A 57,671-nucleotide genomic window follows, 5' to 3' on the forward strand; every position below is an offset into this window, starting at 1 on the left:
GAACCGGGCGAAGTCAAAGACGACTTAGTGCAGGACATGATTGAGGTATTAACTTCGTTCTGTGCTCGTCTGTAAAAAAACCACCATCAGAACCAATTTGTACAAAAGATTGTCCGTTCGAAAATTTTAAATTATAGAAACGGGCGTTCGAGCCATTCAAGATTCTGAAACGATATTGTCGACGTTCTACGTTTAGATTTGGCCATACCTTGTCATTTACCATAATGGTATTACCAAAAAATTCCGGTGTCCAGTAGGGATGGAAGTGGGGTTAGTACCAACTTTATCAAAGAATAAGGAACCATTTAACCTAAAAGTCCTATCCTGGATTACCAAGGGAATTTCATATTTCCCGGTGGGAAGAATAGCTAACTCTGGATTTTCAAGGTGGTTATTTGGATCTCGTAGTAGGTAGAAGCCAGCAAGTCCTGCATATACATTGAGTCGGGTAATACCTAGGGCATGGTCGTGATACCAGAGAGTAGTAGGTTGCTGCTCGTTTGGATAATTATAGAGGGATGTTGTAAAGGACTTACCTCTAATTGTACCAGCGGTAAACCACGCGTTAGGATAACCATCGAAAGCCGACGGAACTTCACCACCGTGCAAATGCGGGACTATCGGGACTGGTCTTTGTGCGTTTGGGAATCCTGGCGGAAAGGGTGGCCAGGGAAGGGGCGGATTCATTTCCCAAGAAAAGGACATTGGCAGACAAGGTTTCTAGGGATGCTATTTCTAACTTGCGGAAAGCTTCACACCAAATTTCGACACTGTGGTAATGGGACCTGTTGTTGGAACTGAGAACAACTGGGCAAAACGCAAAGCAATATTAATTCCGACTGCCAAACCTTCCCTCGAAAGTATAGGCCAACAACAACTTTCGCTTTTTTCTGGAAGGAGGCCTTTACCCCTCGAGTTGCTAGAGCATCGGTTTTTATATTTGAACGTAATCATCCAAGCTGTCTGGGACATAAACTGTCAATCATTGATTGGGAAGCGGGACAACTCTATCGACGTTTGCGGCGCGGATATGAAACAAAAGAAGTTATCGAAAGATTTAGACAGAAGTGATTAGTTGAAATGTTTTCACCTTCTAGGGACTCATTCCTAATTGTAGGTAATCGGTTTATGACGCCCTCGTTTATGGTATTAGGAGTATTTTGGCCGCCTGCAAGTACACAATTGGAATTATTTGCTGACTATTGATCATAGCCTGTTATTTTTGTAGACATTAAAGACATCCCGGGGCCAAGACCCGCGGGGTTTTTGGTAGGAAATATGAAGCTTTTTCCTCCTAACCAAATATTCTTATCACCTCCCAACTGTAGCCAAATAGTAGCGTCTTCCGCATAAAAATTAAGGCAAAGTTATACTACCGCACAACTTTGCCTCTGTCCATCGATAAACAGCAACTTAAGGAGAAGCTAAAAGGCAAATTACCGGAACAATTAACACAAAAAGAGAAAGATGAGTTGTTACTGCAGATTGTTAGGGATTTGGGTTACTTAGAGGAATAAGGTTTTTAGAACCTGAAAGGAATAGTAAGGTTGCTGTTGAATCAACAAAAAAATTCCTTTCTGGAGGTACATGTTGTGGATGACAAAAGTATTTGTTAAAAACGGTCCGTGAAGATTTAGAATTTTTAAGGAATGAATGGTCTCAAGACAAGGCCAAAATATCAAACTGATATAAAAAATATGACAAGGGCCGAAACCCTTGTCATTCCTGTGTTCTCTGAAAAAAGATTGGCAGGGGAGACAGGACTCGAACCTGCAGCCAACGGATTTGGAGTCCGCTACTCTGCCAATTGAGCTACTCCCCTGTACACCATAATTATAAAGAAAAACCACGAGGGTGTCAAATATTTTTAGCAACTCAGCCAGCATATATACTAACAGAGTTGGGATTAATTAGACCAGTGAGAATTTAGTAATGAAAATCATGGGCAAAAAACACCTTGAAATTCTTGCGGATATTTATATAGACAACAAAATTCCTTGGCCGCGCCCCCATTGGTGCTGCAGATAGCACAGAAAAGTATTTCAGTTTTGATCTTACGGGAAGGGATTTCGGAAGGTAGCAGGGAATATAATGTAGCAACTAGATTTCATAGCTGAATATGTGGCAAACGTAAATAATATGTCTCATCAAGGGGGATTTCGATTGAAGGTAGTGGCTGTATTGTTAGGAGGCCTTTCAGCAGAGAGAGAAGTATCCTTAAAGACAGGGGAAGCGGTATATGAGGCCCTGAAAAGCAAAGGGTATAATGCGGTTAAAGTTGACGTGGACAGACAAGTGGTAGAGAAGCTGAAAAAAATTAATCCGGATGTTGCTTTTATTGCTCTCCACGGTAAATTCGGGGAAGACGGCACAGTGCAGGGAGTGCTGGAAATGCTGGGAATCCCTTATACCGGCAGTGGAGTACTGGCCAGTGCAGTGGCTATGAATAAAATCGCCACCAAGAAGATCCTCTGCTTTGAGAAAATTCCTACGCCGCCTTTCATGGTAGTAGATAGTATTATGCGGGAGAAATTAGACGAAAAAACACTGCAGAAACAGATTATCTCCAAGATAAACTTGCCTCTGGTGATCAAGGCTCCCTCGCAGGGGTCTACTATCGGTGTGTATTTTGTCAAAAAGGAGGAAGAACTTTTACCTTCTTTAAAGGAAGCATTCCGTTTTGATGAAGAGATTTTAATAGAAAGGTTTATAGAGGGAACAGAGGTTACGGCTTCGGTGTTGGGAAATAAAGACCTTATAGCGCTTCCCTTGATTGAAATCGTTTCCCATACCGGCGTCTATGACTACGAAGCCAAATATACCCCTGGCCTTAGTGAGCACATTATACCTGCCCGGATTCCGCCTGAAACTGACCTGGCGGTCAAAAATTTGGCTTTGAAAACTTATCGCACCATTGGATGCCGGGGGTTGGCTCGAGTAGATTTTATTATTGACCGACAGGGGAAGCCTTATGTATTAGAAGTCAACACTATCCCCGGAATGACTGCTACCAGCTTATTTCCGGATGCTGCGCGAGCCGCTGGCATAGAGTTTCCAGATTTAATTCATAAATTAGTAGAATTAGCCTTGGAAGAAAAAAATTAAAAAAATTTTTTCTTCCAGAGAAGGAATTTTTTGAAGGATAGAGAATAAGATATAATGAAGCAAATTTAATGTAGCGGAGTTGTGAAAATAATCACAAGGTCAAACTTGGCTCCTCCTTGAAGCGTGGGCTTCGAGGGAAAAATTAATAATGGAAAGTCCGGAGACTTTAAGTCCAGAGGCCAGCACTTGAAGATGCTGGCTTTTTGTTTTAGTAGCTAGCATTTTTGTTTTTTATTCCCGGGTAAGCCCGATGAAGAAGGGGGGAGAACTAGTGAAGAACCTAAGATGTCTCTGCTCCAAAATTTTATGTCAGGTCAACGAAGATAAGGTTATCATCAAATGTCGCCACTGCAAGAGGTTTATTATCATTCAAACCAGCGGGTTGGAAGGCATTATGCACCGGTCCGCAGAAATAGCTTATGCCAAACCAACATACAGACGTATGCTCTCCCATATGCAATAAAAAGAAAAACAAATAGCGTAACGGAAAGTCCAGAGACTTTAAGTCCAGAGGCCAGCGGAATATGCTGGCCTTTTGTTGTTTAAGGGGTTGGGAGATGGGTGTAATAACGCCAGTATATTTTCATGGAAGGGGGGATTTCCCATGACTATCCTTTTTGTTATCGGGCTGCTCCTGATTTTCACTTTTAGCTTCAGCCTTGCCTGGTACTTAAGTTATTACCGCATTCCGGTCCAAAGCAGAGTATTCCGGACAATTGGACTTTTGGTCCTGGGAACATTTATTTTCTTGACTACGACGCTGCTAACGTTAATAGTAATATGGCCACCCATAGCTTGAAAGATTAAGAAAATTTTAGAAAGGGGGACGAGATATGGAGGATCTGCGTTGTTTATGCGGCAAGATAGTTAGCCAATTTGAGGGAAATTGCATCGTTATAAAGTGTCGTCACTGCAAACGCTATCTGGTAATTAAAACCAAAGGGATACATCGGGAAGAAAAAGGAAGGTTTAACCCGACTGCAGGGTAGTCCGGAGACTTTAAGTCCAGAGGCCGGCGGCATACGCTGGCCTTTTTTCTTATCGATCGAAAGGAGGATTTTAAAGATGAAGTTTCTTGTTGCCTGGTCGTTGGCATTGATACTTCTGTTCACTGTGAGTTTAGATTGGTATCTGGTTAACTACAAGCTGGCGATAAAAAATCGACTGTTGAAAGGTTTTTCACTATTGTTTCTGGGAGCAGGTATCTTCCTTTTGACCAGTATAGTCACTATCATTGTAGTTTGGCCTCCTTTTTGGCCTATATAGCAAACCTGTAGAAAAAGGTGGGGTAATATGGGAAAACTGGAAAACCTGCGGTGTAAATGTGGAAAAATTGTATGTCAGTTTGAAGGAAATACCGTGGTTATAAAATGTCGACATTGCAAGCGGTTTATCATTATCAGCACGAAAGGGTTTGTTTCCGACCATAAAGGATTGCGGAAAATTGAGTACAAATGAGCAGGTCTCACGTGATGGCCATAACGCCTCGGATAGTACTGTGTGAAAGGGGTGAAGACCTTGAGGTTGGGTAAGACTGTATGGGTCGCAGTATTAGTTATAAATGTCGTTTTCTTTGCCTTATTGTTTCTACCAAGAGCTGCTGCAGCAACACAAGCAGATTCCGCGAAACTTATTAACGAAAAATGCCTGCAGTGTCACGGAAATAGGGACTTTCAAATCACCAGAAACGGTGAAAAAATTAACTTGTATATAGACCCGGAAGAGTACCAAAATTCAATGCACGGAACTAATGCTTGTACCACCTGTCACTCTGACAATCAGGAAATTCCTCATACTCAAGTAGCGTACGGCAGAAAGTTGGCTTTGAAAGTGGTGCAAAATTGTGAAAAGTGTCATGTCAACGTTAATTCCGTTTACCGGACCAGTGCCCACGGCAAACTGGAAGAAGAAAACGCGGGCGCAGCCCTATGCAGTGATTGTCACGGAAGTCATAACATCTATAAAAAGGAGGACCCTCGTTCCTCAGTACACCGGCAGAACGTTGCTCACACTTGCCAGCAATGTCATCAGGGAGAAGTAATGGAAAGCTACGAGGAAAGTTTCCATGGCAAGGCCGTTTCCCTCGGGAGTAAGAAGGCGGCTACGTGTGTCGATTGCCATGGTTCTCACAATATTTTGGGTCAAGAAAATCCGGAGTCGACTGTGCATAAGAATAACGTGCCCGAGACTTGTGCCCAATGTCACATCAAGCCTAGACCCAACTTCGCCAAAGGGGTGGAACACTGGGTTTTTAAGCCGGAAGGACCAGGGAAGCCAATGTACTACACTTTGAAGTTTTTTACTTGGCTGACGATTATAACTATTACTTTGCTAATAATTCACATCGAGTTAGAACTCTTCCGTAAACTAAAAGATTTAAAACAAGGGCACCAGGGCTCCCATTGAATTGAAAAAGGGTGAGGTGATGAAATGTTGAGAGGGAAGCAAACACCCACAGTGTTCGAGCGTTTCAACATCCACCAGCGCCTGCAGCATATTATGATGTTTACTAGCTTCATCATCTGTACGGTTACCGGCCTTCCTATCAAATACAATTATTCCTCCTGGGCACCGAAGGTGACGGCTCTTTTTGGTGGGTTTGATAACATGCTGACAGTGCACTTAATAGGAGCTACCATCATGCTGGCCAGTTCTGTTTATCATTTGATTTACTTAGTAATTTACCCCGCTGTTACCAGAAAGATTTCTACCGCTATGCTGCCTAACCTAAAGGATGTCCGGGACCTGGTTCAAAACATGAAATATTTGCTGGGGCTGACGGATGAGAGACCGCGTTTTGACCGGTACTCATACAAAGAAAAATTTGATTACTGGGCTGTTTTTTGGGGGATGTTCATCATGGGCGGCTCCGGGCTAATGATGTGGTTTCCGGAATGGTCGGCTACGTTATTCCCCCGGTGGGTCATAGACAGCGCTCGCGTGGCGCACAGCGATGAGGCTATGCTGGCTATCCTGGCTATATTTATCTGGCATTTTTATAACGTTCATTTCAGTCCCGACTTTTTCCCTATGAATTTTGTATGGTACCACGGCAAGATGGATCACGAACTAATGGAGCATGAACATCCTCTGGAATTAGAACGCTTGTTGCAAGAAGAGGACGCCTCCCGACCAGCACCGTCTACCGTATCTAAAGCACCAGAGGAAAAGATAAAAATGTAATTGGTGTGAGAAAGGAGGTTACAGGGTGGCTAATTCCCGTTTTTCCCAAAGTAAAGGTCTGATTGTGCTGGAAATTATCATCTACGGAGTGATTTTGATATGGTTTCTCAGAGCGTTTCTTCCTATTGGTTTGATGTGATTTGATGGGGAAAGGAGGTTGCTCATGAAAGCTGTGTCCCACGTACCTCCTCAGGTGCCCAAACGTCGAAGAAGAATTACCTTGGTGTTAGTTTATCTATGCATTGCCGTTCTGGGATACGGGCTGGGGTCATACTTGAAGTACGATCGCAATCCCGAAACCTGTGCTAGCTGCCATATAATGAAACCCCAAGTTATGGCCTGGCAACTGACAGCTCATAGTACGGTACCCTGTAGGCAATGCCACCAAGACATAAGCTTACTGACCTATAAATTTCGCCATCGGACCGGACGATACCGCCTGCCGGTTCAGGTTGACGGATTCATGAGCGATGAAATTTGCCTGCAATGTCATAATCCGAAACGAATAGTTACGCCACCGGGTGACTTATTGATACCGCATACTTTACACATGACTAAAGGAATAGATTGCATAGACTGTCACCGGAATGTAGTACACGCTAATGTTAACCAATTGATAATGAAACAAAAACTAAATCCGGGTGATATCAACCTGGAACAAGTTAAGCAATTGACTTCTTATGGAAATCGCATCCCTATGGACAAATGTATGGAGTGCCATAACGGTGCCAAAGCCCCCCGGGAATGCAATGTATGCCATTCCGATAAGCAGATTCCCGACAACCACAGGCTCGCCCAGTGGTCGACCCAGCACGGAAAAGAAGCATTCAAAAATATTGGTGAGTGCAATGATTGTCACGAGTATGATGTAAGCAGGAAGGCGAATTTCAAGCCGACAGGAGATCCCCTGACTGATGTAAGAATTGTCGCTCGGGGAAATGCATTCTGCGCCAACTGTCACCTGCAGCGGCCCGAGACTCATCGTAAACCTTATTCAGTATACCACCCACAAAGGGCTCGCCAGTTTGCCCAGGGATGCCTGGCCTGTCATAATCGGGAAAAAGGGGAAGAGGTGGCGGTAAAGCCTACCACCGATATATATTGTAGCCAATGCCATTTTCAAGTACATGAGGAAAACTGGGTGTTGCAACACCGAGTTAAAGTAAAGGAAGAGGGAGATCAAAAATGTTATCAGTGTCATGACGCCTCCAGTTGTGGAAGTTGTCACCGGCAGGCCAGAAAACTGTAGATGCATCTATCCAGGCCTACCCCACAGAGGGTAGGCCTTACCTCGTTAGGTAAGATTTTGATAGAAATTTTTGGTTTGGTTAGAGGAATTTTTACAGAAACATAGAATATGATGTATAAAAAAATTACGTGTGGCTATTGTGAATGCGGTAACGTTCACAAAATGAAAATAGCGGGGTGGGAGGGTCGAATTTATGCAAAATGTAAGGTGCAGTTGCAAAAAAATAGTCTGCCAGCTAGAAGAAAATACGATAATCATTAAGTGCCGTCACTGCAAAAGATACATTTTGATTGAGACACAAGGGCCTGTACATATCGAGTATAAAACGCATTACGTTGACAAAAGTAGTACTTTCCAGAAACAACGCCATGCTTTAACAGCACTATAGTTACCGGGGAAAAGTTTCAAGGACCAGCGTAAGCTGGCTTTTTTGTTTTTGGCCTGACGGAAGGAGCGGAAGAAGGATAATTCGGTTTCAGTCGAGAAACATTAACGGTGAGGAGGTAGTGATAGATGCGTTCACAGGATGATTTGGCCAGGAAGCTGCGACAAATTGACGGAAAAGGGTATAAAGCCTATAAGGAGCTGGCGGGCGCCTACCAGTTTGGAGCATTTGTCCTTTATTGTGATTACATCCAGGGAGATCCTTTTGCCTCGCCGTCACGTGTCAGAGTGAGAGTTCAGCAGGAAATTGCTTCCTTCCCTAAAGAGCTTTATCGGAACAAAGTTCGGAGAGTGGCTCTGGAGGACTTTTTGACCAGGGTTATGGACCAGAATATTCAAAAATTTGTCCGTGGTAACCGGGGGACAGGGAAAAGTGGAATGATAGCAGTAGATCGACCGGGACAGGAAATTATAGAACGTACATCTATGGTGGTATCAGACCTATATGTGGAGGCCCGTTTGGTCATGGGCCTACCGGCGGCAGGAAGAAGAGTTCTCGGTCAGGAAGCCCGCGCTATGTTTTTTGAAGAACTCCCCAAGATAGTGGAAAAATCTCTGTTTTATAAAAATATAGATGGTGAGGGAGCTCGCCGGCATGTAGAGCTGGCGGAAGACCAGGAGTTTATCCGTTCCCGGTTGAAGGAAAAGAATCTGGTCGCTTTTGTCGGCAACGGTGCGATATTGCCCCGGGAAAGCGGTATCAGTGATAAACCGATGCGGGGGGATAGAGTGGTAAAGTTTAAAAGTCCACCGAGTCTAGAGGTGATTTTTGAGACACCTAACAGCGGTGCTGTAAAGGGGATGGGAATTCCAGCCGGCATTACTTTGATTGTAGGCGGGGGTTATCACGGTAAATCCACCTTACTGCGGGCTATCGAAAGAGGAGTCTACAATCATATACCGGGGGACGGGAGAGAATTCGTTGTCACCAACAGCAGTGCCGTAAAGATCAGGGCAGAGGACGGGCGGCGGATAGAAAAAGTTGACATTAGCCCTTTTATTAGCAACCTTCCCTACGGACAAGACACTCATAATTTCTCTACCGAAGACGCCAGTGGAAGTACCTCTCAGGCGGCCAATATTATGGAAGCCCTGGAAATGGGAACGGAATTGCTGCTGTTGGACGAGGATACCAGTGCTACTAATTTCATGATAAGAGATATACGTATGCAGCAGTTAATTGCTAAAGAAAAAGAGCCTATAACTCCATTTATTGATAAGGTGCGCCAGTTGAGTCAGGAAAAAGGTGTTTCGACGATTATGGTTATTGGAGGTTCAGGAGACTATTTCGATGTAGCCGATACAGTTATCGCCATGGACCACTACATACCCAAAGATGTTACGGCGGAAGCGAAAACTATTGCGGAACGCATTCGTACCGGCCGAAAAGCGGAAGGCGGTCTTGAGTTCGGACCGGTCAGGAATCGTATCCCGGTAGGAGGATTTGATGCCACCCGGGGGAAAAAGGTCAAAATTGATGCCAGGGGAGTGGATGCTATTCGATTTGGCCGCCAAGAGATCAACCTGCAATATGTAGAACAGTTAGTTGATCCTAGCCAGACTAGGGCCGTTGGAGATATTATATACTATGGAATAAGAAAATATGTTGACGGTAAACGAAGTTTACGAGAAATCATAGAGTTGGTTTTTCAAGAGATCGAGGAAAAAGGGCTGGACTGCATTTCGCCGTTTTACGGGCAGCACCCGGGGGATTACGCCCTGCCCCGGAAGTTTGAAGTGGCAGCGGCAGTCAATCGCCTGCGCACGCTGCGGGTACATTAGAGGAGAGGAAGAGATTATTTTGAAACGCCCCTTCTTTGTTCACCAAATAGAAACTCGTATGCGCCGCAGGCCTCCCCGATTAAACCGGCGCATCCGGGCGACTAATCCGCTGCCCGATGGGTCCAAGGTGCTTGTTATAGGAGGAGGCATTGCCGGCAGTGCATTTACCCGCCAGTTGTTCCTCCTGGCGGAAAAGGAGTCGCGGGATATCTCGGTTACTTTGATAAACAGTACTAACTGTAATTACTGCGGCGGTTTGGTTACCAACCTGGCCCTGAATACTCTGAGAGAGTTATACCAGTTGGATATTCCTGACGAGTTGGTGCTGAAAAACATTGAGGAATGTGTCTTTATCAACCGCTGTGGAAGTACTGAAGTGCTGGTGCCTGACAGTCTGACCGCTACGTTGCGCACCAGCCGTTTCGGTTTGCCGGGATTCGATGATTCTATCAAGCAACGCATTATGGACGGCATTCCTGCTCAAAAAACTAAACTGGAAACAATTGAACCTACGATAGTGCGACAAATCCTTCCGCCGGAGAAGCCCGGGGAAAAATGGAGACTGGTTTTGAGCCGGCGCAACCCTGACAAAACCTTTCAGGAAGTGGCCGGGGATGTGGTAGTAGTTGCTTGCGGGTTCCGGGCTTTAAACCGTCCGGTACTGCAACATTTCCAGGAGGTGACCGGTTATGTTCCTCCCGCTACTATGCCGGCCAGCGTTACTGAAGTAGATACTAGCAAGGCAAAACGCAATTTAATAGCCAATAAAATGTTTATTTTAGACGGGATAGTACCGGAAGCTGTTTGTGCCTTTATTCCTAAAGGCAAGAATTGGTTAACCTTAACTTCATTAAATAAAAGACTTTCCGAAGAAGACCTGCTGGTGCTCTTTAATCATCCGGAAGTAAAAAAGTACTTAGATCTTCCCGATCCGGTGAAAGCTCTCCGCTGCCACTTGATTTGCGGGGCGAGTGTTTACACCGGCCCGGCCCAGAATTTCTATGGAGATGGATGGGTAGTAATCGGAGACTTGAGTGGATATGGTAGGGTGTTGAAAGACGGCTATTTTGCCGCCTTTTACGGCGCCCGACTGGCCGCGGAAACCTTAATCTATCATGGGGCCTCTCGTAAGGCTTTTGCCCGTTATTATCACCGGCCATTGAAGGAATTTGTTATGGATAATCGAGTGGGAATGAAGCTTTTTTACCTGAACAACTTTATTGGTCGTCAAGAGTGGTTCGGCCGCTTATTTATCGCTGCCTCGGAATGGGAAAGAGAAAAAACGGATTACGGTAGCTATCTCCATGCAGCCATCCGTGCTCTCTGCACCGGAGAATTGTCCTACCGCCTAATTGGCCTGTTGCTGATAGCGGGGCTCATGAAGTTTATTGTATGCAGGCCGGGAACAACTCTCAAGTGTTTACTGCGAAGCAATTCAGAGTTTTCATCCAGGAAAGGGGAGAAACATGGACAGTCCCATTAAAAAGGTAGTTTGTCTGGGGGACAGCATAACCTACGGATATCCTTTCGGACCTTCCTGGTCGTGGGTGTACCTGACGGAAAAAAAGACAGGTATACCGATGGAAAACCGTGGTATAAACGGTGATACTACTGAAGACATGTTAAGGCGATTTGACAAACATGTAACAGAAGCCAACCCGTCTCATGTAATCTTACTCGGGGGAACCAATGATGCTGCTGTCGGCAGAAATCTTAATTACATTCTAGGAAACTTTTGTCGATTGGTATCCAAGGCCAGGGAAAACAATATTCAACCGATTTTGGGCTTGCTAGTTCCCAGCCTGGACTTGTTTCTGGAAGCCCAGCTACAGAAAATTCGCCATCGGCTTCGGGATTACGCCCGCCAAGAAGGGCTTGTTATTATTGATTTTTTCTCCGCCTTATTGAATGAAGGAACGGGTAAGGCTGAGGAACGCTATTTTATCGACGATGTTCATCCTTCCCGGGAAGGGTACCAGGCCATGGCCCAAGTGGCAGCGGATACACTCAGGGAGATAGGCCAAACTGCTCGTCATCAATTACTTTAACTCCATGCTTTCGCAGAAGGGCGGCTGTTACGCCGGAGCCGGGTCGAAGTCTACCCCGGAAGGTACCGTCATATATCCTGCGGGTGCCGCAGGATGGGCTTCGTGCCTTAAGGACCGCCTGTTTACTTCCGGTCAGGCGGGCAATACGCAATACCTCTTCGGCGCCTTTTAAAAAGGCCTCGGTAACGTCTTCGCCTCTTGAGTTGATTACCCGTGCTCTACCGCTGAGCACCTGAACTCCGTCGCCATCGACTATTTCAGCAGGGAGGCGGGGAGTGGGAAGGCCTCCCAACTGTTCCGGACATACCAGGACGAGCTTATCCCGGGGAATTAGCTGGGTTAAATTGCGGCGAAAATTGGAGCCGCCGTCATAGCGGCAGCATATTCCGGCTAGGCAGGCACTGACAATAATCAATTGGCTAAAACACCTCTCTTCCCGGACTTTTAACTCTATTATTCCAGAAGAAAGACGATTTGTTAATATTAAAAGGAGCAAGGAGAGGGAAATAATGAAAATTAAATGGTTGGTAACGGCGGTAATTTCAGCTGCATTGGTCTTAATTCTAATGATAACAAGCGGTGTTGACCTATATACCGACTGGCTCTGGTTTAAAACCCTTGGTAAAGATCAAGTTTTTCTTATTTCTCTAACTTCCGATTGGGGATTAAGGGCGGTCCTGTTTATAATACTATTTGTGGTATTTTTTACCAATTTACTTTTAACACGAAAATCGGTGCTCCGGCCTGACATGACCTTAGTGGGCGACAATGTCATTTCTTTTAAAACATATCTTATACAACGATTTTTGACCCCTAGACGTTTATTATGGCTTTACGCGATAATCGCGTTTATATTGGCCGCATTCTTCAGCTCTTTAGCTTCAGGGCAGTGGTTGATGGTTCAGTCTTATCTTCATAAAAGTTCTTTCGGTATTTCGGATCCAATTTTGGGGAAAGACGTAGGCTTTTACGTTTTTGAATTGCCGTTTTACCGTTACGTCTATTCCCTGGCCGTACTGGCGCTGGTAGTTTCGGGACTTTTGGTCACGATGGTTTATTTTGTCGCCAACCCCGGCGATTTTTACTACTTCCAATTGGGAAAACCGGCTCCCTTCAAGTTGCATCTATCCGTTTTAGTTGCTCTGCTGCTGGGCCTTAAGGCATGGGGATATCGGCTGGCCATTTATGATTTACTTCGGTCTCCTCGCGGCGTGACTTTTGGTGCCAGTTATACGGACGTATATGCCCATCTACCTTCCTTAAAAATTCTCAGCCTGCTGGCTCTCGTGGCCGCTATAGTAATAATAATTAATGTCTTCACTCGGAACATTCGATTGGTAGTAGGCAGTATTATTTTGCTGCTGGCCGGATCCGTACTCCTGGGGAACGTTTACCCGGCTCTAGTCCAAAAATTTAAAGTGGAACCGGACGAGTTTGCGGTAGAAGAACCGTTCCTAAAACACAATATTCGCTTTACTCGCTCTGCATATAACCTCGACCAAATGGAGGAAAAAACCTTCCCGGTAATGAACGACCTCTCCTGGGAAGACATCCAGAAGAACCGGGAAACCCTTGACAATATCCGCCTGTGGGATTGGAGACCTTTGCAGGAGACATACAAGCAACTTCAGGAACTTCGGCTTTATTACGATTTTGAAAACGTGGATGTGGACAGATACACTGTAAACGGAAAATATCGTCAGGTGATGCTGGCCGCCAGGGAAATGAATCAAGAACAACTGCCCGGTAGGGCGAAGACCTGGGTTAACCGGCGCCTTCGGTATACCCACGGCTACGGACTGGTAATGAGTCCGGTAAATGAGGTTAGCCCCGAAGGACTGCCAAACTTTTTCATTAAAGATATTCCTCCGCGGGCAACCTCAGACGACCTTAACGTAGTACGACCGGAGATCTATTACGGAGAACTGACTAATGAATATGTCGTCGTGGGGACCAAAACGGAAGAATTTGATTATCCTTGGGGAGATAGCAATGTTGATACCCGTTATGAAGGTGAAGGGGGCGTGCCTCTCAGCTCTCTTTGGAGACGTTTAGTCTACGCCTGGAAACTTGGGGATTACAAATTGTTGCTTAGCGGTTCCCTGACTTCTGAAAGCCGCATCATGTATGTAAGGAATATTCATGACCGGGTCAGAAAAGTTTTTCCCTATCTACTCTATGACCCTGACCCCTACCTGGTAGTGAGCAACGGCAGGCTTTACTGGATACAAGATGCTTATACAGTAACCGATATGTATCCTTATTCGGAACCAGTCCCAAATTTAGGTAATTATATTCGGAATTCCGTCAAAGTGGTTATTGATGCATATAACGGGCAGGTAGAATACTATATTGTAGATTCATCTGATCCAATAGCAAAAACGTACAGCTCGATTTTCCCCGGTTTATTCCGGACACTTGAGGAAATGCCTGCTGATTTAAGAAACCATATGCGTTACCCGGAACTGCTTTTCCGAATACAAGCTGAAGTTCTGACTTCCTACCATATGACAAATCCTCGAGTGTTCTACAATAAAGAAGATGTCTGGAATATCCCACAGGAAATTTTTGCCGGAAAGAGCCAGGAAATGGAGCCTTATTATACGATCATGAAGCTTCCCGGTTCGGAAAGACCCGAATTTGTGCTAATGCTGCCCTTTACTCCTTCAAAAAAGAATAACATGGTAGCTTGGTTGGCTGCCCGTAGCGACCAACCAAATTACGGAAAGCTTATTCTGTTTAAGTTTCCGAAAGATAAAAGAGTGTTTGGTCCCCTGCAGATTGAAGCTAGGATTGACCAGGATTCCGAGATTTCCCAACAGCTGACCCTATGGAATCAGAGGGGTTCACAGACGATCAGGGGGAATTTACTGGTACTGCCGATAGAAAATTCGATTCTCTACGTGGAACCTCTGTTCCTACAGGCAGAAGAAAGTAAACTGCCTGAATTCAAAAGAGTAATTGTTGTTTTTGAAGAAAAAGTGGTGATGGCGGAGACTCTGGAAGAGGCTTTACGCCGACTTTTTGGTCAAGAACAAGTAGTACCTCCAGAAAGACCTGAGCTGTCGAAAAAACCTGAGGAGGAACCGGTAGCACTGCCACTGCAGGAAATGGTTCAGAAAGCCCTTCAGCTTTTCAACCAAGCCCAGGACAGGTTACGCGCTGGAGACTGGGCAGGTTATGGAGAATTTCTAAAAGAACTGGAGGATACACTCCAACAGATGGCTCGACAAGTCGAATAGGTGCCTAACTTTTTTCCTAAAAATAACCATGCTGTGGAAAAGTGGAAAAAGTTGTGGATAATAAGTAATGATTATTATTATTAGACAATTTCCAACAAATTCCTTCAGATTATGTCAATGGTTGAAGTGGCCTGAAAAGGGTTGGTAGATTTATGAGACTTTCGGAGACGGCAAAGATTATATTGGAACGGCGGTATTTGCGAAAGAAGGCGGACGGGTCCAGAGAGACTATCGAGGAGTTGTTCTACCGGGTAAGTAATGCTGTGGCTGCTGCAGAAAAAATGATAAATCCCCAGCTATCTTCAACGCAAGTAAATAAGATCAGAGATACGTTTCTTCAAATGTTAACGAGTCTCGATTTTTTGCCCAACAGCCCTACCTTGATGAATGCCGGAACGAAGTTGGGTCAGCTGGCGGCCTGCTTTGTCTTACCAGTGGAGGACAGTATCGAGGGGATTTTCAATGCGGTTAAGGAGGCAGCTCTTATTCAGAAAAGCGGGGGTGGAACCGGGTTTTCCTTCTCGCGAATTCGTCCCAAAGGTGCCCCCGTGACCAGTACGGGCGGAATTGCTTCCGGGCCACTACCGTTTATTAAAGTTTTTGACAGTGCAGCGGAGGCCATTCGGCAGGGAAGTGCGCGCAGCGGAGCCAACATCGCTGTTTTACGGGTAGATCACCCGGACATAAAAGAATTTATATCTCTCAAGAGCAAACCGGGAACGCTGCGAAACTTCAATATCTCTGTTGGCTTGACCAAAGAATTTATGGAGGCCCTAGAAAATGACGGTTTCTACAACCTTCACTTCAACGGTAAGGTCTATAACCGTTTTAAGGCCTGGGATGTTTTCTCGCTGATCGTGGAACATGCCTGGAGCAACGGCGAACCTGGAATCATCTTTTTGGACCGCCTGAACGAGGGTAACCCAACCCCCGCGCTGGGTGAAATCGAAGCAACCAACCCCTGCGCGGAACAGCCGCTACTGCCGTATGAAGCCTGCAACCTGGGCTCCATCAACCTTTCCAATATGGTTAGAAACGGGCAGGTGGACTGGGGACATTTAGCCGAGACGGTAGAGTGGTCTGTCAGGTTTTTGGATAACGTCATCGAGATCAATAAATTTCCACTGAAGAAGATCACCGAGATGGTCCAGAGCAACCGGAAAATAGGCCTTGGGGTGATGGGATGGGCGGATATGCTGTTTAAGCTGCGCTTGCCCTACAACAGCAACCAGGCGGTGGAACTGGCGGAGAAGGTGATGGCCTTTATCCAAGAAAAAGCCCATGCCGTCTCTAGCGCTTTGGCTGAAAAAAGGGGAGACTTCCCAAACATTGATATCAGTGTTTACCGCGGCCAGCGCCGGCGCAATGCCACCTGTACTACCATTGCCCCTACCGGTACCATCAGTATGATTGCCGGGACTTCTCCCGGCATTGAACCGGTCTTTGCTTTGGTACAAACGCGAAGAATCTTGGATGATTATGCGGTCACCCAGATGAATCCGGTTTTTGAAAAATACTTGACTGAGAATTTTGAGAGGACGACGAGAGACAGAATCCTGCAAGAAGTGAAGCGCAGGGGAAGTCTACAGCAGGTAGAAGGTGTACCGGAAGAGATGAAAAGGGTGTTTGTTACCGCCTGGGATATTTCCCCCGAGTGGCATGTCAGAATGCAGGCGGCCTTTCAGGCTCACTGTGATAACGCTGTTTCCAAAACCATCAATCTCAGGCCCACGGCAACCAAGGAAGAAGTTAGGAAGGCCTTTCTGATGGCCTATCATTTAGGGTGCAAAGGCTGCACGGTGTACAGGGCAGGAACCCGGGAGGAGGATGTGGTCGTGCCGGGAGCCTGTTGCAATTGTCGATAAGGTGCCAAGGTAAGGGGTTTGGTATTATTCTGTACCATCCTAGGGCAAGGGGACAACTTCAACCGGCTAAGCCGGCATTTTTTGTACTAACCTTTCCGCGCGCATATGGAGAAGCAATGTCTGGAGCGGTTAACTCATATGGATAACTTTGAAGCCGTGCCTTTCGAATTCAGCCGCAATCTTTCTGCCATCGGCGACGTTCAGACGCAAGACAACTTGAGATTTTCCCGGAGAGGTCTGGCGGGTAGCCACGTTAATAATATTTATGCCGGCTTCTTTAATAATTCCGGCCAATTCGTGAAGTACGCCTACCTTGTCCTCTACCTCCACAGTGATTCTTGTGCCGGGTCGACGGAAGCCGAAGAGATTGACTATCGCTTCGAATAAATCAGTCTGGGTAATTATCCCCACCAACTTATCGTTTTCTACTACCAACAAATCTCCAATTTTATGTTCTCTCATAATGGTGGCTGCTTCTTCAATGGGAGTGTCGGGAGCGACGCAGATAGGATTTCTAATCATCACTTCCCCGACCTTCATCTTAGAAATGAGATAATTGAGCTCAAAAACGCTGAGGGAGGTAGCCGGGGAAGGAGATACTTTGAGCAAATCATGTTCTGTAACTAGTCCAAGAAGTCTGTTCTTTTTCAGTCACGGGCAACCGCCGGATGTTATGGCGTTTCATCAATTCCAGGGCATCCAAAACAGACAGGTCCTTTGGCACAGTGATGGGGTTCACGGTCATATGATCACGTACAAACACGTTAATCACCTCCGAATAAGTCTCGGTACTAAAATATTCGCCAAACAGAAGCCGTATCCTTCGTGAGTTATTGCCTTTTTTTAGGTTCAATAAAGGAATATGCCATTGTTGTCTAGAATACTGGTGCTGAAGAGCAATACTTACCGAGGCAAGGGGGATAAAAATGGGTAAGGAGGCCGTAAAATACCTATCGTATGAGCCAAAGGTAAATTATGATCTGTGCAAATGCTGCCGGATTTGTGTAAGCTTTTGTCCCCAACATGTGTTGACAGTTGGTGAAAAGGGATATCCCGAGCGAACTTTTGCTGAGCGCTGTACAGGCTGCCGGCAGTGCTTTTATCGATGTCCCGACTTTGCTATTGAAGTGGAGGTGAAGTCCAGTTGAACTCGCTAAAATTCTGGCAGGGTAATGAGGCATGCGTTTACGGTGCTATAGATGCCGGTGCCAGGTTTTACGCCGGATATCCTATCAGCCCGTCGACTGAAATCGCGGAGCTTTCATCCCGTATTCTACCCGATTACGGGGGGATTTACGTCCAGATGGAAGACGAAATTAGCGGAATAGCCGCAGTTATTGGCGCGAGCCTAAGCGGGATGAAAGCTTTTACGGCTACCAGCGGGCCCGGCTTTTCCCTTATGCAGGAAAACATCGGATTTGCCATAATGGCCGAAGTTCCCTGTGTTATAATTAATGTTCAACGTTATGGTGTGGCCACCGGGGTGGCTACCCAACCTGCTCAAAGTGATGTCATGCAGGCCCGCTGGGGTACGCACGGAGACCATGGAGCAATTGTAATCGCACCCAGCTCGGTACAAGAATGCTACGATCTAACGGTAGAAGCCTTTAATGCGGCGGAACGATTTTGTCATCCTGTAATTGTTCTCACTGATGCTGCTTTGGCTCATCTCCGAGAGCAGGTGAAGATACCTGGTCCCTCCCAATTAAGAATCGTCGAGCGCCAGCGACCTTCCGGTCCCGCAACTGATTACAAACCTTATGCTCCTGATGAAAAACTGGTTCCGCGTTTATCCAGCTTTGGAGACGACTATATTTTACGAGTTACCGGACTGGTACACGATGAGAGGGGTTACTCCACGGCTAACCCAGAAGTTGCTCGCAATCTGACCCAAAGGTTGGTCGAAAAAATAGAAAAATTTGCTGACGAACTGCCTCAGCCCTTGGTATACGGCGAAGAAGATGCAGATATTGTTCTCATATCTTACGGAATGTCGGCGCGAGCGGCTCGCAAAGCCCAGGCTATGGCAGAGGATAGAGGTATTGCGGTAAAGACCATACAACTCAGAACTCTCTGGCCTTTTCCGGAAGCTAAGGTCCGGGAAGTTTGTTCAGGAGCAAAAGTGGTTATGGTACCGGAAATGAACCTGGGGCAGATGGTACTGGAAGTAGAAAGGGTTGTCGGATCGTTGGCTGAAGTGAAACGGGTGAGCCGTACCGATACGATTGTAATTACACCGGAAGAGATACTCAAAATGATTGAGGAGGTAGCCGCATGAGTCCCAAGGAAGTTCGTTACGGCGATTATATTGCCTGGGAAAACTTGCCCCATCTCTGGTGTGCCGGCTGTGGACATGGGGTAATTCTGAAAGCCATAACCATGGCTGCGGCTGAATTGGCTATTCCAAAAGAAAAGTTAGTTTTGGCTACGGGTATAGGTTGTTCCGGTAGGAGCGGGGACTACGTAACCTGTCACCGTTTTCAAGGAACCCATGGTAGAACGCTGGCTTTTGCTACCGGAATAAAACTTGCCCGCCCCGATGTGACGGTGATTTGTTTAATGGGGGATGGAGATGGAGCAGCCATCGGGGGTAATCACCTGCTGCATGCCGCCCGTCGTAATATCGATGTAACTGCCGTGATCGCCAACAACCTTAATTATGGAATGACCGGAGGCCAGTTTTCTCCCGCTACACCGTTGGGCAGTGTTACTAGTACTTCCCGCAGCGGCAAGACAGAAGCTACCATGGACCTCTGTGCATTGGCAGACGTAGCTGGAGCCAATTTTGTCGCCCGTACAACTGTTTATCATGTCCGGGAGGTACAGCGGTTTATAGAAAGGGCAATAAAGACGAAAGGATTTTCAATGGTAGAGGTTTTGACGCCCTGCCCGACCTATTACGGCCGTTACAATGAAATAGGAGACAGCGTGGGAATGCTTAACTGGTTCAAAAACCGAACACTGCCTTTAGAAAAATATCAGGCTCTGCCGCCGGAGGAAAAGAAAAACTACTTCTGGCGGGGAATTATGGTGGAAAGGGAACGCCCCGATTTTCTTGAGACCTACCGGTCATCGGTGGCAAGGAGGTCGAATTGATGGGAAAGCGTTGGGAAATAATTCTTAGTGGCATCGGTGGACAGGGATTGGGACTCGGAGGAAGGATCCTGGCAGAAGCAGGAGGAATTGACCGAGGATTATACGTCGCTCAGACTCAAAGCTACGGAGCCAGAGCCCGCGGTGGATACAGCCAGTCTTCTGTAATTATAAGCGAGGAAGAAATTCTATATCCCCTGGTACAGGAACCGAACCTGCTCCTGGCGTTGGGGCAAAGGGGATACCAATACTATGCCGCGAAAACTAAAAATAACGGTTTAGTTATTTTTGATGAAGAAACGGTTCAGCCTGACCTTTCCCTTCCTGTCCAACAGATAGGCCTGCCCATGGTGGCTACAGCCCGGAAAATAAACCACGAGAGAGGGGTAACTATTCTGGCTCTGGGTGCTATAAGCTTATTAACCTCCGTGGCGGATTCCCTGTCCCTGCAAAAAGTTCTGGAACGCCATTTCCGCCGCCAGGCGGTAAGCCTGAATGTCCTGGCTTTCAAGGAAGGAATGCGCATAGCTTATGCCTATAGTACGGCTCAACAAGTGGAGCTGCCGTTACTGTAAGGCATACCGAATTTAGCAGTGTTTCAACTTGAAGACAGGCCTGATCATACCTACGGTTTCGCCACGGAAGTTTTTCACTTCCGGCCGGTGAAATTCATTCAAAGCCTGAAGCTGGGAAGCATCAAGGAGACGAAGCTGTCGTAGAATTTCGATTACCGCTGGACTTACTGCACGCTGGGAGCCATCTTCAATTTTGAGGGCTACTCCCCAGCCATAATTCTTAATACCCAGGCAGTAAACGGCTTCCGCTCCGGCTTTGGCAACGATATTGCCTCTGCCGTGGTTTATTAATTCCGTACAGATTCGGCCGCTACCACTCACCATGACTGGATTAGACAACATGGCCTCCGAAATAAAGTGGCAGGCCTCCCTTTTTTTACCCGAGATTTTCCGGGGTTCTACAAGGGAGGCGAAAGCGAGAGCCATGTTATAAAGGGGCATGCCGAAGACAGGAACACCGCATCCGTCGGTACCCACTACTATTTCCTCTTCAGGCAGCTGGCACATATGACTGATAGTGTCCAGCATAGTTTTCTGAACCGGATGATCAGGGGCCAAGTACTTTTCCAGCGGCCAACCGTGATGAAGGGCGAGGGCCAGCATAGCTGAGTGCTTACCGGAGCAGTTGTTGTGCAACTCAGTGGGTTTTTCTCTGTTTTCTATCAGTCGGTTGGCGGTAGGACGGTGAAAAGGTCGGTGTATCCCGCAGAGCAGCGCTGAAGGGGACGCCCCGATCTTATCCAAGATACTTTTCACTGTCTCTACATGAACCGGTTCTCCGGCGTGAGACCCGCACATTACTGCTATTTCCGCCGGGGTGAAGGAGAAACGTTCCGCTGCTCCGCTTTCTATCAGGGGTATAACCTGCAACGGTTTAGCTGCTGAACGCAGGTAAGTAAAATAATAGGGATTACCGACAGAGTACAAAATATTGCCTTCGACATCTACCACTACCGCGTGTCCGCGGTGGATGCTCTCTACTAATCCGCCCCGGGTAACTTCTATCAAGACCTCCGACATTAATACCAGCTCCTTGTCACTACCAATTCGTCAAAGGCGTTCAAACTCCTTCTTTTATTAACTATTGCCGAAAGCTCATTAAATATCCTTATTTTGCTTCGATTGTTCTCGATGGTTCAGGCATAAAAATTGCTATAGTTTTTATTTAAACCAAACAACTCTTTTATCTGGAGGTGGGGTGCCTTGGTTGATATCCAGCAACTGCCTTGTGATATTTTTCAAGTGGATCTTGAGGATTGCGGCCATAAGGGCCGCACAGCGGGATACTTTGTACGGGGAGAAGAATGGATGTTAATTGAAACTGGACCAGCTAGTTCAGCCGAGGTGGTAGTCCGGGCCGCAGAAGAGCTTGGCACACGCCCCGAGGAGGTAAAATACTTGGCGGTAACGCACATTCACCTGGATCATGCCGGCGGTCTGGGAGTACTCAGTCGGCACTTTCCTAAAGCAACAGCGGTGGTCCATCCCAGGGGAGTCAAGCATATGGTAGATCCTTCCCGGTTGAGGGCAGGGGCTCTAGCGGTTTTCGGGCCGGAAAAGATGAAGGAGTTGGGCGAAATAGAACCTTTATCGGAAGACCGAATAATGGCAGCAGGGGAGGGTACGGTACTATCTTTAGGTAACCGGGTGTTGGAAGTATGGGAAACTCCCGGGCATGCCAAGCATCACATCTGTATTTACGACCGGCAGTCTAGAGGCCTGTTCAGTGGCGATGCTGCCGGGGTATTCAGTCCGGAGCTGAGCAGGCAGCAGGGAAGTCCAGTACTGCGCCCTGCTACTCCTCCTCCCGATTTTGACGGCGCCCTCATGTTTAAATCATTAAGCCGGATGGCCTTAAGGGAGATTGATAGGATTTACTACACGCATTTCGGTTTGGGCGAGCCTGCGCGCCAGTTACTTGAAATCGTAGCCGGGCAGGTGGCCATTTGGCTGGAAATAGCAAAAAATCTCAAAAAAGCAGGGAAAACGGCTGAAGAATTGGTTTCAACTCTGGAAGAGTATAGCCGGCAATGGATATTTGGTGATACAAAAGATATGCCGAACAACCTGAGCCCGGCAGCAGCGCAAGAGTGGGATTTCTTGTTCGGTATGCTGAACCTTTCGGCAAAGGGGATCTTCCGGTATATTGAAACATTATAGGAAACTCATGCGAAGAACGGATGATTAGAAGCTACAGGGGTCTGCCGGCTACGGGAATGTCAAGTTGTTCAGCTATTTGGGGATCTAGTTTATTAAACTTACTCGCTGGCTTTGAGGAGGGGTGAGAGGATGCAAATCTTGGGTATAGTGGCTTCCAAACGGAGGCTTGGAAACAGTGACGTTTTGGTAAGAGAGGCTTTGGAGCAGGCCCGCGAGGCCGGGGCAGAAACGGAAATTCTTTACCTTGATGAATATGACTTGAAGGGGTGCCGCGGCTGCCTGGCCTGTGCTTACAAGGGCCGTTGCTCCTTAGAGGATGACATGGCGGTGATATTGGAAAAACTTTGGTTGGCCGACGGCCTGGTGTTTGCCGCCCCAACCTATATTTTCAGTCCTGTGGCTGTAGTTAAAGCATTGACTGACCGCGCCTTAATGCTTTCACCAAGGTTGAAAGATTTGGAGAAACGACGTAGGAAAGCAGTCACTATTTCGGTGGCGGGAAATCCCCGGTGGAACCCTCTCGGGCTGGAATTCCTCAACCAAATGGTATTGGCATATGGATTTAGCGTATTGCGGGGACTGGAAGCCTATGCACCGGGTCCCGGCGAAGTATTACTGCAACCGGAATTAATCGCCCAAGTTCGTGAAGCGGCATCTTTTTTGGTTGAATCTTTGACCAATCCGCAGTTAAGCGAACCGGCGGCAGAACCGAACCAGTGTCCTGTATGCAGGGGTCGAGTCTTTCGCATCACCTCGACGGGAGACATCTTGTGTCCTATCTGTCTTACCCGAGGGAGAATTACTGGAAAAGGCAGTAATCTTTCCTTGGAGTTCGAGCCTGGAGAAGAGCACTTTTGGACACCGCAACACCGTCAGGAGCACCTGGTTAATTGGATTCTAGAGACCAGGAAAAGGTTCCGCGAAAATCTGAAGGCGGTAAAAGAAGCCCAAAAAAAGTATAAGGAAGAGTAGAAGAACTATAGATCGAACTAGGTTGTAGAAAGCAAAAGGATTCCTTAAAATAGGAAGGAGGTTATAAAATACCGATTTCTTGCCCCAAAGGAGGTAGTAAAGAATTGAAAGTGAACTTGGAATGCATACCGTGCTATTTGAAGCAGGCTCTATCGGCTTTAAAACAGACATCGTTATCGCAGGAGAAAAAGAAGCAATTGCTACTACAACTGGCTCCTCTAGTTGCGGAGTTAAGGGACGACTGCACTCCGGCAGAAAATTCCAGCTATATTCTTCACCGCTTAATTGAACTAAGTGAAATCAACGACCCTTTTGCAACGGCAAAACGAATATCTAACCGTCAGGCGCAGCGCCTTGAGCCTTACCTTGGCAATCTGTTACGGACGGCGGAAGACCCTTTGGAAGAGGCTATAAAGATTTCCGTGGCGGGAAACGTGGTAGACCTGGGAATTCAGGAGGACTATGACCTCCAGGCCAGCTTGAAACAAGCCTTAAGCGTTCCTTTTGCCCGATTTGACTATAATCAGTTTCAAGAAGTTTTAAATAAAGCGGAAAAGGTTCTGGTCCTGGGCGATAACAGTGGGGAAATAGTCTTCGATAAGTTTTTGGTTGCGGAAATTTCCGGTCGGCAAAAACAGGTCTTTTACAGCGTTAAGTCGGCACCTATTCTCAACGATGCTACCTTGGTTGATGCGGAAGAAGTAGGGATGACCCGTATCGCCCGAGTAATAACTACCGGAAGCAATTTCCTGGGAGTGGTACCTGAATATTGTTCCCCAGAGTTTCTGAAGCATTTTAAAGATGCCGACCTCATCATAAGCAAGGGACAGGCTAATTACGAGACGCTTGAAGGTACAGAACTGGCCGGAACCAAGACTTTTTTCCTGCTCAAGGCCAAATGCCCGGTGGTAGCCACTCACCTGGGGGTAGAATTGGGAGAGCTAGTTTTCTTGCAGAATAAACCAGTCCAAAATGACTTCGATACTTATTTTTGATCACATTAGGTTAAATAGTAAAGGTATAAATTTCTGCGAAAAGAATCTTCAAGAGAGGGGGGGGAGAATGGCTAAGATCGTCATCGAAAATATGCAAAACTGTGCCGGCTGTTATTTATGCGTCCTGGCTTGTTCATTTTTTACTCGGCAAGAGAGAAGTTTTAATCTATCCGAGGCCAAAATAAATGTTAGCCGTATAGATGGACAAAACCGTTTCCGAGTTAGTATTGACCAAAATTGTTCGGCATGTGGCCAGTGTGCCAACTTCTGCCATTACGGCGTTTTAAGCAAAATGTAAAAAGGGGGGACTTCTTTTATGCGAGGAGGATATGCAGGAAGCATTATGTATGTGGACCTTACCAACCGAACGGTAACCCGAGAACGATTACCGGAGGATTATGTTCACCGTTTTATAGGGGGTGCAGGTATAAACAGTAGGTTACTCTGGGACCTGGTGGACCCAAGGGTTGACGCTTTTTCGCCAGATAATGCTTTGATTTTTGGTACGGGACCTTTTGTAGGAACCATCATTCCGGGGTCTAGTAAATCTAATGTGACGGCAAAATCTCCGCATAAAAAATTTCAGGGATTGTCGGGGCACGGTCTTTTTGGTATGTTAAAGTTCACTGGTCACGACCATTTAATTATAACCGGCAAAGCCAGCAAGCCTATTTACTTAAAAATTCTGAATAATCAGGTAGAATTTTGTGACGCTAGCCATCTCTGGGGTAGAGACGTTTGGGAAACTACTGATGCTGTCTGGGCCGAAGTGGGAGATTCTTTTATGGTTTCGGCTATAGGTCCTGCGGGCGAGAATCTGGTGAAGGATGCGAGCATTATCACCAATAAATATGCCACTTTTGCCCGTACTGGCATGGGAGCGGTAATGGGATCCAAGAATCTTAAGGCCATTGCAATGTACGGTACCCGTCCGGTGAAAGTGGCTGACCCTAAACGTCTAACCAAACTGATTAATGAAGTGTACAAGGAATTGACCTCTCATCCTAACTTTCTGGATTGGAGAAAATACGGTACTTTGATTAGCTTGGAGACTTTTGCCCGAATGGGAATATATGCAGCGAAAAATTACCAGAAGGCTTATGGTAAAAATTTATTGAAAACTTTTAATTATGAGACCTTTCTGTCTATTAAGGAAGGTGATGTGGCTTGCCTGGGATGCCCAGTGGGCTGTAAACACCACCTTAAGCTTATAGAAGACGGAGAAGAATTATCGGTTTCCATTTCCTGCCTTAATGCAGTACTGCAGAGTTTTGGAACTTTTTGTTTAGTAAAAGGCTGGCAAAATGTGGTAAGGTGCGCAGCCAAGGCGGCGCGGATGGGATTGGACCTTTTCAGTGTTGGCAATTTAATTTCGTTTGCCATGGAGTTATACCAACGGGGAATAATTGACAGCAAGGATACTAACGGCCTGGAACTGAATTGGGGAGATACTGAGGTTGTACTGGAGCTTTTGGAACAAATCGGCAGGCGGAGAGGTTTCGGAAACATCTTGGCTGACGGTTTGATCGAGGCGCCTAAACATATTGCCAGGAATGCCGAGGAGTACGCCATGCAGAGTAAGGGCCTAGGATTAATCTACGATCCCCGGATCAGGTTGGAATCCACTGAGATATTCAGTCAATTTTCTAATGTGCGGGGCCACGCGTCCAATGTAAGCATCACGATGGTGAAGAGAAAGCCAGAACAGATAAAGCGCTTCGCCCAAAAGATCGGGATTCCTGAAAACAGATGGCCTCAGGTCCTTCAAGGCTCTGAAGGATATAACGTGGCCCGGTTGACCAAGTGGACGGAAGATGTCACGTCGGTGATGGAGTTCTTGGGCCTATGTTATTTTCCTATGTACCAGCGTTTTTCTATGGATATTTGGGTCGAAATCTTTAAGGCCCTGACAGGTATGGATTCGAGTGTGGAGAAGATGCTGAAAGCTGCGGAGAATGTCTGGAACATACGGCGTGTTTACAACATGAGGGCAGGGGCAACCATAAGTGATGATAGCTGGCCCCGCAGATTTGTACGGGAGTCGGTGAGCTTCAATGATAAAACCTATGGTCCTTTGAATGAGCAACAGATGGAGCAATTGGTCAAAGAATATTACGATGAAAGAGGCTGGGATCCTGAAACAGGAGAGGTAAGTGAAACTAAGTTGAAAGAATTAGGATTATTTTAAACGGATTTTCGAACTATGCGAAACAATCATTACCATCATGGAGGCACTTTACTAAACTCTAGCACAAGATGGTTAATCGAATGCAGTTTGAATCCATCCCCGAATTTAATAGGGGATGGGTTTCATTTTGAAAGTATTAGAGAAAAAAATAAAAATAATTATTGAAATAGTGGTGGGAAAATAATATAATAAGGATATACCTCTAAGGGGTATATTCTACAAATAGATAAACTAGTTTGGGGGGTCAAGAGTGAAACTTACGGTATCAGACGCTGCGAGTAAGCAACTAGCCGGCTACAAAGGAAAAAACATTCGTATTTTTATTTCCGGTATCGGTTGAGGAGGTAGCCCGCGGTTTGGCATGGCTCTGGATGAGCCTAAGAATAGTGATACGTTGATTGAGAAGAACGGTATAACTTTTCTCGTCGACGATAGAATCGAGAAAGCATTTCCCGAAATACATGTCGATTACAGGAGTTCACTTTTCGGTGAAGGATTCGTTATTTACGCCGGGGAAAATCAGGGGTGCTAAAGATTTCGATATAATTCGGCTATGCACCTACAGAGTTTCCGTGCAGGGATTGGTATCCCTGCACTTTATTTATTTTACTTCTACGCTGCAAATCAGCTTGGTAGGAATGACGACTCTTTTGATATTTCTTTCACTAAAGATTAAACCGGTTTCACTGAAGTAATCAACGGTAAGATTTATTCCGGCTACTTCTACAAAGTCGGCACCAACTGATCCCGTTCCTAGGGTCCCCCCGCTGACTTTTTTCAGCAAGTCATTGCATTCCCACTCTATCACCACTTCATGGTCGGGGTACTGGGCCTTTATCTGGGACAGTCTGACCAAGAAAGTAGGAGAAAACTGTTGCCTAATTACTTCACTCTGTTGATCTTCTACCTTATTGCTCATATTCATTCACCCTTTCTAAGTCAGTATGCTGAGTTTTCCACTCCAATATACAATATTTCGGAGAAATAATTTTTTGTGCGCCTTGAAGTAGAAATATCTAAAATATTTTCCGAGTACTCAAAGCTCATAAAGATCTAGTTTTAATTTCCATCACCCGGGGGAAAATAAAAAAGCGAAAGGGTGAAAGTATGCGGCAAGACAAAGATGTACTGAAAGGTCTGAAGCGAATAGTGGAGGAAATGGTGAGGCGGTATTCTCCAGAACGGATCGTAATCTTCGGCTCATATGCCACGGGTGGTTGGTACCAGGGTGAACCGGTCGATATGCTCATTATCACGGAAGATAATGCCAGGTTGGAAGAAGAGCCTCAGGAGAAACAAACAATTTACCTGGACGGTCTGGCGGTAACACCGTTAGTCTTGAGTCCGCAGGAGATCAGCATGCGCGTCGCGGGAGATAATGATTTGATTGAGGAGATAATCCGGGAAGGAGTCGTAGTTTATGAAAAGGATCTTAGTAGATACAGTAAATAAAATTTTCATGTCCAACGCAGAAACTCTGGACCCAAAGTTTTAAAATGCTGGTCAGTAATAGTATTTGACATCTCAAGGCAGAGGTGGGCTACATTGATTCGCACGCTGGCTATAACAAAAGACGCGCGACTGATCCGTGATTTACCCCTTAACTGATTGTCCGACCCGAATATCCGTTGGTACTGGGCAGATTTCGAAGCTCTAAGTGAGGAGAAAGTGTCTTTACTGAACTTAAATGGCGGTACGGCTATTTCACTGTATTGGGGATTATGATTATCATTGCCATAGTCAGCTTTTATCGTTTCGACATAATGGCTGGTTTGATATTTATGAATAGCTGTCAAAGAACTGGCAAAAAAGGAATTCTAAAAACTTTTACCGAAACAAGCTATTTATGATATTACCCTAAAGTTTTGTGGATCAAGGAGTGTCCTCAATTGGAATTTTGGGGAATTGATTTTTCGCAACTTTTTGTCCTTGCAACAAAATTGGGATATTGGGGTACCGCAGCGGCACTGTTTATAGAGGGATTAACGCTTCCTTTTCCAGGGGGTACTTTTCTCTTATTCTACGGCTTTTTGGCTTCGCAAGGAAAGATATCTTTATTGCCTACTATTATCAGTGGTTCACTGGGTTATACATTTGCTTGTACGGTTCCTTATTGGATCGGCAGGGTAGGCGGAAGGCCGATTTTATTAAGTTACGGCCGTTACATCGGCCTCTCAGGAAAACGCTTTCAACAGGCTGAACAATGGTTTGCCAAGTACGGAATGCCGCTAGTAGCATTTGGTCGATTACTCTTTTTCCGTAATTATGTTTCATATCTTGCGGGTATGGCCCAAATGACGCCTCAATCGTTTTACCTTTATACCTGGTTGGGTATAACACCTTGGGTGGCTTATATGGTAATGATGGGTTACATACTAGGGAACAATTGGAAACATCCTATGGTCTTAGTTGACCGCTACAGTTGGCCGGCAGCGGCTGCAATTATTTTGATGATTTTAACGGTCGCAGTATTTTATTGGTCATATAAGGTACGAATAGCTGATAAAGGCTAGGGAGTCATGCCCTAAAACGCCTTTTCCATTCTATTTATTATTTATTCGAAATCTTAGGAGGTATTTTTTTAAAAATCTTAATTTGGTAGCTTAAATCAGCTTAAATCACGTCCGGCAAACTATTGTCCAGCAGTATTTTAAAAGAACATATGAATGATCTCACATGCTTAAGAAGTTAAAAAACTTGCTTCATTTGGCAAATACAACATTAAGGTTGGAATTGGGTGAAGGCTATGTGAGTTATAGTAGATGATGAAAAACCTGAACAGAAATGATATTGATGCATTCTTGAGGTTTAGCTGAATTCGGAGGCCGAACGGGCTTATTTAATTGTAATTTTCTATATATAAGTTTACATAATGTTTATTATGGGAAGTTTTTATTCCAAAAAATAAATCCGAAGGTATACCCTATCTCCTTCGGCCTAAGAATGTTGAGTAACAGCTTACTTTTTGTTATTTTTATTTTTATTAATAAACTCTATATTAAGCAAAATATCATCAATTTTAATGCCTCGGTAATCAGCTTCCGTTTCAATACACCGGGCGCAGTTATCGCATGTTTTTTCTGGTTCAAGATCGCAATATTTACATTCCCCGCATTGTATGCATTGTCTATCCCAAATAACACAATCTTTTTGCAATAAGCTACCCACCTCTTTTGTCTTAATTTTTTATGTAAATAATAAAATATGTTGAATATATTTGCAAGTTGGATTTATTTACTTTAAATTACTTAATAACAGGTATTCTTAACACCTGGCCGGGATAAACCATAGATGTTTCTAAGCTATTGATTTGCTTTATTTCATAAATAAAGGCACGTATATCTTCCCCTGGCTGCAAGTGCCTTTTGGCCACATTCCACAATGTATCTCCTTTTCTCACAACTACTTCTTTAAATATCGCTTTTCCGCTATCAGCGGCGACCGTTCGCTGTACCTGTGCCGTAAGGAAAAAGAAGATTGCGGTCACTAGCAGGACCATTGCAACAAATTGAAAGTGTTTCTTAGTATTACTCCGGCATACATTATTGCCGAAACTAATTAGTTTCATTTTACCGCCTCCCAAACGTGTGTTCTGTTTAATACCAAGTATATCAGAACATATGTTCTTTGTCAACAAAATTTTTGCATTTTCCGAACAAGTGTTTGAATTATATTATTTATTGTGTTATAATATTAGTCGATCTGGCTTGGGTTGTGTTTTTCTACAGAAGTTTCGGGGGTGGAAAATATGTACGAGGATCTCAGCCGTCGACAGTTAGCCATTTTGGAATTTATTAAAGAGGAAATTCGTAAAAAAGGCTACCCACCATCAGTTAGAGAGATTGGTCAAGCTGTAGGTCTGAGTTCCAGCTCTACGGTACACTCTCATTTGGCTCAATTGGAGAAAAAAGGATATATTCGCCGGGATCCTACCAAACCTAGAGCTATTGAAGTACTTGACAGGTCAAGAGAAACACAAAAGGAAACGGTTAATGTGCCTCTGGTAGGCCGGGTAGCCGCCGGACAACCGATTTTGGCGGAAGAAAATATTGAGGATACCTTCCCCCTTCCCTTGGAGTTTGCGCGAAGTGAGGAAGTATTCTTCCTTAGAGTAAAAGGAGACAGCATGATAGAAGCAGGCATTTTTGAAGGGGATTACCTGTTAGTGCGACGTCAGAACACGGCCCAGAACGGGGACATTGTAGTGGCGTTGGTAGATGATGAAGCTACGGTAAAGCGTTTTTACAAAGAAAAGGGTTATGTAAAATTACAGCCGGAAAACCAATACATGGAACCTATCATTACTGCCAATGTAACTATTGTCGGTAAGGTTATCGGGCTTTTCCGGAAGATTTATTAAAAGCGACCAATAATGGGGATAATAAAACCCGCTGCATTGGTCCAATTCAGCGGGTTTTTTCGTTATTGGGGAGTAAAACTATTCTTTTTTTGAGCATAAGGATCCCTATTGTAGTGGGTAATATTGCAAAAAAAGGAATTGGAGGAACTGCGATGCAAGAGGTGGCATTTCATCCGTTGCTGCTTGTAGTTGTTTTAGCTTTTGCGGTGCCCTTTGTTCTGGAGCACCTTCGTATTATACGTATCCCCGTTGTAGTGGGAGAAATTCTTGCCGGTTTAGTTATAGGAAAAAGCGGTTTAAACGTGGTGACCGCCGACCCTTGGTTAGACTTTCTGGCCACTTTTGGTTTTACATATCTGATGTTCCTTTCGGGCTTAGAAGTAGATTTAGAAGGAATAAACTTAAGTCGAGTTAATAACAAGAGGCCACAGATTGCCCGCCTCCTCACGGGGGCATTACTTTATTTTGTTGCAACTTTAATATTATCTTTCCTAATTGCTCTCTTCCTCTGGCAACAAAAACTGATAAAGAATCCCTGGCTACTTGCCCTTATATTCTCCACTACTTCTCTAGGAATTGTAGTACCGGTACTGAAGGAACGCGGTCTTATTGATACCTCTTTGGGGCAGAATATCTTGATTTCCGCAGTTCTGGCGGATTTTTTAACCATGTTTCTGACAACTGTACTGGTGGCACTAGCAACAACCGGCCCTACGCATGAAGTTCTACTAATTTTGGTTCTATTTGTCGCTTTCTTTCTGTTGTACCGTACTGGATTGGTTTTGTCACGACTTCCCATAATGCGTAATTTAGCTGGTGCAACCAGCGAGATACAAGTAAGAGGCGCGCTGGCAACCATGTTATTTTTTATTTCCTTAGCTCAGGAATTGGGGTCAGAGATTATTCTCGGAGCGTTCCTGGCTGGCGTTATAATTTCCCTCCTCAGCCGGCGTGGCTCGAGTTTGCGTTTGAAATTAGATGCCATCGGTTACGGCTTTTTCATTCCCATATTTTTCATTACTGTCGGCAGCCAACTCGATCTGGCGGTGCTTGTTCATTCCCATACCGCTCTCATCCTTGTTCCGGCATTTCTTGTATCAGCCTTTCTCGTCAAAGTTATCCCTGCTCTCTTTTTTCGAAGTTACTCAAATTTACGGGAAAAACTGGCCGCCGGTATTCTTCTTTCCTCTCGTCTCAGTCTGATTATTGCTGTCTCTACAATCGGTCTAAGGTTAGGGGCTATCAGCGAGACAACTCATGCGGCGGTAATCATTGTAGCCATTGTTACCTCCTCTCTTTCCCCTGTTTTATTCAGTAAGCTTGTAGACCCCGGTCGGCCGAAACAGCTCAAAACTCTAATCATAGGCGCTAGCGAAGCCGGACTGGTGCTGGCCCAGCGTTTAAAAAATAGACACCAGCATCATGTGGTAGTAGTTGATCATGATCCGGTACGTCTAGCTAAAGGTAAAGACATGGGATTGACACTGGTTAATTCGGACGCTACTACGTATCAGGGTTTAGAGAAAGCGGGTATCACAGAAGCGACTGCAGTGGTTGCGGCTACAGGAGACGATGCTGTAAACTTGCGCGTTGCGGAAATTGCACGCCGACAGTATGGAATAAAAAACGTAATTGCTTTTCTGAATAACTTACGTAATACTCAAGTAGCGGAAGATTTGGGTATTAAGGTTGTAACCCCTCCCCTGTCCACCCTGATTGTTGCAGAAAATATTCTTGTTCATCCAGAAACCTTCAGTTTACTACGGGATGAACCGGAAGATACGACTTTTGAGGAAGTACGCTTGCGTAACCACCGTTTTTTCGAGCAACGACTCAAATATATTAATTTGCCGGGCGACGTGCTAGTTGTATCTATAATACGGGGGCAGGATAGAATTGTTCCTAGAGGAAACACGCTATTAAAAAAAGATGATCTGCTGATCTTGATGGGCAATAGGGATTCTATTAAAGAAGCTTCCCGACAACTAGGAGCAGTTTAAAGAAACGTTGAAAAAAGAGAGACCTTTTGGTCTCTCTTAAAACTTGGTGAGATATTGATCCAACTCCCATTGATGAACTTGCATGCGATAGTTGTCCCATTCTATCCTTTTAGCTTCCGTGAAGCGGTTATAGATATGATCACCTAACGCTGCGCGGATTACTGGATTCCGGGAGAGCTCTTCTAAGGCTTCATTTAAATCCACAGGTAGACTTGCAATCTGCATTTCTTTTCTTTCTTCAGGAGTTAAAGCATAGATATTTTTATCGATAGGCGGAGGCGGCACGATCCTGTTCTTTACCCCATCCAGTCCCGCTTTGATCAGTACGGCGAGGGCTAAATAGGGATTACAGGAGGGGTCGGGGTTTCTTACCTCTACCCTAGTACCGGTTCCCCTGCGCGCGGGAATACGTACCAACGGACTCCTGTTTTTTTCCGACCAAGCAATGTATACCGGTGCTTCAAAACCAGAAACAAGCCGCTTATAAGAATTTACAGTCGGGTTGGTTATGGCCGTATACCCGCGGGCATGTTTTAACAGCCCACCTATAAAATACATAGCCGTTTCGCTGAGCTGATATTTGCTGTTCGGATCATAAAATACATTGGTACCATTGGCGAACAGAGATAGATGGGTGTGCATGCCTGAACCGGCAATGCCGTAGAGGGGTTTGGGCATAAAAGTGGCGTGAAGTCCATGCCGTTGGGCAATGGTCCGAACTACAAATTTAAAAGTAACGATTTTATCAGCGGTTGCCAAAGCATCATCATATTTGAAATCTATTTCATGTTGTCCCGGCCCTACTTCATGGTGGGAGGCCTCCACTTCGAATCCCATATCCTGTAAGGCAATAACCATGTCGCGGCGGGCGTTTTCCCCCAAGTCCACCGGTGTGAGATCGAAATAGCTGGCTTTATCATGGGTTATGGTGGTGGGCTTACCATTTTCATCAACTAGGAAAAGAAAGAATTCTGCTTCAGGCCCTACATTGACCGTATATCCCAGTTCCGATGCTTCCTGCAATACTCTTTTTAAGGTACACCGGGGACAGCCTTCAAAAGGTTCTCCATCCGGAGTATAAACGTCACAAATTAGGCGCGCTACCGATCCCTCTTGCGGTCGCCAAGGAAAAGTGACAAAAGTATTGGGGTCGGGTTTAAGATACATGTCGGATTCTTCAATCCGCACAAAACCCTCAATTGAGGATCCGTCAAACATTAATTCGCCGTCCAAGGCTTTCTCGAGCTGTTCAACCGTAATGGCTACGTTCTTCAATACACCGAAAATATCGGTGAACTGAAGCCTGACGAATCGTACGTCCTTTTCCTTAGCTATGCGGAGTACATCTTCTTTGGTTAAAGACATGACCTGAAGTTCTCCTTCCTGCTTAAATTTAATAAAATACTAGCACAGGTAGCATGAACTCACAACCAAAAGTTATCTAGCACCTTAAGCGCTATCCAACCATATACAATTCTACAGATTTTCGACAATTCCTTCCTTTGCTTAATTTTTCTACCCCTTCGTCTGGCGAATTTTTTGGGCGGCACAGAGTAGCGCTATTTTTGCATAGTCAAATGACAGCCCTCCCTGGACATATACAGCATAGGGCGGCCGCATAGGTGCATCGGCGCTCAGCTCGATAGAAGATCCCTGAATGAAGGTGCCACCAGCCATAATAACTTCATCTTGGTAACCGGGCATGTTCCAGGGTACAGGGGTAACCCTAGCATCTACCGGAGAAGCCTCCTGGATTCCCTGGCAAAACAATCTTACTTTTTCCCTATCCCCCAGGAGAACGCCCTGAACGATATCGGCCCTTGGAGAATTGTAAGCGGGTAAAACTTCATATCCGAGCCGAGAAAAGAGACGAGCAGCAAAGACGGCACTTTTCAGGGCTTCTCTAACTACTAATGGGGCCAAAAATAGCCCTTGAAACAAGACACGGTTCATGTCCAGGGTGGCTCCTACATCGCTGCCTAGACCGGGAGCAGTCAAGGCTGCAGCCACCTGCTCTATTAAATCTGCCCTGCCCACTACGTAACCTCCGGTTGGGGCCAGACCTCCGCCGGGATTCTTGATGAGGGAACCGGCTACCAAATCTGCACCCACCTCCGAAGGTTCCCTCTCCTCTACAAACTCTCCATAACAGTTATCAACAAAACAAATAAGCTCGGAATTTATCGTCTTTACTTGCCGAATAATCTGGGCAATAGTATCTATATCCAGGGCCTTCCGCCATTGGTAGCCCGCAGAGCGTTGCAGAGCCACCACACGGGTATTCTTATTAATGGCCTGCGCGATGGCTGGGTAATCAGGTTCCCCTCCCGGTGTTAGGTCTACCTGTTTGTAAATTATGCCCCAGTCCCGAAGGGTTCCCTTTACATTCCCTTTGAGCCCTATAACCTTTTGTAAAGTATCATAGGGAGTTCCTGTAACCGAAAGTAGTTCATCTCCCGGCCGAAGAACACCGAATAAACAACTGGAGATGGCATGGGTACCTGAGACGAAATGTCCCCTTACTAGGGCTTTCTCTGCACGAAAAACCTTGGCATAGAGAGCGTCCAGCGTTTCTCTTCCGACATCACCGTAACCGTATCCGGTGCTTCCCAGCAAATGGTGACTACTAACCTGAAGTTGTTTAAAAGCCGTCAGCACCTTAAGATGATTAACAGACGCAATTTTTTTAAGATGTTTCCACTCCGGTGTGATTTCTTCTTCCACCTCAAGGGCCAAATCTAATAGGTCAGTATCAACACCATATTCATCGTGTAATAAATTTAAATCCATGGGCCTTTACACTACCTCCTAATTGAAATGGCTTGTCCCTCAAGAAATTATTTTGCTTCTGAGTTAGAGATTCCGATGTAGATTAAGGAATACCTATTGAAGGCCTGAAATCTTTCCCCTTTTCGATTTGCGATAAGAAGTTACCCGACTGCCACATATGACGCAGCGTCCCTTTTCAAGACCTCTCTGCCGTAAATGAAGGGGAGCCTGCAGCTCACCTTCCAGAACTCCCTCCCGTCTACCGTAGCGCCTTCCCCATCCAAAGCCGACCGTAAAGGAAGCTAGCAGTAGAGCAACTAGGATGAAATATCCGTAACTAGCAAGCATCTTGTTTTTCCTCCTTTAAAGGTATCTCCAAACAACGTTTTACGAGAGGCGTCGCTACCAATACGAGTAATGTTTTCTCTGTAGCTAGAGCCAAAGAAAGGGAAAACAAGATTATGGCGAACAGGATCGTTTCTACAACACCGAATTTACGAGCCCAGTTTTTGTGACCGGTAGGGTTTTCTTTTCTAAAATCCTGCAAGTCATCTAAAACCTGTACCAATAGAATTATACTCAAAGACGATAACATTTCCAACCATCCAAAAAACAAGGAACCTAGTAAAATGATGATAACTGTTTCCTGATATCCTTGTAAACCTGACGCCATTTTTTGCCTTGAATCAAAGAACATACCAACGGCGTAACTGGCCAAGAATAGGCTTAGAGAAATTTTTGGTGCCAGCCAGGCGGCGATAGCCAGGAAGACCATGAGATAGGGAACCAAAGAATAACCGTATGACCCTGCCACTGTGCGCTTACCCTTGGCCAAATCCCATGAAGAATCCAGAAGGTCATCCATTCCTTTTACTACCATTCCCGTCAGAAAAACGGCAGCAAAAAGAACGGCTATTCTAAGTATTCCGCCCCACAAAGGCTATCACTTCTTTCATTCCTTTTTTCGTCAAAGAAGAAACCGGAATGACTCGCACTCCTCTAACCGCTTCCTCTAATTGCTTCAAACCCTCCCGGGCCGAAGGCAAATCAACTTTGCTCGCCAAAACCACGTATCCGGTCCTCAGTTTACCCAGTTCCAAAAGTTGGCGGTCAACTTCGTTTAAGATCTGGCTACCGGAACGGTATTTTAACTTGGAAACATCAATCATATGTAAAATTAGAGGAACATTTTCTAAAGCTGACAACGTTTGTACCATTCCCTTTCTGATTGCCAGTTCCTGGTGGATAGAATCTACCAACCCCGTCGTGTCAATTAAGGTGACTTTATTACTGACTTTGCCGGCGGCTATTTCGACCGTAACCGATTGCAGGCAGCGGGTTTGGTGAGGGTTGGGTCCTATCAAAAATTTCCGGGCGGAAGGTAAATTCATAGTTCTTTGAATAGGTGTTTTACCCGGATAATTAAAGGTTATCGTTATCTTTGAATTTCCTAAGCTCTCGACGAAACTCAGCACAAAAGCAGTTTTACCCGCATTAGGCTGACCGATCACGAGGCATTCTTTAGCCATTACCTAGTGCCCCCTGGATGTCTTCCAGGTTTATACTCATCAATTCTTGGCGGGTCAATTTTTCTTCCTGAACCAGGCGAACGGCTTGACGCCGAATTGCCTTTTCAATTATATTGCGAACTAGACGGGCGTTTCCACTATGTTCATGGCCAAATATGGCCTCTTTCCGCAAAATTTTCTCCAACTCTGTTTCCGCTTCCGGAGACAACTTATACTGACGTCTTTCCAACATTAAATGCGCAATGGCCATCAATTCCGGAATAGTGTAATCGGGAAAATCCAAATGTATCGGGAAACGGGAACGAAGACCGGGATTGGTACGCAGGAACCAATCCATCTCCTCTTTATACCCGGCCAGAATTAGTATCAGGTTATTTTTATGATCTTCCATTGCTTTTACTAGAACATCAATGGTTTCTTTGCCAAAATCCTTTTCGCCTCCCCGGGCTAAAGAATAAGCTTCATCGATGAAAAGAATGCCTCCCATGGCCCTTTTAACCTGTTCGCGAGTCTTCTGGGCTGTATGTCCAATATACTCCCCTACCAGATCCGCCCTTTCTACCTCCACTAGATGACCTTTTTGCAAAACTCCCAATTCTTTGAACAGCTTACCAATGATCCTGGCTACAGTGGTTTTCCCTGTGCCAGGATTACCTCTAAATATCATATGCAGTACCGTAGGCTCCGTTGCTAACCGTTCTTTTGCCCTTATTTTCTGGATTTCCACGTAAGCCACGATTTCTTTGACCAAGTCTTTAATTTCCGTCAGTCCTATCAGATCGTCTAACTCTTTCAATATTTCATCCAATTTCTGTTTTTCTGCTTCTTCTGGTTGGCTGATTGGAGGATGAGTCACCTGCTTGGAATAATGTCGTATTAAGTTAATGGCTTTGGCGGGTGAGATAGTGCCCTTTTCTACCATTTCTCCCCAATTGTCGTTTGATTTTGGCCGTTCAAGCTTATTTTCCGTTCCAAACCGTAATTTAATTTCCACTAATCTGTCACCTCACTTCTGGCTAGCGGCATACATCTACTACATTATACGCAAAGAAACATGTAATTTTCCGGTGGAGAAAAGGATATAAGAAAAGGTCTATCTCTTAAGAGATAGACCTGTCTAAGCAAACTTCACTCCTCACAAACCCTATTTCGCGCCGGTTTCAGGGTGCAATTGATACTTTTGAATTTTACGATAGATAGTAGCTCGACTGATCCCCAGAGCTGCAGCGGCTTGTTTCTTACCTTTTTCCGACCAGCCAAATTGATGGAGAGCTCTTCTAATAGCTTCCTTCTCCAGTTCCTGCAAGGGGGCGACCGAGCCTCCGTTTTCAGAAATAGTGTTAATCAGGTTCTCCTTGCTAAAATGCTCCTTCATCCGAGGAGGCAGGCTGTCTAACGTAATGTAGTTAGTCTCTTCCAGGTTAATCGCATATTCCACCGCGTTGATTAGTTCCCGGACGTTACCGGGCCAGGGATAATTGAGGCAGAGGTCGAGAGCTTCTCGCGTGAATCCTTCAACCTCTTTTAGAAGGAGTTTACTATACCGTTGCCTGTAGTAATCTAAAAGTAACGGGATATCTTCTCGTCGTTCCCTAAGAGGGGGAATAATCAGCGGTATCACACTTAAACGATAAAACAAGTCTTCCCGAAATCTACCTTTCTGTACCAATTCTTGCAAGTCCTGGTTGGTAGCAGCAACGATACGAATATCTATCGGTATTACCCGGGTACTCCCCACTCGTTCAATTTGCCTTTCCTGCAGCACTCGCAAAAGCTTTGCCTGTAGGTATAGGGACATGTTACTGATCTCGTCAAGAAACAAAGTGCCGCCGTTAGCAAGTTCAATCTTTCCCGGTTTACCTCCGCGCTTCGCACCGGTGAATGCTCCCTCTTCATAACCGAAAAGTTCACTTTCCAGCAAGGTTTCAGGAATGGCACCGCAATTAATAGCAACGAAGGGTTTGTGAGCCCGAGTACTAGCGGCATGGATGGCCCGGGCAAATAGTTCTTTGCCTGTACCGCTTTCGCCGACAATCAGGACGGTGGAATTGCTGCCGGCAATTTTTCGGGCCTGCTCTTTAACCCTTTGGATGGAGGGACTTCGACCGATAATGTTATCAAAGGTCAGGGCATGCTGCTGCTGACTTAAGATTTCATACGCAAATTTCTGGGTTTCACTGAAGTCGCGGAAGGTGGCTACTACCCCCATTATTTTTTCTTCACTAGATTTAATCGGTTTGGCAGTGCATACTAAATGCAGATTTTGTTGATTGAACTTAAAATAAACTTCTCGCGAAGTGAACCCTTTGCCGTCGCGTAAAACCTCCAGCAGCGGAAGAGCCTCGAAATGCTGCTTTATGTCTGTACCTAGAATATAACTTTTTTTGATTCGAAAAAGCTTCTCTGCCGACCGGTTAAAATGAGTAATTCGTCCTTGACGGTCGATAGCAATAACTCCCTCATGAACTGAATTAATGAGAGCTTCCAGTTGATTAGCCATCACAATTTTTTCTTCTAAGAGTTCAGTTTCAGCAACTTTGCTGCTGATAAAATCTGCCATCCGTCCGATGAATTCTATTAAAGAGTCGGCGCGAGCCAACATGTTCTGGCGTTGTTTATCATCAAAGGCTATCAGGCTTATCGTCCCGATGACTTCCTGCTCCAAGTATATGGGGTATACGATAGATGCTTTATAAAAACATTTTCCCGCTAAAGGGCAAGACTGACAAATTTCGTGAAAGCCTGCTTCGCTGATAAATACATGCTTTCCAGTCTTAAGGACATACTTATTGATGAATCCTCTCAATAACTTACTCCCCACATCATTGTGTACTCGTCCTGTGCCGGCCACACGCACCAAGCTGGTATCAATGATTTCTACTTCAGCTTGTAAAACCGTGGCAATCGCTTCAGCCACTTTCTGCCCTTTTTCCCGGACCTGCTGCAACCTGGACATGAGGAACCCCCTAGTCTGTCAGTGCTCTTTCCCCTTACTTTTATGTTAAGGCAATTCTTATAGTGGTGCAAGTCGGGTGGAACTCGACAGAGTTTAGTTTGTCTTGCGGGCAGACCAAGCCCCGTTCAAGGAATTAAATAGTTGGATAAGTTGCCGGGAAAGTTCGGCGGATGAATAAGTGGTATGGCATTGCTGGCAGATATACTGGTTCACGCGAGGCTTTACGATCTGAACTTCTTTGCGACAATTAGGACATATCATGTTTAAAGAAGTCACCAGGGTCACCTCCTTATCTGGCGCAGGAGTTGGCCAGCAGAAACATTGGGAAAACTTTTCGCACTTGACCTTAGCAATAAACGTGCCACTTTAGTAAATAGCAACCTAAATCTTTAGTTTGCTGATAAAAGCGGATATCGGGCTCAAGCCCAGCAGAAAAAATTTTAGTCACTATCTTCCAGCTTATATCTCAATTTGATACACGTTGCCCCTTTTCGTAATTTTATAAGTCTGTCTCAAAATGCTACAAATCTCAATTTGAGAAAAATGTGGTAATCCGATTACAATAAATTCAGCATTAAGTTGTTTTATTTCTACCGCTATGGTAACCTTTTGAGAGGAGGTGAAAATATGGACAAGTTGGCAGAAGGTGATCTGGTTATTTTCGTGGACCATAAAGGTAGGAGTTTTATGCAACGACTTGATCCCAAAAAGATCTTTAACTTTCATGACGGACAGATTGCTCATGAGGAAGTTATTGGCAAACCGGACGGTTCAGAAATCCTGACCTCCATCGGAAAAAAGGTTTTGGTGTTTCGTCCAACCTTGAAGGAATACATTATGAACATGCCTAGAAAAAGTAATATAGTATATCCTAAGGATATTTCAATTATCTTGATGTGGGCTGACGTCTTTCCAGGAGCCCGGGTGGTGGAAGCAGGGTCTGGATCGGGAGCTCTTCTCTTATCTCTTTTGCGGGCAGTAGGAAACGAAGGGCAGGTAATTTCTTATGAGGAAAGGGAAGATATGCTGGAGAGGGCGAGGAAAAATGTCGAGCGGTTCGGCGGTATTCCTCCCCATCTTACCTTGAAAAAAGGAAATATATACGAGCAAATCGAAGAACGAGACATTGATCGTATAATTCTTGATGTTCCGGAACCATGGAGGGTTTTGCCTCACGCCTCCGTTGCCTTGAAATCAGGAGGGATTATCGTTGCCTATACTCCTACTATTAAACAAGCCGAACAGTTCGTGGCGGCAGTAAAAAGTAGTTCTGACTTTATGTTTTTACAGACCATCGAAGTTTTAATTCGCGAGTGGCACATAGAAGGTCTAAGCGTTCGCCCCGAGCACCGGATGGTAGGACATACGGGGTTCCTTTCTTTGGCAAGGAAATTTATCCCTGTATCGCCACTGCAGGAATAGGAAAAACCGGGCTTAAAACCCGGTTTTAGCTTTCACAGATCAACACCTGACCCTTCCCTTTTTTCAAGTTGTCTTCCCTTATCAATTCTATAAACAGGTCCACCAGCTCCGGGTCCCATTGGGTTCCTGCTCCCGCCTTCAGTTCACTGAGAGCAGCAGCGACTTCCAGGCCAGGGCGGTACGGTCGATCAGAAGTCATGGCATCATACGCGTCGGCAATAGCTACTATCCTGGCCAGCAGGGGTATTTTTTCTCCCGCAAGGCCGTCGGGGTATCCACCTCCGTCGTAGCGTTCATGGTGATGCCTTATGACTGGTAGTATTCCTCGGGCAAATTTTAAGGAGGAGCAGATCCTTTCGCCGATCAAAGGGTGTTCTTGAATGATTTTCTTTTCCTGTTCGGTCAATTTTCCTTTCTTGTTAAGAATGGAATCCTGAATACCTATTTTGCCTATGTCATGAAGCCTGCCTGCCAGCGCAACGGTTGACTGTTCTTCTTTACTCAACTTTAACTTTTGGGCTAGTTTCCGGGCGTAACAGGCAACTCTATCTGAATGACCCTTGGTATAACGATCTTTAGCTTCTACCGCTAAAGCCAGGCTGACCACAATGTTTTGACTGTCTTCCAGGGCCTGTAGTGATTGTAGCAACTCCTGCTGTTTTGCGGCCAATTCCCTGTTTTGTCTTTCCAGCTCCGCGTAAGCATGTTCTAGGGCACGTCGTTTATCCTTTAAGGAAAAGACCATGAAATTAAAACCGTCGGCCAGGAAATTTATTTCGTTTCCTCTGTTCATTTTATAGACCTGACAGTATGTACATTCCTTGCCGCCGGCAACAAACCAACATTTGATTTCTTTTTGGTAAGCAGGACAATTTTGCCGGCGGCAGTTTTTTACCTCCCAACAGTTTACTGCTTTGAACGCAGGAACCTGAATATCCAATGTACCTTTTGCAATTCTCAGATAAGCGGTAGCGAGGTGCTTGATCGGCCTTATGACCGAATATACTACCCAACCAAAAAGAATCAGAAAAACGGTAGTGCCTGATGCTATGGCTACCAGTATTCTTCTGCCGATCAATTTTTTGTACCTAACGAAGGGTAATTCCCTGGTACCCACATAGATGGCACCGATCACCCGCCCCTGAAAATCTACAAGGGGCTTGTATGCGCTATAAACCCACTCATCCATCACCAGCTCTCGTCCGTAGTAAGGTTCTCCCCCCTCCAGCACTTTTCGGTAGACCTGGGGGGATAAAACATGGTCGAAGACTCTCTCACCTGACATGTCCTTACGGGAAGTGGCCACTAGAACCGGACCTAGAAACAGAGATACATGGCCGTCCAGCTTGCTTGACAGCCAGTCAAGCAAGCCCGTATCCCTGTTTAAAATATCTCCTACCACAATTACGCTTTTCAGCTGTCCTTCTTGGCGTACAGGAACAGCGGCTACCTGGACCAAGGCTCCTTTAACTGCAACTCTGTTCCTGTCGGTTTCGGTTCTGTACCGGTTTCTTACTTCTACTGCTGTCCTGGACAACAAGTTGGTCTTTCGTAGCATATCTTCGGAAAGAACCATATAACCGATGAAATCCTTGCCTTCGAAAATCTTTTCCGCTAATGGAATGGGCACGGAAAATTCTTGGGGCGAAACGGGCCCGCTGCTGCTATAGAGCAACTGACCATCGGCATCAACATACCAGACGAAGTCAAATGTGATACTTAGATTTGGTTGTTCCCCGTACCTATCCAACCATTCGTCTAGCCAGGTGAATTCTCTCCAGTCATGATGACTGAACTCGGCTTTCAGGGCCGCTGCCAGTTGGTGTAAATACCGGCCTCGCATAATCAATATTTCTTCCACTGCGGCTAGGTTCCGGGAAATCTCTCGGGTGGCTAGGACATCAAATATGACATAATTGGAACTTCGGTCCATGATTATAAATAAGAGCAGCATAACCAGGCCAAATACCAGCAAAGTTTTTCGCAGGAGAGACATGCGATGAAAAATTCTAACCAGAGACTGGAAATATACCATATCTTTCCCCCTATTTGATTGTAACAACTATTTAGAATCAGTGACAATTCCTTCCGGACAAATTGTAGAAAATTAAACCTAAATGGAAAAAACCGGCGGATCAACTGTTTGCCGGTTTTTTCTTTCCCGGAGCTTCTTCTTAATAATATTGCCACCGACACCAGAAACGTTCCAATAAGTCCAAAACGTAATAACAAATCAGCCCCAAGAGGCTCATAGCGATTATTCCAGCAAACATTTCGGAAAAGTTTGCTTTGTACCAGGCATTAAATATAAAATACCCTAAACCGGTTGAGCCAGCTACCGTTTCCGTTAAAAAAAGAACGGCGATGGCTGTTCCCAGGCTTACTCGAGCGGCGGTAAGAATCTTAGGAAGGCAAGCGGGAACAATTACATGACGGTAAATATCTTTTCTGCTAGCCCCTAAAGATATTACTGAGGTGACCAGCTGGCGCGGGATTCCTTTTGCCGCATCTCTAGCGGTAACTAAAATTTGAAAAAATATAATCAACACAATTATAAAAATCTTGGCTTGATCTCCAATTCCTAACAGTATCATCACTATCGGCAAAAATACAATTTTAGGGATGGGATACACTAGATAAACGACAGGTGACAAGAGGCGATCGAGTTTTTCTTCCGCACCCATGACCAGTCCGATAGGAACAGCAGTCACCAGAGCCAGTAGTAAGCTGGTAACAACCCGGTATCCGCTTATTACAAAATGTCGGCCTAGGACGGGAAAGAATATCCTAATAAACTCTTTGACCGCCGTCATGGGTGGCGGTAAGACCGGTTTATGCAAAATTAGGGAGAGTACCTGCCAGAGGAATACAATTATGGCTATAGCACCGAGATAGGGTAAAAGTTTTGGTCGCGATTTTTTATTCCCTTGGAACACGGTCACCATTACTCTCCTTCAGAAGGGAACGGATCAAGCTACAGGTTTGGTAAAATTCTACCTGATGTCGGTAATGCGAATTACCAGCCTCGGGATTCTCGATTACTTTAATCACTCTTCCGGGACGTGGCGAAAAAATTATTATTTTTCGTCCCAGAAAGACTGCTTCCTCGATATTGTGCGTAACTAACACCATGGTAAGGTTTCTTCGACACCAGATGTCCAGAATGGTTTCCTGAAGTTTTTCGCGGGTCAGAGCGTCTAAAGCAGAAAGAGGCTCGTCCATCAATAACAAATCAGGTTCCAGGGCCAGAGCGCGGGCAATAGCTAAGCGCTGCCGCTGACCACCACTCAGCTGGGCCGGGTAATGGTGTATGAACTCAGCCAGCCCCAGTTCCTTGAGAATGGTCATGACCTTTGCTTGCTGTGTCCGACTTAATCTTCCCCGGATTTCCAGACCCAGAACCGCATTTTTCCATACCGTTTTCCAGGGAAGCAAGCCATAATCCTGAAGTATCAAAGCCGTATTTCTGCGAGGACCTAGTAACTCCTTTCCAGCAATCATGACTTGTCCTCGAGTGGGACGCAGCAGCCCTGCAAGTAGAAAAAGCAGGGTGGTCTTTCCGCAACCGGAAGGTCCAATTACGGCGCAGCTATCACCCTGCCCCACCGACAAGCTTACTTTTTCCAGGGCTTTCACTTGGTAATGATTGTCCTCATAGACCAAATCTACGTTGTTAATCTCAATCATGGCTTAATTCCCAATGAAGGTTTCATCAACCAATTCACTGTAGCTATAGGGTTTATCCAATAGTTTCTTTTCCACTGCCCAGTTAACCAGCCGTTTAACCTCTTCTTCTTTAGGTACCTGAGGCTGAGAAAAGCTGGGAATTACATAAGTATCTTGCAGAGCCTCAGGGACACGCGCCTTTTCATTGAACAATTTCCGGTATTTTTCCGGGTTACGGCTGACTTCTGCGGCAGCTTTACCCCAAACTTCGATCAAGCGTTTTATGGCTTCCCGTTTTTCCGTCAAGGCTTTTTGGTTGAAAAGCATAACTACCTGGGAAATGTTTTCCGTCAGGCGTGTATCATCAATGACAACTTTTGCCCCTTTACTTTCGGCGAGGGTAGCCAGAGGATCCGGTAATACTGCCGCTTTCACCTGATCGCTTAACAATAATTGAAGTCTTTCCGGAATGCGTGGTATTGCTACTTTGCGCACCTCTTCCGGTTTAAGCCCGGCAATGGTGAGCATCTGGTCAGCTACATATTCAATAATAGTATTTTCAGAAAGGGCCACCTCCTGCCCTCTCAACTGAGCAACCGAATTGATCCCTGAATTGGGAGAAGCAAGCAGAACAAACCTACCTTCCTCAGGGGTAGCCCCTAAAGTGAGGGATACAATACGTACTTCCGTTCCTGCTTTTTTAAGTAAGGCTGCGGCCAGGATATCCGCCACTTCCCCGTCTATCTGTCCCGCCTGCATGGCCGTATCTCTATCTCGGGCACTGTTAAAGGGTATTATTTCTACGGTTAATCCTGCTTGCTGAAACATATTATTCTCTTCCGCTACCCACAAAGGAAAACTATCCTCTATCGGAAGAACGCCTATTTTTAAAGGTTGATTGCTGAAACTGGCTTCGGATTTTGGCTGTTCACTGTTTGAACACCCAGCGGTGACCAGAACGAGAAGCAAGAGGAGCGGAAGCGCTCTCCATAGTATTCTCTTCATCTTTTTACTGCCTCCTCGGCGTAGTTTGGCCCTTAGCCATTTTTTTCGACACCTGAGTTGTAAATCCTTCCAGAATCGCGCGATAACTCTCCTCGAGAGGAGAGTTATCTTCAAGTCTGTCTCTAAATTTTAGGCTCTGTAGCAAGATTTACTGGCCGGGCAGGAACAACAGTGGATATGGCGTGTTTATATACCATCTGCTGTTTTCCGTCCGCTTCTATGATTACAGTAAAATTGTCAAAGCCCCGGATGATACCCTTGATCTGAAACCCATTCACTAAGTAAACTGTAGCCGGAATATTATCTTTCCGTATCTGATTCAAAAAAGTATCCTGCAGATTAATTGTAGTTTTAGACATGTTTTTCCCTCCAAAGGACAAGTTTGGTTGTAATTGTATTCTACATCACAAGCTAAGAGTCCTCCTTATTTCACCAACAATTAATTCAACAAGCGGCTGAATATTGGAATAGACATCAACGTCAAACCAACGAATACGTTTATCCCTGCGGAACCACGTCAATTGTCGCTTGGCAAAGCGACGCGTATCTCTCTTTAATAAACGTATCGCCTCCTCTAAAGAATATTCTCCCTTTAAGTAACCCACAATCTGTTTGTATCCCAAGCCCTGCAGAGCTGGTAATTGCGGGCTATAACCCATTTCCAACAACTTTCTTACTTCCTCTACCAATCCTGTAGCGATCATTTCGTCTACTCTTTGGTTTATTCGCTGATAGAGTTTCTTCCTATCCATGTACAGTCCAATCATACAGACACGGTAGTTTTTATTTTCCTCTCTACCTACCCGATGACTCTTAGAGAGAGGTTGGCCGGTACGGTAATAAACCTCCAGAGCCCTGATAACCCGGCGCAAATCATTCGGATGAATTTTAGCCGCCGAAACCGGGTCCACCTCAGCCAGCTGGCGGTGCAACCAAAGGTTACCCCGTTCAGCGGCCTGTTTTTTCAGCCGGCGTCTAATCTCCCAATCGACCTCTAATTCTGTAAAGGTATAAGGATCGATAACCGAACGGACATATAACCCCGTTCCCCCGACCAGCATTGGCAATTTGCCTCTCCGGTAAATTTCCTCTATTTTTTCTCGGGCCAATTTTTGGAACTCTGCTACGCTGAAGCTTTCTTTCGGGTCCTTAAAATCCAACAAGTGGTGAGGTATGTATTTTCCGTCACCGGTATAACGCTCTGTTTCTCGAGTCTTGGCGGTACCGATATCCATAAACCGATAAACTTGCATAGAATCGGCTGATACAATTTCCCCGTCGATTTTACCTGCTACTTCTACAGCTATTTTTGACTTACCAACCGCTGTCGGTCCAACTATTACGACTAAAGGAGTAAGCATTCTTGCCCCTCCTAGAAATCTAAGTCCGTCCAAAACGCCTGGCCAACTCTTGCTTCGACAAATGCAATACGGTAGGTCTGCCGTGGGGACAGGTGTAGGGCACTTCCGTCTTCCTTAGCTCTTCCAAGATAAATTCCATTTCCTCGACAGACAGGATTTCGTTGGCCTTAACTGCTGCCCGGCAGGCCATCACCGTTACTGCCTTTTCCTGTAGTTCTGCCGGTTCCAAATCATCTGCGTCGAGAACAACATCTATAAGGTCCAACAGAAATTCCTTTTGAGAATTAACCTTGAGGTCGAGGGGAAAAGTACGGATTAGAAATGTATTACCCCCGAAAGCCTCTACGGTTATACCTAAAGCAGCCAAAGTTGAAATTTTTTTCTCCAACACCTGAACCTGAGGTGGAGAAAGCTCTAGAGTAACCGGAACTGCCAGTATTTGTGAGTGTATCTGAGACTTTTTCACTTTATGCATTAGCCGCTCGTACATTACCCGTTCGTGGGCTGCATGCTGATCGATCAGATATAAGTCGTCATCCGTAGCAGCGACAATATACGTACCTCCAACTTGTCCCAAAACTTTGAGATACGGCAACTTGTCGTCAACTTTCCGTTCTAAATAAGTCTCTGCTGTTTCCGCTATAGCGGCCCTCTGGCGAGCGACACTGGACCCATCATTTTCCCAATTAATGCTTACCTGGTGTGCAGCCTGGAAGTCTGGCTTCTTGACGACCTCTTTTACCTTGCGTACCAGCGGGGTTCGGCCCAGCGCGTCCCTTATCCCTTTGGTCAGCTCTACAGCCACTTCCCGCTCTTCACGGAAACGAACTTCCAGCTTGGCTGGGTGAACATTGACATCCACTAACTCCGGGTTGAGCTGCAAATGAATTACGGCTAATGGATGGCGGTTAGTTGGAATTAACGTATGAAATGCCTGTTCCAAAGCCTGATTTAACAGCGAGTGCCTGATATATCTGCGGTTGACGAAGAAGTTCTGGTAGGAGCGGTTTCCCCGGTGCAGTTCAGGTCGTCCCACATAACCTGTTACCCGTAAATATTTTCCTTGGTAATCCACCGGCAAGAGGGAGCGGCCGATTTCAGGACCATATACACTGGCTATGGTCTCTAAAAGGTTATTTTTCCCGGAAGTGGTCAAGATTACTCTCTGGTTATGAGTAAGACGAAAAGCGACATGGGGATGAGCAAGGGCTAGACGCCCGACCGTCTCGGTGATCAAAGCCATTTCTGTCGCCGGCTTCTTTAAATACTTTTTACGGACAGGAGTGTTAAAAAAGAGGTCTCTGACATTAACGGTAGTACCTTTAGGACATCCGCATGGTTCTAACGACAGTTCTTTCCCCCCGATTATCTCGAAACGGTGTCCTTGCAAACTCTTTTCCGTACGGGTAAGTACTTCTACTTTGGCCACGGCTGCAATGCTGGGTAGGGCCTCCCCCCGGAAGCCTAAAGTCAAGACGGAATCAAGATCCTGGGCGTTGCGAATTTTGCTGGTAGCGTGTCGTTGAAAAGCTAAAGGGATCTCTTCGCGAGTCATACCTTCTCCGTTATCCGTGACTCGAATATAATCTAACCCCCAACCCCTTATTTCCACTTCGATCATACGGCTGCCAGCATCGAGAGAATTCTCTACCAACTCCTTAACCACCGAAGCCGGTCTTTCAATAACCTCTCCAGCCGCAATTTTATCGGCCGTTTCCTGGTCCAAAATGTGAATCCTGCTTGTGGAATCTGACATATTCAATGCCTGCCTTTCCTAATTCTGATCTGTAGTTCATAGAGCTTATTTATGGCGTCTAAAGGAGTCATAGATAAAATGTCTAGTTCCTTAATCTCATTTATCACTTCCTGCACTTCGCTGTTGGAAAAGAACTCCAATTGCTTCACCGGACCGGCCTTATTTCTTTCAGAGCCAGCAGCCGGTTGCGCCAAACCAGTCCCTACTTCATCCTGAGCCTCGATCATATGCAAAATTTCTTTGGCCCTCCTAATTACCTCTTGCGGCAGACCAGCCAGACGGGCAACCTGGATTCCATAGCTTCGGTCAGTGCCGCCGGGAACAATTTGTCGCAAAAAAATGATGTCATCGCCCTTTTCTTTCACTGCCACCCGGTAATTTTTGACCCGCGTATGCAGCTCAGCCAGGCGGTTGAGCTGGTGATAATGGGTGGCGAACAGTGTTTTCGCTCCCGCCTTCTGAGGATCGAGGAGGTACTCTGCCACCGCCCAGGCAATACTGACACCATCGTAGGTGCTGGTACCGCGTCCAATCTCATCTAAAATAATAAGACTATTGCGGGTTGCATTATGTAAAATATTAGATACTTCGTTCATTTCTACCATGAACGTGCTCTGACCGGTGGCCAAATCGTCTGCGGCTCCCACGCGCGTAAAAATGCGGTCTACAATGCCTATTTCCGCCTCCCGCGCCGGAACAAAGCTTCCCATTTGAGCCATAAGCGTAATGAGAGCTACCTGCCGCATGTAGGTCGATTTACCGGCCATGTTGGGACCGGTGATTATGGCCATTTGATGCTCGTTACAGTCCAGGTACGTATCATTGGGGACAAAAACTTCTCCCTCCAGTACCCTTTCTACCACCGGATGCCTGCCTTCTTTGATATAGATCGCATCGCCTTCGTTGACCTTTGGCTTGCAATAATTATAAGTAGCAGCAACTTCCGCCAGTGAAGCCAGCACATCCAACTGAGCGAGGATCTGGGCAGCCTTCTGGATACGGGGGATGGATGATGCGATCTCCTCTCTTATTTTCACAAAAAGGTCGTACTCTAGCTGGACTGCCCTTTCCTCCGCTCCCAACACGAGATTTTCGTATTCTTTTAATTTAGAGGTTATAAAACGTTCTGCATTGGCCAGCGTTTGCTTACGTATGTAATCATCTGGTACATGGGGCAGGTTGGGCTTGGTAACTTCGATGTAATAGCCAAATACTTTGTTGTAACCGACTTTCAGCGATTTTATACCGGTCCGTTCTCTTTCTTCTGCTTCTAACGCCGCTATCCAGTGCTTTCCATTTCGGGCCGCCTCTCGCAATTTGTCTACCTCGCTGTTGTATCCCGCACGGATAATTCCTCCCTCTTTTACGGAAAGAGGTGGATCATCCGTGATAGAAGCCTCAATTAATTCAACCACATCCGACAGTAAATCCAGATTCTTATATAACTCCTGGAGTAGTGTGCCGGGAGCATTTTGCAAAATTTTTCTAAAAGCAGGCAGTTTGGAAAGAGATTGTTTTAACGCTAGCAAATCCCGAGCATTGGCATTTCCGTAAGATATACGGGTAATGAGTCTTTCTAGGTCGTATATCCCCTTGAGCAGGCTCCGTAAATCATGCCGGATAAAGACATGGTTAACCAGTGCCTCTACGGCATCTTGTCTTTTTCTGATCTCTTCCACACTGAGTAAAGGTTGCTCTATCCACTGTCTTAATAATCTTCCTCCCATGGCCGTTAAAGTTTGGTCTAACACCCAAAGGAGAGTCCCTTTACGTGCACCGCTTCTTATAGTACTGACCAACTCCAGGTTTCGCCGGGTTGCGGCGTCGATTACCATATGATTTTTAGGAAAATAGGTCACTAGCCGGGATAAGTGCCTCAGGTTACTTTTTTGGGTTTCCTGCAAAAATAGCAGCAAAGTGGCAGCAGCCCGGATTCCCTGCTGCAGATCTTCACAGCCAAAACCCTCTAAGGATACGGTCTGAAAATGTTCGATTAAAAGTTCGTAGGCCCTTCGGTTATTCAATCTTGTTTCCGGATAACAGCTACATAACCCCGTAACATTTCGGCGAACCAGGCGGGTAATCTCTGAATCGGCATATAATTGAGGTTCCAACAAACATTCGGCAGGTTGAAGGCGGGCTAGTTCATCCACAATGGTGTTGAGGGCGTCCTTCCCCGCTATCTCGGTTAAGCGGAAATCCCCTGTTGATATATCGGTGTAAGCCAAACCAAAGGTACCCTCTTCTTCTGTAATAGCTACCAAGTAATTATTTTTTTTCTCCTCTAGCAACTGACTGTCTGTAACCGTTCCGGGGGTAATAACTCTCACTACTTCTCTTCTTACAATTCCTTTCGCCGACTTGGGGTCCTCCACCTGTTCACAGATAGCCACTTTATATCCTTTGGCGATCAGACGCCCGATGTACCCGTCGGCTGCATGGTAAGGAACTCCACACATCGGTACCTTTCTGTCTTTTCCCGCCTCCCGAGAGGTTAAAGTTATCTCCAGTTCCCTGGATGCAACCAGTGCATCATCGAAAAACATCTCATAAAAATCACCGAGACGGAAAAATAGTATGGCGTCTTTGTATTCCTTCTTTATTTTCAAATACTGCTGCATCATAGGCGTAAATTGAGCCAAGGATGATCTTCCTCCCTGAAATATGCTGGTTAAATTTGCTCTGCCAGTTAAAATTATAGCACAACCTCCACGGTGACAAAAGTTACCTAATTTACGCCATTTTTTTATTAAATACTATATTTATTTTTCGCTAAAACTATTGACTCGGACTAAGCATCCGTTATAATATACCCCTAGGGAGTACCAGAATACACCATCCCTAGGGAGGTGAGGGAAGAGCGCAAGTAATCTAATTTCAGGTAATTTACCTTAATATACTCGAAGGAGGCGAAATAATGGCTAACCTGACACGGCGTGAATTTTTCAAACGCTCACTGGCGTCAACCATTGCAGGGGGAATAATCCTATCCGGTGCCGAAGCTTTCGCCCGGGAGGCGGCAGGTACCGTTGTTCAACCAGTAGGAAGCGTGATCGATCTAAGCCGCTGCGACGGTTGTAAAGATGTAAAAGTCCCCCGTTGCGTCCAGGCCTGTCGTGATAAGAACCAAAACCGCTTCCCGGAACCGGTAAAGGACATATTGGATTACTGGCCGCAAAAAAAGCATGAGGATTGGTCAAAAAAGAGACATTTGACCGACCGCTTAACGCCTTACAACTGGACATTTGTCCAGGAGGTACAAGTGGAACATAACGGGCGTAAGGAAAAAATATATATCCCCCGTCGCTGCATGCACTGCGATAATCCCCCGTGTGCCAAACTATGTCCATTTAGCGCTCAGCAAAAAACTCCTGAAGGCCCGGTTTTAATTAATCCCAACATATGTTTTGGAGGAGCCAAATGCCGAACGGTATGTCCCTGGCATATCCCGCAGAGGCAGGCCGGAGTGGGTCTCTATCTTAAAGTCGCTCCGAAATTTGCCGGGGGAGGGGTTATGTACAAGTGCGACCTTTGCTATGACCGGTTGCTTGCCGGAAAATTGCCTGCCTGTGCGGAGGCATGTCCTAACGAGGCTATCACCTTTGGACCGAAAGAAGAAATGCGTAAGCTGGCCCACCAGCGGGCAAAGGAGTTGGATGGTTTTATTTACGGGGAAAAAGAAAACGGCGGTACTTCCACTTTCTATGTATCGTCGGTGCCTTTCCAAAAGATTCACCAAGCTATAATGCAGACTAAATCCAAAGCAAAAAAACAGCAACCCGGGATCCCGGGAATGCCGGTAGGAGTCGAAAATTATCTAGAGACACCTAATGGAATGGCCTGGGGTTTCGTAGTAGCTCCCCTGGCCGGTGCCTTTGCCGCCGGCTACGCTGCCTACAGGACTATGAAAGGAGGAGAATAAGGTGGCCGAAAAACTCTTGCCGGAAGAGAACAAAGTAGTTCGCCACAGTCTTTCCGTTCGGTTGGTCCACTGGCTGGTGGCTTTATCTACTTTCGCCCTCTTGTTCAGCGGTTTCGGACAGCTTCCCCTTTACAAACGGTACATGGTAGATCAAATTCCGGGGTTGGGCTGGACATCCAACTTTTCCATTACTCTATACATTCATTATGTAGCAGCTATGGTCTTAATCTTTGCCGTAGTGTACCATGTTGTTTACCACACGCTGAAAAGGGAATTTGGTATACTTCCCCGGCGGGGAGACTTCAGGGAATCAATTCAGATTATTAAATGTATGCTGGGTTTTGGAGAAGAGCCGCCTTCCGATAAGTACCTGGCTGAACAGAGACTGGCTTATGCCTATTTTGCCGTAAGCTTTTTGTTAATAATAGTGACCGGAATTATAAAAGTGATTAAGAATCTTCCCTCATCTTCCCTGATGGTTGCCGACAGTTTTATGAAGTTAAATACCGCCCTGCATAACGTGGCGACATTTATGATACTGTTTGGTATAATAACCCACCTGGCAGCGTTTCTTTACCGAGACAACCGTAAACTTATACCGGGAATGTTCAGCGGTAAGGTAGATTTAGATTATGCCCGGCGCCGTCATAGTATATGGTGTAACCGTCTTTTGAAGAATTCCTCAAATAAGACTTTTTCAAGCTAGCCTTGTACTTAACCGTTTGATCCGATAACAACCTTCCACAGGAAATCAAAGAGAAGTCTGAAGCATAACTGGAGGAAGATAAACCAAAGCCTTCTGGAGCTATACGCCACCAGAAGGCTTTTTTATTAACAACACCCCTTGTCACAACCGGGACCACAGGCAGGAGCCTCGCCGGTTATCGCCTTGGAAATTATGAAGTTGACGCTTTGTAGAAGTTGGGTCACTTCTTTTTGCGCCTGGGCATAATTTTGTAAACTTTCATTATTCTCCATCTTCTCTTCAATTTCCTTAACCTTCTCCAACTGTTCCGGCGCCGGGTCTTTTCCTTGAGACTTCGCCTGCATAAGTTCCCGCTGAGTCTGATAAAATTCGGCCAATATTTTCTTGGCAACCGGATCTTGAGCTATCTGCAGTTCCGCTTGACGCAGTCTGGACAATTCTTCCGACTCTTCTAATGCTTTGGCCAATTCGTGAGCTTTTTCCATCACCGACATTCCTATCCCCCCTCTCCTTGGTGCTCAACATTTCCTTCTAGGTTCCAAGTTTTAGCTTCTGTAATCTTGATGGGAACAAATTTCCCGATAATTTCCTCCGGACCTTCGAAAATCACCACTTTATTGGTGCGGGTACGACCGCTTAGCTTATGTGGATTGGTTTTACTCTTACCTTCAACCAATACTTCAACCGTACTCCCCACCAGGCGTTTATTACTTGCCAGGCTAATAGAATTCTGCAGTTCCAGGAGCCGCTGAAATCTTTCTTTCTTAACCTCATCGGGAATCTGGTCCGGCATCTTGGCGGCTACAGTTCCCTTCCGCGGAGAATAAAGGAAGGTAAAGGCAGCGTCAAACTGCACTTTTTTCACTAAATCAAGGGTATCCTGAAAATCTTCCTCCGTTTCCCCTGGAAAACCAACAATAATGTCGGTGGTAATGCTGGCACCCGGAACTTGCCGCCGGATCTTTTCTACCAGCTCCATGTATTGTTCCCTGGTATATCCTCGATTCATTTTCTGCAGGACATCGTTGCTTCCCGCTTGCACCGGCAGATGGAAATGTTCGCAGACGTGATCACTGGCGGCAATGGTGGCTATGAGTTTATCGGTAAAGTCCCTAGGATGAGAAGTCATATAGCGTATACGCCTTAGCCCTTTGACCTCATCAACCATTTGCAGAAGATCGGCAAAGTCAATCTCCTTATCCAGGTCCTTCCCATACGAGTTAACGTTTTGTCCGAGGAGCATTACCTCTACCGTTCCCTGTTCCACTAGGTCCTTGATTTCTTTTAATATATCTTCCGGCAGACGACTTCTCTCTCGGCCTCGAACGTAGGGAACAATACAGTAGGTACAAAAGTTGTTACAGCCGTAAGTTACGGAAACATAAGCTTTGAATTTATCTGCCCTGCGGGCGGGAAGGTGCTCGATAATTTCCCCTTCTCTTTCCCATATTTCCACTTGCACTTCATTAAACTTACGTGCTCGTTCCAGGAGCCGAGGCAATTGGTGAATATTATGGGTGCCAAAAATCAAATCTATATGTGGAAACCGCTGGCGCATTTTTTCCGCAACCTCTTCCTGTTGGGCCATACAACCGCAGATACCGATCACCAAGTTTGGATTTTTCGATTTTAGATGTCGTAAATGACCTATTTCTCCATATACCTTTTGTTCTGCCTTCTCCCGGACACAGCAGGTATTGAGAATTATTACATCGGCTTCATCTTTCTTTCCCGGCGAGTAGCCCATTTCTTCCAACAGACCGGCAATAGTTTCCGTATCCCTTTCGTTCATTTGACAGCCCCAAGTCTCAATAAAGTACTTCATGGTTCTGCGACCTCTTTTCTCCGATCTTGTTAGTTATTAATACTAAAACCTATTATAACACACAAAAATTATCTTTAAAAAAACACTTTGCCCTTTTTACATAAAGAAGATTAATCAGGAAAGACTAGAAAACGGGTGAGATGATCAATGTCAGTCTGGCGAAGGAAACCGATTAACCTGATTTTAGCCGAATCATCTGATGAAGGAAAAGCAGCATTGTCTCGAACTATGAGTATGTATGACCTTATAGCCCTGGGTGTCGGAGCAATTATTGGAACCGGGATTTTTGTGCTCACCGGTGTAGCTGCTGCCAAATACGCAGGCCCGGGAGTGATAGTTTCGTTTATAATTGCAGGTACTGCGGCAGGCCTGGCAGCCCTGGTATATGCAGAACTGGCATCGCTAGTACCCGTGGCCGGCAGCGCCTACACTTACGCTTACGCGTCGCTGGGAGAAATCCTGGCCTGGATCATCGGCTGGAATTTGGTACTTGAATACGTGGTAGCAGCGGGAGCTGTTTCTATTGGGTGGGGCTCTTACTTTGTCGATTTGCTCAAATCCTTCAGGGTGATATTGCCGGATAGCTTCTCTCGTTCACCTCTGGAAGGGGGAGTAATAAATTTACCTCCTATAATGATAACATTCCTGATGACCTGGATAGCAACCAGAGGAACTCGCCATAGCGCCCAGGCTACTAAAAGTATAGTGGCTATTAAGCTCTTGGTAATCCTGGTATTTATCATCTGGGGCGCCACGCGCGTTAATCCATCCAACTGGATTCCTTTTGCTCCTTTCGGTATCGGAGGAATAATGCGGGGAGCTGCTATCGTTTTCTTTGCTTACATCGGATTTGATGCCGTCTCCACCGCCGCTGAAGAAGTAAAAAACCCCGCCCGGGATCTTCCCCGCGGCATCATAGGTTCCCTGGCGATTTCCACTATTCTATATATTTTAGTTGCCGCCGTCTTAACCGGTATGCTGTCTTACACCCGGCTGAACACATCCTCTCCCGTAAGTGCCGCCTTTCTTGCAGCCGGAATTAGAGGGGCATCGGCTTTTCTGGCTGTTGGTGCCCTTGCCGGCCTGACTAGCGTCCTACTAGCCTGCATCTACGCGCAGAGCCGTATCTTCTTTGCCATGGCCCGGGATGGTTTATTGCCACCTGTTTTTGCGGTCATCCATAAAAAATATAAAACACCTTATATTGATACCCTCCTGGTGGGACTGGTAGTCGCATTGTTAGGTGGTTTCCTGCCTATTGGTATGGTAGCGGAACTGGCCAATATCGGCACCTTGTCTGCCTTCTTAGTAGTGTCTATCGGTGTTATAGTACTGCGCAAGACTATGCCTGATCTCCCGCGGCCTTTTAAAGTGCCTTGGATGCCGGTAGTACCCCTGGCTGCTATAGGTTTTGCAGTATTTCTTATTTTCAACCTTCCTCGCTTAACCTGGATACGATTTTTCATCTGGATGGCTTTGGGACTAATTATCTA

Annotated in this window: 54 protein-coding genes, 1 tRNA gene and 2 pseudogenes (1 of these 57 running past the window's edge); 31 read left to right on the plus strand and 26 right to left on the minus strand. The window is 45.7% G+C overall.

Annotated features, from left to right (window positions below):
• Window positions 1-76 precede the first annotated feature (76 nt).
• Window positions 77-681: pseudogene (locus KKC1_RS17320) on the minus strand (multicopper oxidase family protein); the annotation flags it as partial.
• 255 nt (window positions 682-936) lie between these two features.
• Between KKC1_RS17320 and KKC1_RS17910 the strand changes: the two are divergent.
• Window positions 937-1,206: pseudogene (locus KKC1_RS17910) on the plus strand (hypothetical protein).
• 540 nt (window positions 1,207-1,746) lie between these two features.
• Here the strand turns inward: KKC1_RS17910 and KKC1_RS02710 are convergent.
• A tRNA-Trp gene (locus KKC1_RS02710) sits at window positions 1,747-1,822 on the minus strand.
• Between the two features lie 341 nt (window positions 1,823-2,163).
• On the opposite strand from KKC1_RS02710, the gene KKC1_RS02715 reads away from it, so the two are divergent.
• From KKC1_RS02715 to KKC1_RS02765, 10 genes are all read left to right on the plus strand, one after another.
• Entirely contained in the window at window positions 2,164-3,105 is a 942-nt protein-coding gene (locus tag KKC1_RS02715) for a D-alanine--D-alanine ligase (RefSeq protein WP_428844923.1), read from the plus strand.
• 271 nt (window positions 3,106-3,376) lie between these two features.
• The gene (locus KKC1_RS02720) at window positions 3,377-3,568 is read left to right on the plus strand and encodes a hypothetical protein (protein ID WP_088552974.1); all 192 of its coding nucleotides are present in this window, start codon (window positions 3,377-3,379) and stop codon (window positions 3,566-3,568) included.
• Window positions 3,569-3,938: 370 nt separating this feature from the next.
• On the plus strand, window positions 3,939-4,094 hold the full coding sequence (locus KKC1_RS15975; protein ID WP_153802843.1) for a hypothetical protein: 156 nt from the start codon (window positions 3,939-3,941) through the stop codon (window positions 4,092-4,094).
• A gap of 76 nt (window positions 4,095-4,170) precedes the next feature.
• Entirely contained in the window at window positions 4,171-4,371 is a 201-nt protein-coding gene (locus KKC1_RS02730; protein WP_088552976.1) for a hypothetical protein, read from the plus strand.
• Window positions 4,372-4,623: 252 nt separating this feature from the next.
• On the plus strand, window positions 4,624-5,511 hold the full coding sequence (locus KKC1_RS02735; RefSeq protein WP_088552977.1) for a cytochrome c3 family protein: 888 nt from the start codon (window positions 4,624-4,626) through the stop codon (window positions 5,509-5,511).
• Between the two features lie 24 nt (window positions 5,512-5,535).
• Window positions 5,536-6,288: a formate dehydrogenase subunit gamma gene (locus KKC1_RS02740; RefSeq protein ID WP_088552978.1), complete on the plus strand. Its 753-nt coding sequence runs from the start codon at window positions 5,536-5,538 to the stop codon at window positions 6,286-6,288.
• 163 nt (window positions 6,289-6,451) lie between these two features.
• Entirely contained in the window at window positions 6,452-7,537 is a 1,086-nt protein-coding gene (locus KKC1_RS02745; protein WP_088552979.1) for a cytochrome c3 family protein, read from the plus strand.
• A gap of 513 nt (window positions 7,538-8,050) precedes the next feature.
• Entirely contained in the window at window positions 8,051-9,763 is a 1,713-nt protein-coding gene (locus tag KKC1_RS02755; RefSeq protein ID WP_088552981.1) for an ABC-ATPase domain-containing protein, read from the plus strand.
• Between the two features lie 19 nt (window positions 9,764-9,782).
• The gene (locus KKC1_RS02760) at window positions 9,783-11,246 is read left to right on the plus strand and encodes a geranylgeranyl reductase family protein (protein ID WP_088552982.1); all 1,464 of its coding nucleotides are present in this window, start codon (window positions 9,783-9,785) and stop codon (window positions 11,244-11,246) included.
• On the plus strand, window positions 11,230-11,811 hold the full coding sequence (locus tag KKC1_RS02765; RefSeq protein ID WP_088552983.1) for an SGNH/GDSL hydrolase family protein: 582 nt from the start codon (window positions 11,230-11,232) through the stop codon (window positions 11,809-11,811). Before KKC1_RS02760 ends, KKC1_RS02765 begins: the two co-directional genes overlap by 17 nt.
• On the opposite strand, the gene KKC1_RS02770 is transcribed toward KKC1_RS02765, so the two are convergent.
• Complete coding sequence (locus tag KKC1_RS02770) at window positions 11,771-12,226, minus strand: 2-thiouracil desulfurase family protein (protein ID WP_088552984.1); 456 nt, start codon at window positions 12,224-12,226, stop codon at window positions 11,771-11,773. The genes KKC1_RS02765 and KKC1_RS02770 overlap by 41 nt on opposite strands.
• Window positions 12,227-12,320: 94 nt before the next feature.
• Here KKC1_RS02770 and KKC1_RS02775 point away from each other — a divergent pair, with 94 nt between their 5' ends.
• Together KKC1_RS02775 and KKC1_RS02780 are read left to right on the plus strand one after the other, a co-directional pair.
• Window positions 12,321-15,053: a UPF0182 family membrane protein gene (locus KKC1_RS02775; protein WP_088552985.1), complete on the plus strand. Its 2,733-nt coding sequence runs from the start codon at window positions 12,321-12,323 to the stop codon at window positions 15,051-15,053.
• Window positions 15,054-15,205: 152 nt separating this feature from the next.
• Window positions 15,206-16,918 (plus strand): adenosylcobalamin-dependent ribonucleoside-diphosphate reductase, encoded by a 1,713-nt coding sequence (locus KKC1_RS02780; protein WP_088552986.1) that lies wholly within the window; start codon window positions 15,206-15,208, stop codon window positions 16,916-16,918.
• A 129-nt stretch (window positions 16,919-17,047) separates the two neighbouring features.
• Here KKC1_RS02780 and KKC1_RS16670 read toward each other — a convergent pair whose 3' ends face one another.
• Complete coding sequence (locus tag KKC1_RS16670; protein ID WP_238134176.1) at window positions 17,048-17,440, minus strand: CBS domain-containing protein; 393 nt, start codon at window positions 17,438-17,440, stop codon at window positions 17,048-17,050.
• Window positions 17,441-17,528: 88 nt separating this feature from the next.
• Entirely contained in the window at window positions 17,529-17,681 is a 153-nt protein-coding gene (locus KKC1_RS16675) for a CBS domain-containing protein (RefSeq protein ID WP_238134170.1), read from the minus strand.
• 163 nt (window positions 17,682-17,844) lie between these two features.
• Here KKC1_RS16675 and KKC1_RS02790 point away from each other — a divergent pair, with 163 nt between their 5' ends.
• Genes KKC1_RS02790 through KKC1_RS02805 form a run of 4 tightly spaced genes read left to right on the plus strand, consistent with a single transcriptional unit; the run spans window position 17,845 to window position 20,586 of the window.
• On the plus strand, window positions 17,845-18,066 hold the full coding sequence (locus tag KKC1_RS02790; protein WP_088552987.1) for a 4Fe-4S dicluster domain-containing protein: 222 nt from the start codon (window positions 17,845-17,847) through the stop codon (window positions 18,064-18,066).
• A complete protein-coding gene (locus KKC1_RS02795; RefSeq protein WP_088552988.1) occupies window positions 18,063-19,196 on the plus strand; it encodes a 2-oxoacid:acceptor oxidoreductase subunit alpha in 1,134 nt (377 codons plus the stop codon). The genes KKC1_RS02790 and KKC1_RS02795 overlap by 4 nt, the downstream gene beginning before the upstream one ends.
• On the plus strand, window positions 19,193-20,014 hold the full coding sequence (locus KKC1_RS02800) for a thiamine pyrophosphate-dependent enzyme (RefSeq protein ID WP_088552989.1): 822 nt from the start codon (window positions 19,193-19,195) through the stop codon (window positions 20,012-20,014). The genes KKC1_RS02795 and KKC1_RS02800 overlap by 4 nt, the downstream gene beginning before the upstream one ends.
• Window positions 20,014-20,586 carry a 2-oxoacid:acceptor oxidoreductase family protein gene (locus tag KKC1_RS02805; protein ID WP_088552990.1) on the plus strand — a complete coding sequence of 191 codons (573 nt, stop codon included), beginning with the start codon at window positions 20,014-20,016 and terminating at the stop codon, window positions 20,584-20,586. The genes KKC1_RS02800 and KKC1_RS02805 overlap by 1 nt, the downstream gene beginning before the upstream one ends.
• Window positions 20,587-20,598: 12 nt before the next feature.
• Here KKC1_RS02805 and KKC1_RS02810 read toward each other — a convergent pair whose 3' ends face one another.
• Window positions 20,599-21,606: an asparaginase gene (locus KKC1_RS02810; protein WP_088552991.1), complete on the minus strand. Its 1,008-nt coding sequence runs from the start codon at window positions 21,604-21,606 to the stop codon at window positions 20,599-20,601.
• A 183-nt stretch (window positions 21,607-21,789) separates the two neighbouring features.
• On the opposite strand from KKC1_RS02810, the gene KKC1_RS02815 reads away from it, so the two are divergent.
• From KKC1_RS02815 to KKC1_RS17325, 6 genes are all read left to right on the plus strand, one after another.
• Window positions 21,790-22,746: an MBL fold metallo-hydrolase gene (locus KKC1_RS02815; RefSeq protein ID WP_088552992.1), complete on the plus strand. Its 957-nt coding sequence runs from the start codon at window positions 21,790-21,792 to the stop codon at window positions 22,744-22,746.
• Window positions 22,747-22,875: 129 nt separating this feature from the next.
• Window positions 22,876-23,718: a flavodoxin family protein gene (locus KKC1_RS02820; RefSeq protein WP_088552993.1), complete on the plus strand. Its 843-nt coding sequence runs from the start codon at window positions 22,876-22,878 to the stop codon at window positions 23,716-23,718.
• Window positions 23,719-23,828: 110 nt separating this feature from the next.
• Window positions 23,829-24,713: a damage-control phosphatase ARMT1 family protein gene (locus tag KKC1_RS02825; RefSeq protein ID WP_238134177.1), complete on the plus strand. Its 885-nt coding sequence runs from the start codon at window positions 23,829-23,831 to the stop codon at window positions 24,711-24,713.
• Window positions 24,714-24,780: 67 nt separating this feature from the next.
• On the plus strand, window positions 24,781-25,011 hold the full coding sequence (locus tag KKC1_RS02830) for a 4Fe-4S dicluster domain-containing protein (RefSeq protein WP_088552995.1): 231 nt from the start codon (window positions 24,781-24,783) through the stop codon (window positions 25,009-25,011).
• An 18-nt stretch (window positions 25,012-25,029) separates the two neighbouring features.
• Window positions 25,030-26,901 (plus strand): aldehyde ferredoxin oxidoreductase family protein, encoded by a 1,872-nt coding sequence (locus KKC1_RS02835; RefSeq protein WP_088552996.1) that lies wholly within the window; start codon window positions 25,030-25,032, stop codon window positions 26,899-26,901.
• A gap of 250 nt (window positions 26,902-27,151) precedes the next feature.
• Window positions 27,152-27,433 (plus strand): iron-sulfur cluster biosynthesis family protein, encoded by a 282-nt coding sequence (locus tag KKC1_RS17325; RefSeq protein ID WP_368731548.1) that lies wholly within the window; start codon window positions 27,152-27,154, stop codon window positions 27,431-27,433.
• Window positions 27,434-27,502: 69 nt separating this feature from the next.
• On the opposite strand, the gene KKC1_RS02840 is transcribed toward KKC1_RS17325, so the two are convergent.
• Entirely contained in the window at window positions 27,503-27,820 is a 318-nt protein-coding gene (locus tag KKC1_RS02840; protein ID WP_088552997.1) for a hypothetical protein, read from the minus strand.
• 188 nt (window positions 27,821-28,008) lie between these two features.
• On the opposite strand from KKC1_RS02840, the gene KKC1_RS02845 reads away from it, so the two are divergent.
• The gene (locus KKC1_RS02845; protein WP_088552998.1) at window positions 28,009-28,353 is read left to right on the plus strand and encodes a nucleotidyltransferase domain-containing protein; all 345 of its coding nucleotides are present in this window, start codon (window positions 28,009-28,011) and stop codon (window positions 28,351-28,353) included.
• Window positions 28,354-28,790: 437 nt separating this feature from the next.
• Window positions 28,791-29,414, plus strand: a complete 624-nt coding sequence (locus KKC1_RS02850; RefSeq protein WP_192868045.1) for a DedA family protein — start codon at window positions 28,791-28,793, stop codon at window positions 29,412-29,414.
• Window positions 29,415-30,145: 731 nt separating this feature from the next.
• On the opposite strand, the gene KKC1_RS02860 is transcribed toward KKC1_RS02850, so the two are convergent.
• Window positions 30,146-30,469 carry a LysM peptidoglycan-binding domain-containing protein gene (locus KKC1_RS02860; RefSeq protein WP_088553001.1) on the minus strand — a complete coding sequence of 108 codons (324 nt, stop codon included), beginning with the start codon at window positions 30,467-30,469 and terminating at the stop codon, window positions 30,146-30,148.
• Window positions 30,470-30,649: 180 nt separating this feature from the next.
• Between KKC1_RS02860 and lexA the strand changes: the two genes are divergently transcribed.
• Both lexA and KKC1_RS02870 read left to right on the plus strand, forming a co-directional pair.
• Window positions 30,650-31,261 (plus strand): transcriptional repressor LexA, encoded by a 612-nt coding sequence (gene lexA / locus KKC1_RS02865; RefSeq protein WP_088553002.1) that lies wholly within the window; start codon window positions 30,650-30,652, stop codon window positions 31,259-31,261.
• Between the two features lie 152 nt (window positions 31,262-31,413).
• Window positions 31,414-33,261, plus strand: coding sequence for a monovalent cation:proton antiporter family protein (locus KKC1_RS02870; RefSeq protein ID WP_143288661.1), 1,848 nt, complete (start codon window positions 31,414-31,416; stop codon window positions 33,259-33,261).
• 36 nt (window positions 33,262-33,297) lie between these two features.
• Here the strand turns inward: KKC1_RS02870 and glnA are convergent, their stop codons facing one another.
• The 8 genes from glnA to KKC1_RS15640 form a co-directional block, all read right to left on the minus strand.
• Window positions 33,298-34,626 (minus strand): type I glutamate--ammonia ligase, encoded by a 1,329-nt coding sequence (glnA, locus tag KKC1_RS02875; protein ID WP_088553004.1) that lies wholly within the window; start codon window positions 34,624-34,626, stop codon window positions 33,298-33,300.
• 150 nt (window positions 34,627-34,776) lie between these two features.
• Window positions 34,777-36,051 carry a methionine gamma-lyase family protein gene (locus KKC1_RS02880; protein WP_088553005.1) on the minus strand — a complete coding sequence of 425 codons (1,275 nt, stop codon included), beginning with the start codon at window positions 36,049-36,051 and terminating at the stop codon, window positions 34,777-34,779.
• 93 nt (window positions 36,052-36,144) lie between these two features.
• The gene (locus tag KKC1_RS02885; protein WP_088553006.1) at window positions 36,145-36,378 is read right to left on the minus strand and encodes a hypothetical protein; all 234 of its coding nucleotides are present in this window, start codon (window positions 36,376-36,378) and stop codon (window positions 36,145-36,147) included.
• Entirely contained in the window at window positions 36,368-36,967 is a 600-nt protein-coding gene (locus tag KKC1_RS02890; protein ID WP_088553007.1) for a hypothetical protein, read from the minus strand. Before KKC1_RS02890 ends, KKC1_RS02885 begins: the two co-directional genes overlap by 11 nt.
• On the minus strand, window positions 36,948-37,559 hold the full coding sequence (locus tag KKC1_RS02895; RefSeq protein WP_088553008.1) for a GTPase: 612 nt from the start codon (window positions 37,557-37,559) through the stop codon (window positions 36,948-36,950). Before KKC1_RS02895 ends, KKC1_RS02890 begins: the two co-directional genes overlap by 20 nt.
• On the minus strand, window positions 37,552-38,553 hold the full coding sequence (gene spoVK, locus KKC1_RS02900; protein ID WP_238134171.1) for a stage V sporulation protein K: 1,002 nt from the start codon (window positions 38,551-38,553) through the stop codon (window positions 37,552-37,554). Before spoVK ends, KKC1_RS02895 begins: the two co-directional genes overlap by 8 nt.
• A gap of 150 nt (window positions 38,554-38,703) precedes the next feature.
• Window positions 38,704-40,515 (minus strand): sigma-54-dependent Fis family transcriptional regulator, encoded by a 1,812-nt coding sequence (locus tag KKC1_RS02905; RefSeq protein WP_088553009.1) that lies wholly within the window; start codon window positions 40,513-40,515, stop codon window positions 38,704-38,706.
• A 93-nt stretch (window positions 40,516-40,608) separates the two neighbouring features.
• Entirely contained in the window at window positions 40,609-40,791 is a 183-nt protein-coding gene (locus tag KKC1_RS15640) for a hypothetical protein (protein ID WP_143288662.1), read from the minus strand.
• 351 nt (window positions 40,792-41,142) lie between these two features.
• On the opposite strand from KKC1_RS15640, the gene KKC1_RS02910 reads away from it, so the two are divergent.
• Complete coding sequence (locus tag KKC1_RS02910; RefSeq protein ID WP_088553010.1) at window positions 41,143-41,937, plus strand: tRNA (adenine-N1)-methyltransferase; 795 nt, start codon at window positions 41,143-41,145, stop codon at window positions 41,935-41,937.
• A gap of 25 nt (window positions 41,938-41,962) precedes the next feature.
• On the opposite strand, the gene KKC1_RS16495 is transcribed toward KKC1_RS02910, so the two are convergent.
• The 8 genes from KKC1_RS16495 to mutS form a co-directional block, all read right to left on the minus strand.
• Window positions 41,963-43,972 carry an HD domain-containing phosphohydrolase gene (locus KKC1_RS16495; protein WP_202819924.1) on the minus strand — a complete coding sequence of 670 codons (2,010 nt, stop codon included), beginning with the start codon at window positions 43,970-43,972 and terminating at the stop codon, window positions 41,963-41,965.
• A gap of 139 nt (window positions 43,973-44,111) precedes the next feature.
• On the minus strand, window positions 44,112-44,879 hold the full coding sequence (locus KKC1_RS02920; RefSeq protein ID WP_238134172.1) for an ABC transporter permease: 768 nt from the start codon (window positions 44,877-44,879) through the stop codon (window positions 44,112-44,114).
• Window positions 44,857-45,624, minus strand: coding sequence for an ABC transporter ATP-binding protein (locus KKC1_RS02925; RefSeq protein ID WP_088553012.1), 768 nt, complete (start codon window positions 45,622-45,624; stop codon window positions 44,857-44,859). Before KKC1_RS02925 ends, KKC1_RS02920 begins: the two co-directional genes overlap by 23 nt.
• Window positions 45,625-45,627: 3 nt before the next feature.
• Entirely contained in the window at window positions 45,628-46,608 is a 981-nt protein-coding gene (locus KKC1_RS02930) for an ABC transporter substrate-binding protein (protein WP_088553013.1), read from the minus strand.
• A 122-nt stretch (window positions 46,609-46,730) separates the two neighbouring features.
• A complete protein-coding gene (hfq, locus tag KKC1_RS02935; RefSeq protein WP_088553014.1) occupies window positions 46,731-46,967 on the minus strand; it encodes an RNA chaperone Hfq in 237 nt (78 codons plus the stop codon).
• A 45-nt stretch (window positions 46,968-47,012) separates the two neighbouring features.
• Window positions 47,013-47,969 carry a tRNA (adenosine(37)-N6)-dimethylallyltransferase MiaA gene (miaA, locus tag KKC1_RS02940; RefSeq protein WP_088553015.1) on the minus strand — a complete coding sequence of 319 codons (957 nt, stop codon included), beginning with the start codon at window positions 47,967-47,969 and terminating at the stop codon, window positions 47,013-47,015.
• Window positions 47,970-47,988: 19 nt separating this feature from the next.
• Window positions 47,989-49,725 (minus strand): DNA mismatch repair endonuclease MutL, encoded by a 1,737-nt coding sequence (gene mutL / locus KKC1_RS02945; protein WP_088553016.1) that lies wholly within the window; start codon window positions 49,723-49,725, stop codon window positions 47,989-47,991.
• A 2-nt stretch (window positions 49,726-49,727) separates the two neighbouring features.
• Entirely contained in the window at window positions 49,728-52,367 is a 2,640-nt protein-coding gene (gene mutS / locus KKC1_RS02950) for a DNA mismatch repair protein MutS (protein ID WP_088553017.1), read from the minus strand.
• A 275-nt stretch (window positions 52,368-52,642) separates the two neighbouring features.
• Between mutS and KKC1_RS02955 the strand changes: the two genes are divergently transcribed.
• The gene (locus tag KKC1_RS02955; protein WP_192868046.1) at window positions 52,643-53,647 is read left to right on the plus strand and encodes a 4Fe-4S dicluster domain-containing protein; all 1,005 of its coding nucleotides are present in this window, start codon (window positions 52,643-52,645) and stop codon (window positions 53,645-53,647) included.
• A gap of 1 nt (window position 53,648) precedes the next feature.
• Window positions 53,649-54,353, plus strand: coding sequence for a formate dehydrogenase subunit gamma (locus KKC1_RS02960; protein WP_088553019.1), 705 nt, complete (start codon window positions 53,649-53,651; stop codon window positions 54,351-54,353).
• A gap of 125 nt (window positions 54,354-54,478) precedes the next feature.
• On the opposite strand, the gene KKC1_RS02965 is transcribed toward KKC1_RS02960, so the two are convergent.
• Together KKC1_RS02965 and miaB are read right to left on the minus strand one after the other, a co-directional pair.
• On the minus strand, window positions 54,479-54,847 hold the full coding sequence (locus tag KKC1_RS02965) for a YlbF/YmcA family competence regulator (protein WP_088553020.1): 369 nt from the start codon (window positions 54,845-54,847) through the stop codon (window positions 54,479-54,481).
• 2 nt (window positions 54,848-54,849) lie between these two features.
• Complete coding sequence (gene miaB, locus KKC1_RS02970) at window positions 54,850-56,178, minus strand: tRNA (N6-isopentenyl adenosine(37)-C2)-methylthiotransferase MiaB (RefSeq protein ID WP_088553021.1); 1,329 nt, start codon at window positions 56,176-56,178, stop codon at window positions 54,850-54,852.
• Window positions 56,179-56,325: 147 nt separating this feature from the next.
• Here miaB and KKC1_RS02975 point away from each other — a divergent pair, with 147 nt between their 5' ends.
• Window positions 56,326-57,671 carry the 5' portion of an amino acid permease gene (locus tag KKC1_RS02975; protein ID WP_088553022.1) on the plus strand. Its footprint extends 121 nt past the window's final position, so only the first 1,346 of its 1,467 coding nucleotides appear in the window; its start codon is at window positions 56,326-56,328; the stop codon falls past the right edge of the window.

The organism is Calderihabitans maritimus, assembly GCF_002207765.1.
GTDB classification, from domain to species: Bacteria; Bacillota; KKC1; order Calderihabitantales; family Calderihabitantaceae; genus Calderihabitans; species Calderihabitans maritimus.

Bases quoted from the DNA above. Each gene is read 5' to 3' on its own strand.
- KKC1_RS15975 (WP_153802843.1), top strand. From the start codon at position 3,939: ATGGAGGATCTGCGTTGTTTATGCGGCAAGATAGTTAGCCAATTTGAG.
- KKC1_RS02730 (WP_088552976.1), top strand. From the start codon at position 4,171: ATGAAGTTTCTTGTTGCCTGGTCGTTGGCATTGATACTTCTGTTCACT.
- KKC1_RS02740 (WP_088552978.1), top strand. From the start codon at position 5,536: ATGTTGAGAGGGAAGCAAACACCCACAGTGTTCGAGCGTTTCAACATC.
- KKC1_RS02745 (WP_088552979.1), top strand. From the start codon at position 6,452: ATGAAAGCTGTGTCCCACGTACCTCCTCAGGTGCCCAAACGTCGAAGA.
- KKC1_RS02755 (WP_088552981.1), top strand. From the start codon at position 8,051: ATGCGTTCACAGGATGATTTGGCCAGGAAGCTGCGACAAATTGACGGA.
- KKC1_RS02765 (WP_088552983.1), top strand. From the start codon at position 11,230: ATGGACAGTCCCATTAAAAAGGTAGTTTGTCTGGGGGACAGCATAACC.
- KKC1_RS02775 (WP_088552985.1), top strand. From the start codon at position 12,321: ATGAAAATTAAATGGTTGGTAACGGCGGTAATTTCAGCTGCATTGGTC.
- KKC1_RS02780 (WP_088552986.1), top strand. From the start codon at position 15,206: ATGAGACTTTCGGAGACGGCAAAGATTATATTGGAACGGCGGTATTTG.
- KKC1_RS16670 (WP_238134176.1), bottom strand. From the start codon at position 17,440: ATGATTAGAAATCCTATCTGCGTCGCTCCCGACACTCCCATTGAAGAA.
- KKC1_RS02790 (WP_088552987.1), top strand. From the start codon at position 17,845: ATGGGTAAGGAGGCCGTAAAATACCTATCGTATGAGCCAAAGGTAAAT.
- KKC1_RS02800 (WP_088552989.1), top strand. From the start codon at position 19,193: ATGAGTCCCAAGGAAGTTCGTTACGGCGATTATATTGCCTGGGAAAAC.
- KKC1_RS02805 (WP_088552990.1), top strand. From the start codon at position 20,014: ATGGGAAAGCGTTGGGAAATAATTCTTAGTGGCATCGGTGGACAGGGA.
- KKC1_RS02810 (WP_088552991.1), bottom strand. From the start codon at position 21,606: ATGTCGGAGGTCTTGATAGAAGTTACCCGGGGCGGATTAGTAGAGAGC.
- KKC1_RS02820 (WP_088552993.1), top strand. From the start codon at position 22,876: ATGCAAATCTTGGGTATAGTGGCTTCCAAACGGAGGCTTGGAAACAGT.
- KKC1_RS02830 (WP_088552995.1), top strand. From the start codon at position 24,781: ATGGCTAAGATCGTCATCGAAAATATGCAAAACTGTGCCGGCTGTTAT.
- KKC1_RS02835 (WP_088552996.1), top strand. From the start codon at position 25,030: ATGCGAGGAGGATATGCAGGAAGCATTATGTATGTGGACCTTACCAAC.
- KKC1_RS02840 (WP_088552997.1), bottom strand. From the start codon at position 27,820: ATGAGCAATAAGGTAGAAGATCAACAGAGTGAAGTAATTAGGCAACAG.
- KKC1_RS02845 (WP_088552998.1), top strand. From the start codon at position 28,009: ATGCGGCAAGACAAAGATGTACTGAAAGGTCTGAAGCGAATAGTGGAG.
- KKC1_RS02860 (WP_088553001.1), bottom strand. From the start codon at position 30,469: ATGAAACTAATTAGTTTCGGCAATAATGTATGCCGGAGTAATACTAAG.
- lexA (WP_088553002.1), top strand. From the start codon at position 30,650: ATGTACGAGGATCTCAGCCGTCGACAGTTAGCCATTTTGGAATTTATT.
- KKC1_RS02870 (WP_143288661.1), top strand. From the start codon at position 31,414: ATGCAAGAGGTGGCATTTCATCCGTTGCTGCTTGTAGTTGTTTTAGCT.
- glnA (WP_088553004.1), bottom strand. From the start codon at position 34,626: ATGTCTTTAACCAAAGAAGATGTACTCCGCATAGCTAAGGAAAAGGAC.
- KKC1_RS02880 (WP_088553005.1), bottom strand. From the start codon at position 36,051: ATGGATTTAAATTTATTACACGATGAATATGGTGTTGATACTGACCTA.
- KKC1_RS02885 (WP_088553006.1), bottom strand. From the start codon at position 36,378: ATGCTTGCTAGTTACGGATATTTCATCCTAGTTGCTCTACTGCTAGCT.
- KKC1_RS02895 (WP_088553008.1), bottom strand. From the start codon at position 37,559: ATGGCTAAAGAATGCCTCGTGATCGGTCAGCCTAATGCGGGTAAAACT.
- KKC1_RS02905 (WP_088553009.1), bottom strand. From the start codon at position 40,515: ATGTCCAGGTTGCAGCAGGTCCGGGAAAAAGGGCAGAAAGTGGCTGAA.
- KKC1_RS02910 (WP_088553010.1), top strand. From the start codon at position 41,143: ATGGACAAGTTGGCAGAAGGTGATCTGGTTATTTTCGTGGACCATAAA.
- KKC1_RS16495 (WP_202819924.1), bottom strand. From the start codon at position 43,972: ATGGTATATTTCCAGTCTCTGGTTAGAATTTTTCATCGCATGTCTCTC.
- KKC1_RS02925 (WP_088553012.1), bottom strand. From the start codon at position 45,624: ATGATTGAGATTAACAACGTAGATTTGGTCTATGAGGACAATCATTAC.
- KKC1_RS02930 (WP_088553013.1), bottom strand. From the start codon at position 46,608: ATGAAGAGAATACTATGGAGAGCGCTTCCGCTCCTCTTGCTTCTCGTT.
- hfq (WP_088553014.1), bottom strand. From the start codon at position 46,967: ATGTCTAAAACTACAATTAATCTGCAGGATACTTTTTTGAATCAGATA.
- miaA (WP_088553015.1), bottom strand. From the start codon at position 47,969: ATGCTTACTCCTTTAGTCGTAATAGTTGGACCGACAGCGGTTGGTAAG.
- mutL (WP_088553016.1), bottom strand. From the start codon at position 49,725: ATGTCAGATTCCACAAGCAGGATTCACATTTTGGACCAGGAAACGGCC.
- KKC1_RS02955 (WP_192868046.1), top strand. From the start codon at position 52,643: ATGGCTAACCTGACACGGCGTGAATTTTTCAAACGCTCACTGGCGTCA.
- KKC1_RS02965 (WP_088553020.1), bottom strand. From the start codon at position 54,847: ATGTCGGTGATGGAAAAAGCTCACGAATTGGCCAAAGCATTAGAAGAG.
- miaB (WP_088553021.1), bottom strand. From the start codon at position 56,178: ATGAAGTACTTTATTGAGACTTGGGGCTGTCAAATGAACGAAAGGGAT.